A 55,338-nucleotide genomic window follows, 5' to 3' on the forward strand; every position below is an offset into this window, starting at 1 on the left:
CAGTCTGGTCGACGCAGATCGGGGCAGTCGTGCCGCGTTCAGTTGCCGAAGTATCCCTGAAAAGCCTCCGCATGGCAAATTTTGTCCTTGGCGTCAGGGAAAACTGGCGTTCGTTTCGCGCGCTTCTCGATGAAGCTTTCGTTGCACCTGGGCTGAGGCCAACCATTGTTGACGAGGCCTGGGATGTTCAAGTCATATTTCAACGTGTGGCAGAGGGCCGTGGGCTATCATTTTTCCCGATCAGTGCAGCGGACAGCCTACCTGCGGCGCTCAAAATCCTGCCGGTGGCTGAGTGGGCTCCTAAACTGACCATTGCAATGGCATGGAGCAATCTTGTGGATACCAGACTGCTGCGCGCCTTTCGGGAGAGTTATATCCAATAGGCCTAAATGCGTGATCCAATTTTGGTATCAACTGATCGCACAACCCTATTTGAGCTTCCTCCCAATCTTCAGCTTTATGCCGCAAACTGGAAGATCAATTGATACGAGTGTGTGATGGACTGCGATAACGATCCGAACCCGTATTTTATTCACGGATCTAGCATCGGCCTAATCTTGCTGCATGGCTTCACAAGCACACCGCAAAGCGTTGCCTACGTAGGCCGACAGATCCATGCGGCTACCGGAGCCACGGTCAGTGTCCCTCTGCTTGCGGGGCACGGAGAGACCCCAGAGGCATTGGCATTGACGAGCTATCATGACTGGCTCGGCTCGGCGAAGAAGGAACTCGATCGTATACGGGCAGAATGTGATTTGATCGTCATTGCGGGGTTATCGCTTGGAGGAACAATTGCACTCAACCTGTCTATTCGCTTCCCCGATCTTGTTGACCGGGTTATTAGCATCAACGGATCGACCGGCCTATACAGACCGGATCAGGTAGTCGGACTGTTCAACCCAGGGGTCGACGGATTTCACCGGGGCATAGGCTCCGACATAAAGCACCCGACACGACGCGAAACCTGCTATGATAAAATCCCGCTGGCAACAATGCGCGAGCGGTTTGTTCTAACTTGTGCCACCGGCATCATACTGCCTGAACTGAAACAGCCTATACTTGTGTTTCAGTCCCGGGAAGATCACGTCGTAGCGCCCGAGAACGGAGCCCGTATCGTCCGGGATGTTGGCTCGTCGGACGTTCGTTTGCAGTGGCTCGACCAATCTTATCACGTGGCGACCCTTGACAACGACCGAGACCAGATTGTGCAGCAGTGCTCTGATTTCATTACAGAGTTGTTTAGCTCACCAACCGGATAGAGCTGGCTCGAGAAATCTGCACTGGGGGATAAGTGCGATCGCCCCCCCCCCAAGCCGCACGCGTTTCCGGCATCCACATCGGAAAGTACCTCATCAAGGTCTATGCGGTTGCGGGCCTGCCGAGCTCATCGTTCCCGCCCGCTACGTACGGGTTGAACCGGAAGACACACGGGCATGGGTGTCCTCCATATTCGTGTCGATCGAGCGCAGGGTCTGAAGTGCAGCCATTGCTGCGATATTTGTTAGAATGCTGGTCACGATCGTGTCTGAACTGATGGGGTGGATGCCCCCTCCGGCCGGCATCGGAGTATGATGCCTGCCCAGCGCCATGGTGGCGCTCATGGAGGAAAGGCAGATGACACAGGTGCATATCCTTGCGATCGACCTTGCAAAGCGGAGCTTCCAGGTCTGTGGGACGGATCGCGGCGGTGCGGGTGTGGATGCCCCCGGTTTGGCAAGAAGAATTTTCTGACGCCTGTCTGCGGACGAGGAATTCTATCGGTCGTGTGTCAGGCCTCATAATGTGGCCTGAAGTAGCCACGGGCCGGGATGCAGTCCGAAGAACAGGGTCCACATCGGTTCAGAGAGCTTGATTGGCTCGAGCCCCGGGACTGGCTTACCCCATTCTGAACATTGAAGTCCTTTCCGCATCGTTCCGTCATTCGATCTTCTCACCGGGGCTCATCACCCCAGGCATTTCCGCATTGCCGCCCAAGGCAGGTAGCGGATCACGCCATCCTGTAATTCTGCTCCCTTGTCATCATCGCCCATATAATGCGCGCCATCTTGTTAGCTTGAGCGCATTAAGCGCGATGACCGCCACCCTGAAATTTATCGTATATTCACAGAAGACGATGCTCCGCTTTGTCCCATCAACGTAAATGCCGCATTGGCTTAAACCACTGGCGATCTTCATCCATGAGTGGGACCAGAGAAGTTGGACATTTAAAGATAGATGCTGCTGCTTCCACGATGTCATAAAATGCCGCAGTCTTTGGTATTCCCAAGATCTGGAGATCACCGAGAGCCGCGATACGTCTTCCATCCGATCACGATCAATATCGATCACCTCGTCGTTAGAATGCATTCTCGCTTGTGAGCCGGTGCCTCAATAAACAATACGCGTTCTTTTTCTCAATGAAATCAATAGGTAACTTGGACGTCAAGCCGCATGTAGACTGCGTCCTCGATGACCTGCGCCCACTTGGAACTGAGCCATCAGCTGATCGAGGGTCGTTGCCTCCTGGACGAATTGCTGGATTGCCGCGCTCGATTCTTCAACCATTGCCGCATTCTGCTGGGTGTTCCTGTCAATGTGGCCAATGGCTGAGTCGATTTCGGCCAGCCCCTGTGCCTGGCTCTTCGCACCATCGATGATCTTGCAGATCTCCCGGCTGATCGCCTGAACCTCCGTCGAAATCGTGCTCAGCGCCTCGCCCGCCTGGTCGACCAGCGACACACCGTGGCGGACTTCCTCGCCCGAGGTGTTGATCAGGGCCTTGATCTCCTTGGCGGCATTGGCCGAGCGCTGCGCGAGCTCGCGGACTTCCTGGGCGACGACTGCGAAACCCTTGCCGGCTTCACCGGCGCGGGCTGCTTCGACGCCGGCGTTGAGCGCGAGCAGGTTCGTCTGGAAGGCGATTTCGTCGATGACGCCGATGATGTTGGAGATCGACTGCGACGACTGCTCGATGCGGCTCATGGCGGAGACGGCATCAGTAACGATGGTTCCGGAGCGCTCTGCACCCGTTCTTGCCTGGTTGACCAGCTTGCCGACCGAATCGGCAACGGATGCCGTCTCCTTGACGGTCGACATCACGCTGGACAATGCGCTTGCGGTCTCTTCGACGGAAACCGCCTGGCGTTCGCTGCGCGCTGACAGGTCGTTGTTGGCGTGGTCGATCTGACCGGCACCATTCCGCAGCACAGTGGCGACCTGGCCAACCTGGGACACGACGACTTCGAGTTTCTGGACAGAAGCGTTGAAGGAGGTCCGCAGTTCATCGAGCGGGCCGGAGAAATTGCCGTCGATACGGCACGACAGATCGCCATCTGCCAGCTTCTGCAATGATTTCGCCAGTTCGGCCACGGCGTAGTCGATTGCTTCGGCTTCCCGCGCCTTCTCCGCTTCCCGTTTGGAGCGTTCAGCCTCGGCAGCCGCATCCGTGCGTCGGGCACGATCGGCCATCTCAACCGCCTCGCGCTCGGCGGCAACCGCCTCGGCAACCGCCTTGTCCGAGACATCGAAGGCTTTGACGACGGCCGATGTCAGGGCGATCAGAACCACGCTCTGCACGATCAGCACGACGGCATGCAGAATGACGCGTGAGAAATCGGAATCGCCCGGGAACACGGCCAAGGGCATAGCGACATAAAGCAGGAGATGGTGGACCGCGACGAGGGCGGCATAGCCGATGATGGCCCGCCAATCGATCCAGGCTGCGCAGATTGCCAGGCTTGCGAAGAAATACATGTGCAGGTCGATCTGCAGCGGCGATCCCTGGAACGCGAAAACGAGGATGGCAACGGTTGCTGCATTGGCCATCGAGGTTACCATACGGGTGGTCGCGCCAGTGCGATCCCGGCTCCACAGCAAGGTGGCCGGCAGCAACAGCATGACGGTGCCGAGGATCATCGTCCAGTCGGCACCTTCCTCGCGAAAGAGGTTGCGGATCACGATCAGGGCAAAGTTGGTCCAGAGCAGTCCGACGATGCCGCAAGAGACCCTGTCTCTGAGCTTCTCAAGTTCGTTCATGTGTTCATTCCTTGCAGGCAACCAAGTGCCAGATCATGGTTGATGACGAGCAACGCGCCCGCGTCGAGTAGCCGCTCCGCGAAATCGGGAGCCTGCGAGTAGGCGACCGACATCCAGGGGACGCTTCCGGCCCAAACAAAAGCGCCGTCTGCCCGGTCGATGACGGCCATTGAACCAGCCGCTTGCGCAGTGGGTGAGGTTACGACGAGCACGAAGGGGCCGGACGGCCTTGCCGCAATGACAGCGACGACGGCGACCGCCAGCGAGAAGTAGACTGCGGAAATAAGGAACTTCATGGGCCTATGGATGTTCGCCGGGCGAAGGCTCCAGCGAAAGCCACACGCCCGGCATGCAATCAGACAGTTGGATAAACCATGAACATTTCTAATATATGCTTAATTGAACGGTGGACGTCTCTGGCTTTTTTGGAGAAATTCCAGCCTCGATTAAACGCTTTCTCGAGCGAGCCCGCGGGCCATCGCGGCGATGAGGTCGGTTCTGATGACGATACCGATGAGTTTGCCGTTTTCCAGAATGGGCACGGCCTCAACATCTGTATCACCCATCAACGGCAACAACGCTCCGAGCGGTGTGGTCGCAATAGCGCGAGGGACTTTGACACTCATGATGTCGATTGCGAGGACTGGCTTATCCCTTTCGGGATCGATCAGCCTTCGCAGAGCGGGGATGAGACCTCGATCGAGACGAAGCGCGTCTTCTCTTGCGCGGCTGATGAGATGCATCTGGAAGATAATCCCGAGAAACCACTACTTCTCATCAACGCGGGGCCGGCCTCGCCGATCCAACCGCAATCGGCCTGAGGGGGAATGGTGAAGCCAAGATGCGACAGCGCGTAGCTAATGGCCATGGCGGCGTGCTTGATTCCGTCTTCATTCCCGGTGATGACGCTGCCTGCCACCTTGCGATAGTAGATCGACTGTCCCTTAGTGTTGAGCAGGCCTGACATGCCATAGAGCCGCTCGATCGGTACACGGCAGACCGAGCTTTCTTCCCAGCAAAGCGGCGTGCCTACAACCAGGATGTCCCGACCTTGACCTTGGCCCAGAGTTCAGGACAGTCGTCGCGATCCCAGCCATGTTCCGTCACATCGGACTGTACCCCTGGCGGAATGGTATAGTCGAGCATGTGGACGTGCTGAACCGCAACACCTGCGCTCCGCATGATGTCGGCAGATGCGCCGAGCGGCAGCCGCGTGTGACTGTCGTCCGACTGGCGCTTTAAAAATGTGTTAGCGAATAGCACCGATAGAATAGAGAAGTCGTTCGCATTCACGGCGCGCACTTGGGACTGGTTTGCATTCTTGGGCATTGTATTTCCCTCCTAATTTCCAACTGCGCAACACAGAGAGCACATAAAATTAATTCCGTCACCTTGAGACGGGGTGTACAATTGGCTGCCTCAGATCGTGTTGAAAAATACTACCGCGATGTAAATTCGCGGCGTATAAAGTTTTCCATCATCGAAGTGTGACTTGCTGCGGCCAGCGCTATATTAGGGACAATCTCATGTCCGTACTTTTCAAAGTGAACATCGAGACACGCAAACCGATACTGAACGAAAGCTTCAGCGGCCGCGTGCGTGATGAGCTACTCAATTAAAGCGTGTTCATCGGTTCTGATCACGCCCGCAACGCCATCGCCTAATTGGCCAACGGCTAGAGCACCTTCCTGCCGCACTTGTTGCTCGGATACCAGACCCCGGCAGCCTATGCTCGGACAATCGCCGCAACCGGCTCCAACGCTGCGCAATGTGAAACCTACGCGCTTCCCCCGGTCGCTCCCAGCGCGCCATTTGGCGTATCAAAACCGCCGAGGCTCTAATTTTCGCTGGGTGAAACTTCAGTCGCAGGGTACTTGCGCTGCAGAAGAAACTGCCTGACCTAGACGCTGACCACGCAAGCAACCTCGGAACCGCATCAGGCTCAAGGCATGCCGCATAATCGGTCATCAGATGAGGCGCAACCCGCAACAACCCATGCCAGAAACGCTTCCGAAAGGCTCTTGCGCTCGCCGCAACCGTCAGCTTCTGGTTCTGAGAATCATTGAGTCTGGGGCCTACCGCGCCGTGAACGTATCCAAGCACCAGTACCAAAATGCGTCGATGCTGCGGGGCATATGCCATCTCTTCTTTCTAATTAGATAGTAGCCTGCGTCAGGCTCGTATCCTGCCGGTCCAACCTCAATGAGGCGACCATCCGTCAGCTCACTTTGAACGAAAGATCTGCTGACAATCGCTAAACCTTGGCCCGCCGAAGCCGCATCAAGCGCTAGAGATATTTGATTAAAACGTGGCCCGGGCAATTTAGCGTCTGTTCTGAAGTATGCATTCCAATGAGTATAGGAATCGTGCAACAAAGGCAGTGTACGAATGAGCTCAGGCGCTAAAGGTAACGTCAATCCTTTTATGACATTCGGCCCTCCGACAAGTATCAAATCTTGATTGAACAGTAATTTTGCTTCCTGGTTCGCCGGAAATGGTGGTCGCGTTTCCCGGATAACAATATCGACCTGATCGCGGTCAAAATCTGTGACGGCAACAGTCGCGATGGTACGGATTTCAATTCCAGGGAGCGCGGAGTTGAGCGATTGTAGATTGGGAATTAGCAGTTTCGTTGCAAAAGTTGGGGTCACGCTGATGGTCAGAAACTTGCCGCCCTCGCGGATCTGCTCTGTCGCCTCGTGCATGATCATAAAGGCTCTCTGGATTTCCGCATAATATGCGGAACCATCGGGTGTCAAAGCCACCCCTCGTGGCAAGCGAGTGAATAGGGAAAGGCCGATATGCCCTTCTAGAAGCTTTATTTGCTGGGCAACTGCGCCCTGCGTAACACCGAGCTCCTCGGCAGCAGCTCTGAAATTCAGGCGACGGCCAGCGACCGAAAATGTGCGCAAAGCATTCATCGGCGGCAGATCTTGAGGCGTTTTTGGCATCTGGAGCCTATAGTTTTTCTAACCTCTAGTATGTTTCGATCTAGCGCGAAATACCACACAAAAAATGCATATTGCGCCGCAACGAGATCATCGATTTTTACCCGGTCCCCTAGTGTATTGAGGATACAATGACAGCGCAGCGCTCTCCTACAACCGCCATCTCTTATGCGGTGATCCTTGCTGTGAGTTGCACGCATCTGATCAACGATCTGGTTCAGTTTCTTTTGCCTGCATTGTATCCGATTTTGAAAGGACAATACGGGCTGAGCTACTTTCAGCTCGGGCTGCTGACGCTCGCTCAGCAGATCACAGCCTGCATCCTTCAGCCCGTTCTGGGACTTTACGGTGATATGCATCCACGCCCCTATTTCCTCGCAGTGTCCATGAGCGTTGTCGCTTTCGGCGTCGTGTTGCTGGCGACAGCAGGAACTTTTGAAGCATTGTTGCTAGCGTCTGCTATCCTTGGTCTGGGGTCGGCTCTGTTTCATCCCGAAGCCTCACGCGTGTGCCGTATGGCCTCGGGGGGGCGTTTTGGATTTGCCCAGTCCAGCTTTCAGGTTGGCGGGAATGCTGGAACCGCATTGGGACCGCTGGCTGCAGCTTTAATCGTGCTGCCATTAGGGCAGGCGACGACTGCTTGGTTTGGACTGATTGCGGTAGGAGCGGTCATGATATCGCTCTGGATTGCACGGTGGTTCACGCATCATCAACGTACGATGCAGAGTGCAGGAGTACGGCTACAACCAGGCGGGCCTGATCTTTCGCGCGAAAGGCTTGCGGCCGCCTTCGCAGTCTTGGGCGCGCTACTGCTTAGTAAGTTTGTCTACATCGAAACCTTCAAGAGCTACTATGCATTTTTTCTAATGGAGAAATACGGATTGAAAATTGTCTACGCTCAGGGGTTTCTTTTCGTCTTTCTTGCCGCCGTTGTGTTTGGGACATTTTTCGGCGGTCCGATCGGCGACCGCATCGGACGTAAAAAAGTCATCTGGGGATCAATTGCTGGGGCGCTTCCGTTTGCCGTAGCCCTGCCGCATGTGCCAATGTGGATTGCGCTTGCCCTCAGCATCGTGGTTGGACTGGTCTTGTCTTCTGCCTTCTCGGCCATCGTTGTTTTTGCACAAGAGCTTTTGCCGCAAAAAATCGGCATGGTATCGGGATTCGTGTTCGGCTTTGCCTTCGGCGCCGGGGCACTTGGTGCAGCGGCGCTTGGTGCTCTGGCTGATCACATTGGAATGGCGCAAGTGTTTGAATACCTTCCCTTGTTGCTGTGTCTTGGCTTCTTGACGGCTCTGTTGCCGGACCTCGACTGATTAGCAGCTAGGACGTGTAGCGCAGCGCGCTAGTGTGGCTATGTCAAAACCCGGCAGGCTATAAGAGCCACGATCCTCAGGCAAGAACTCGGCCCGCCGCGGTGCCTCAGCGAGGGCGAGATGATTCGATTTGGCCGGTTCCCGCAAAGTGTCGGGCGGGTAACGGCGGGCGATCGGGCGATGGTCGAGGTGGCGCTCGCCCGTTTAGAACTCGTATAGCTCGTCAACCGCCCTGTACTTTGTCGATGGAATTGCGCTTCAAGCAAAGTTTAACAGCTTGATTCAAGAGCTGCAAATGCAAACGGCGATCTTGATCGCAGCTACACCGGCTAGGCTAATATCTGCTTTCTGAAGAAATCCCATTTTCCCTCACCGACCAACATGGAACGGCCAGCCTCCGCGTTGAGTTTGATTCAGTCCTCCGGACTACTTGAATCAATCGCCTGATCCACTGAAGCGGTGAATGGGGCGGTAGACTGACGTATGGACCTGAACCGGCCATCATCCCGCAATCTCGAGTTGAGAACCTGGGAAGCCTTGCAACAGCTGCTCCACTTCGCTTACCTCGTTCAGAAGGCAAGCAGTCGTTGAAAGCGCGTCCGCAACGGCCGCAGTGGGTGCCGAGATCGACACGGCGCGCCACACCGCCGGTGCAGGCATTCCGCTGACGGGGTCGAGAATATGCCCCTGCCGTCCCGCAGCATCGAATGTCGTACCGAGAGAAGACGATGTGGCGAAAGCGCGTTGCCGCAAACCGACTAAACCGCCGGCTTCGGTTCGAACAGGCCAGTCGCCACCAGTCGGAGTGCTGCCAACGGCACGGAATTCTCCCGTGTCGATCAGAACGTTCGTCACGCCTTCTGCCTCCAGCAATGCAGCTACCCGATCGGCGACATAGCCTTGGCCGATCCCATTCAAGGTCAGCGCCATGCCCGGTCGCAAGCTGATTTTCGCCGCATCCATCTCCACCTTGTCCCAGCCAACAAGCGCCTTGGCCACGGCGATTGCCGGCGCATCCGGCTGCCCGCCGCGCGCGGCGGCTTCGGCCCAGAGCGCCCAGAGCGGCTGCACGGTCGGATCAAACCTCCCGCCGCTGGCATGGTTCACGGCGGCGGCGAGCGACAGGCATTCCAGCAGTTCGAAAGGCGGCTCGGCCAGATGGCCCTCCCGGTTGAGCCGCGCGAGCGCACTATGCGCACGGTAGAGGCTCAGAATGTCTTCCAACCGATCGATTTCGGCCAATACGCGGACGGTGATCGCCTCCGCGTCGGGATGGTCGATCCGGATAGAAGCGCGCGCACCAAGCGCTTGCCCGGTCCAGAATTTCGAGACTTGCGGTGCGGCGCGTGTCACGGCTGGCAGAAGAGCCAAGGCAGCGGAAATCGTGATCAGTCGGCGGCGTGTAATGGGCATGGTTCAGCCTCCAGCTTTGTTGGACAGGGCACGCAGACGGTTTTGGAAATCGGTATTGTCGTCCTGCGGGTTCGGGTCGACAAAGTCCTCAACCGGGGCCAGAACCATGTCGTCGGTAATTTCGGCCAGGGACAAGACACGACCGCCCTCGACGCGGGCAAATTCCTCGGCCTGTTGACGGCTCGAAAACGGAACCGTCTCCGGCGCCCCCATGCCCCCCTGGCGCGCCGATCCCACGACGAACAGCGCCTTGTCTATGGCAATCCAGTTGCCATAGCCCGGTTGATCCCAGGTGGCCCCTGTCGCCCCCATATCGTTCACATAGACGGCAAGGATTGGCGCCATCTGCTCAGGTCCACGCAGATAGGCAATGGCATCACGGACCTGGCTGAAGAACAGGGGGGCTGGCATGCCCTCGAGAAACACCTGCCCCTTGGGTCCAGCATGTTCGAGCAGGTTCATCTGGCAATAGTGGCCAAGCGTCTCGGCCGTCATGTCCTTGGGCGTCGTGTCCTGCGTGACCTTCTCCTGGCACCCGGCGAGCAATGCCAGTAAACCGGCGATCAGCAGCGCGTGAAGCGGAAGTCGCATGGGCCAATTCATGGGGTCACCTTTCGAAAAGCGGTAAGCGCAAGCGCGATCGCCAGCAATGGCCAGAGGAACAGCGAAGCTGCCAACTGCCAGAGCGGGATTGCCCCCGCTGCGCCACCGATGCCGCCGGCGGCCGCGACCGCGTGAGCGGCGGACAGGTTGAAGACGCGGAAGGCATCGGCGGGGTTGGCAAGCAAGGCGACGGGCAAGGCTTGCGTGGTTAAGGCACCACCGCCATCGGTGACGATCAGCGCCAGAAGCGCCAGGTCGTAGAGCACGACGGCGACCAGCCACACCGCAATCGCAAGTCCCGCAGCACCGGAGGGACGGCGCGCCAGTGCCGAGAGCGCATAGCCGGCGCCGAGGAAAGTGGCACCCAGGAGAACCGAGGACCAGATCAACCGGACCAGGGAACCGATCCCCTTGATCGCCGCCGGATCGGACCACACGGCCACCACCAGTGCTGCGCCATAGCCCAGGGTTACAGCAAGCGCCAGGATCGCAAGATGCGCCAGAAGCTTGCCGAGCAGGATCTCAAGGCGCGAGACCGGATAGGTGAGAAGCAGCGGCAGCGTGCCGCGCTCCACTTCGCCCGCCACGGCATCAAAGCTCATCAAAAGCGCAAGCAGCGGCACGAGATAAACGGCAAGCGAAGTGAGTGAGGCAACAATGACCGACAGCCGGTCGACGCCGACATCGCCGGTCGGCGCGGAACCTGCGGCGGCAAGCACGAGCGCAAATAGCATCATCATGCCGGTGGCGATCAGCACCCAGCGGTTCCGGAAGGCGATGCGGAACTCGCAAGTCGCGGTGGCGAGAATGCGCCTCATTGCCCGTCCCTCCGGCTGAAATGGCTGTAGATATCCTCAAGGCTCGGCGGGTTCACATCGAGATCGGCGACCTCGGCACTTCGCGACGTGATGCGAGCGAGAAGCGGCAGCTTTTCGGTCTGCGCGCAGGTGATGCGCAGCACTCCGTCGATGCCGAGGGATGCTTCCGGCAAGGCTGCGGCAAGCGATGCTGCATGGCCCTCAACCGGACGAACGAGGAGCGTGATTGGCAAGACGGCCTGCGCGCGAATGTCGGCAAGGCTGCCCTCGGCCACCAGTTGTCCGCCCGACAGGATGAGGATGCTGTCGGTACGCGCCTCGACCTCGGTAAGCGCGTGCGAGGACAAAAGGATCGTGGTGCCATCCGCCGAGAGACCATCAAGCAGGTCGTAGAAATCTCGTCGCGAGACGGGGTCGAGGCCCGAGGTCGGCTCGTCCAACACCATAAGGCGGGGTCGGCCAATCAGGGTCTGGGCAAGGCCCACGCGCTGGCGCATGCCTTTGGAATAGGTACCAATCCGCCGCCGCGCCGCATGGCCAAGACCTACGCGAGCGAGGAGTTCCGGCGCGATGCGGGGATCGTCCCCGCGAAGCGAAAGATAGTGGCGGATCTGTTCCTCGCCGGTAAGCGCGGGATGAAAGGCAACATTTTCCGGCAAATAGGCCACCTGCATGCGCGCAGCTTCCGAACCGGGCACTTGTCCACAAACCTGAACCTCGCCGCTGTCAAACGGGATCAACCCGAGAATGATCTTCATCATCGTCGACTTGCCGGCACCGTTGTGTCCAAGCAGCGCGGCGCGCTTTCCCGGCTGCAATGCCAGCGAGACCTGCTTCAACGCCTCGACGGACTGGAAGCGCTTAGTGAGCCGGGAGATTGTCAGCGTCGGTGTCATCATAATTTCCTGTCGCCCATCGGCCCGCGGCCTCGGCTTCATGGCGGAGTATGTCTTCGGGAATTTCGATCGTCAGCGTGCGCATCAGGGGGGCGCCGTCGCGCACCCCACCCGGCAAGGTGGCTGGAAAATCCCGCTGGCTCCAGCGCACGAGTTGCACGGCGGGCGAACCGATCAGAAGGCTCGCGGCAGGCTGCGACCACAGGATCTGGTCCATCACGTCGTTCGGGCGGTAGAAGCTGTCGGCGATGCCGTCGCCATTCAGATCGAAAGCCGGATGGTCGGACCAGAAATTTCCCCGCCCCTCATGGCTCCATTCCATGTTGCGGGTCCCGACATATTTGACCTGCTCGCGGTTGGCGACGAAGGCATTGCCGGTCAGCACGTTCTTTTCCGAACCGGCGGTGAAGTGAATGCCGATATGGCAGCCCTCAAAGCGATTATCCCAGATCAGGTTCTTGTGAGCGTTGTAGATGAACAGGCACTTCTTCGTGCCGCCGCGCACCAGATTGCCGGTGACGTCGGCATTGTTGGCGTAGTTCAGCATCAACCCGTGATCACGGTCGCCGAGGCTCAGATTGTTGAGGATCTTGGCCCTGTCGGAGAACATGATGGCAAAGCCGAGATGGTTGCCGACCGAGATATTGCCGGAAACCTCGGTATTGCGGGTATACATGAAATGCACGGCAAAACGCAGGTCGCGCATGACATTGCCACGATAGATGCTGTTGGAACTGGCATTGGAAAAGATGCCGTCGCGACCGAAGCGGATGACATTGTTTTCCAGAAGGGTGCCGGGGCTGTTCCAGACATAGATGCCATTGCCGCGCTCGTTCATGCGCGGGCTGTCGGTGCCGATGATCTCATTGCCAGAGACCACCACATCCCGACCGCCATGCACATCGATGCCATGCATGTTGCCGGTGACGTACAGCTTCTCGACCCGGGTGCGATCGGCCCCCTTTTCGATTTTTACGCCCGCGTCGAGGTCCTGGTTGATCCGGCCCGAGCCCGTGACTGTGAACCCGGTCAGATGGACATCGGCTGCGGTGATCGTCATCACGCTGCCCGAGCCTTGGCCATCGACGACCGCGCCGCGCGGACCGATGATGGCAAGGGACCGGTCGATGGTGATGGGGCCGAGATAGGCCCCGTCGGTCAATTTCAGGACATCGCCGGGTGATGCAACGGCGATGGCGGCCGCGAGACTGCCCGTGCCCGGGGCGACCATGTGCTCCTCCGCCGCAAGCGGCGAAGCAAGAACAAGACCGATCAGGACAACGGGCAGCCGCATGGCTCAGGCGCCCTTCGGTTCGACAAACATGCGCCCACGCATTTCCATGTGCAGGGCATGGCAGAACCACTGGCAATAGTACCAGTAGACACCGGCATTGGCCGCGACGAAGGTGACCGAGCTCGTCTGCTGCGGACCGATCTCGATCGCCACGCCATGGTTGCCCATGGTGAAACCGTGCGTCAGATCGTCGATGTCATCCAGATTGGTGACGATGACCGTGACTTCGTCGCCTTCCTTCACCGTGAAGCTCTCCAGGCTGAAGGCCGGAGCGACCGAAGTCATGTAGACGCGCACCTTGTTGCCGTCGCGGACAACCGCGTCAGTCCACTCGTCGATGTTGACGCCATCTGCCTCGGCCTGTTCGCGGGTTTCGGCCCACATCGGATCATTGCGATCCCAGGTCGAGCGAATGTTGGGCAGGATCGAGGGCGCAACGGCGATTGCATCATGAGGTTCGGCAAATGTCGGGCCATCATGAACAAGCTTCATCTTGTCGCCGGAGATGTCGATCAACTGATCGTTTTCAGGCTTCAGTGGCCCGACGTTCAGGAAACGGTCCTTGGAGAACTTGCAAAGGCAAACCAACCAGTCGTTGGAGGCGTCGAGCGTTTCTCCCATGACCGTCTTCAGGTGCCCCGGCTGATACTGGACGTCGATCTTGTCCTTGATCGGATCGACCTTTTCGCCGGCATAAGCCTTAATCGCATCCTCGATGTTCCACTTGGCGACCTGGCTGTCGAGGAAGAGCGAGGTATAGGCATTGCCGCGACCGTCAAAGGCCGTATGCAGCGGCCCAAGGCCAAGTTCCGGTTCGGCAACAACCGCGCTGCGCGGTTCTGCATTGTCATAGAACAGTGCGTCGAACTTGGTCACATCAAGCACCGTGACGGTCGGCGAAAGCTTGCCATTGATGCACAGGTGCTTCTTGTCCGGCGCCATGTTGCAGCCATGCGGATTGTTGGCGATCGGGATGTAGCGGGTGAACAGCGACTTGGCTTCCTTGCGGCCATCCAGCACCTTGACGCCATTGATCTCCTCGTACTGACCGGCAGCGATGGCCTTTTCGATCTCAGCCAGGTTGAAGATGACGACATGGTCCATTTCGGACTTGGTCATCTCTTCGAGATTCACGCCCATTTCGGAGTTGTAGCTGGTGGAGAAGGCCCACTTGCCTTCATAGTCGGCATCGCAGTTGTCGAGATTGCCCGACACCTTGACCTGCCAGGCAACATCCCATTTTTCAGCGTCGACCGCAGTGAAAACGTTCACATAGGTCGAGACATCCGTCATGGTCGAACCATCATTGACCAGCGGCGCTTCGTCCTCGCCGTTGCAGAAGACGTAATTGGTCTTCGGCCACTTCTGCGGGCGCAGGCCGTGAATGCCCTTGGCATTCGGAATTTCCAGAATGGCATCGGTCTTCATGACGTCGCAGCGAACGCGTGCAACGCGGGTATTGGCCTTGTCGTTCATGAACAGATAGCGGCCGTCATACTTGCCCTCGGTGAAGGACATGTGGACGTGGTGCAGGTCGCCGTTGTCATGGATCTTCTTGCCATTGGCGGCGAGCTGCTTCTTGGTCTTCTCTGTCATCGTCCGCTGATGGATACGGATCGATTCATTGGTTTGACCCCAGCCGGTTGCCGAGCAGCGGTTGAACACGGGAACACGCATCAGCTCGCGCATCGAGGGGATGCCGAGAATGCGCATTTCGCCTGTTTGCCCCGAGGACCAGAAGCCGTAATAATCGTCGAGCTTGCCGGGCGCGACGGAGCCGTCGCCTTCGGCAGCAGCGAGCGCTGGCGTCGCGACGACGGCAGCCCCGAGACCGAGCGCGCCGGCCCCCATGCTTCCGGCTAGTACTGCACTGCCGGCTGTGGCGCTGAACAGCTCTCGCCGGCTCAGGCCTTTGGTTTCTTTCTTTTCCATCGTCGGTATCCTTCTTCGGTTAGACTTTGGCTGCGGATTGGTTGATCGGCGTCCCGCCCGGACTTGCCGCGAGCTTTGCTCGCGACTTCATTTTCTTCATCACGACGGGACAGACGGTTTCGGACTGGTAGAGCACCTGACAGTGAAGGCAGTTGATGCACTCGTTCGGATTGATCTCGCCGGTCCTGTGGATGGCCTGCACGGGACACTGGTTGGAGCAGGTCTGGCAGGGATTGCCGCATTCGTGATAGCGCTTCAGCCAGTCGAACATGCGCATTCGGGCGGGTATCGCGAGTGCTGCACCGAGCGGGCAGAGGTAGCGGCAGTAGAAGCGTTCGACGAAGAGGCCCGCGACCAGAAGGGCGGCCGCATAGGCGACAAATGGCCAGGCGCGGATGAACTTCAGGATGATCGCCGTCTTGAACGGTTCGATCTCGGCCAGGTGCTCCGCCTGCTCGACACTCATCAGCGAGACCCCGAACAGGCCAAGGAAGATCATGTATTTGAGCGGCCACAGTCGCTCATGCAGCCCCCACGGCAGGGTCCACTGTGGAACATGCAGCTTGCGGGCGATCTGATTGCTCAGTTCCTGGAGCGCGCCGAATGGGCAGAGCCAGCCGCAATATGCGCCGCGCCCCCAGAACAGAAGGGCAGCCGCTACCGAAAACCACAGGATGAAGGTCAAGGGATCAAGTAGAAAGGCCTGCCAGGAAAAGCCGGTGACCAGACTGCCGAACAGGGCCATGAGGTTGACCACCGAGAGCTGGGCATTGGCATACCATCCGAGGAAAACCAGCGTGACGGTAAGGAAAGCGATGCGGAAGATGTAGAAAGCTCTGGCATTCCTGACGGCATAGGTCTGGAAGAAGAAGACCGCCGTCAGCACGAACAGCATCGTGCCGAGCACTGCGATCTCCAGCGTCTTGTCACGCCAGATGCGCTTCCAAAGATCCGCCTGAGCCGTGCCCTCGTCGCGGTCGGCGACAGCCGTGACTTCGGCGAGAGGAACAGCCGCAGCCTTCAGATATTTCTGCGGCAGCTGATAGCTGAGATCAAAGGTATGGAACACCTTTTCGATCGGACCGACCTCGCGGTGCGCCAGAAGCTGGATGCGGAAGGGTTTGGTCGGATCAAAGCCGACATCGGCGGGGATGCGGAAAAGATCCATCTCGGCGAACTCGGGCGCGCCGGAGAGTGCGATCCTGCCGAGCCGGCGATGATCGCGGTCGCGAAAGCGCACAGAAACATCGTCCTGGATCAGCACGATGCGGTCGAAGATGCCGCCGCGCACGTAGCCGGAGCCCTTGAACGAGTAAAGCCCTCTGCCGGCAACGGCGACGGCGCTTTCGCCCTCCTTCAGCCAGTCCCTCAGATTGGCCTCCTCGGCCGGCCCGAGCATAGCCTTGCCGATCGCCGGCACAGAGACGAGTGCTGCATGCATGTCGATAAAGGTGGTTTCCGGCGGCTCCGTCAGCGCCCGCTCGCGAGCCCGCGCATCGGCATGCTCGGCAAAAGCGGCATTGACCTGCGCCACATCAAGCGACAGACGTCGGATCGTGCCGTCGCCCTCCGCCTCGACCCAGTCGGCCGGCTCTGCGGCATCGGCATCAATCGTGAAGCGAGGGCCGGCCTGTTCGCTTTCCGGTGCCAGGCCGCCAAGCCCGAGCGCGCGTGCCACCTTCAAGCCTGATCGCACGATCGAATCGTCGATCACCATCACAGTGACCGTAGCACCCGAGATGATATCGACGTCATGCGCGGTGCCGCCCGATTTCGCCTCTGCAACAAGGTCGAGACCGGCATAGCCTGAGACCATTGCCTTGACCTTGGCCTCGGGAATGCCGATCAGGACGATGGGTTCGGAATGCTTGACCAACTGCACACCGATGATTTTCGCGTCGAGAGCAACCGCCACCAGCGTGTGGATGGGCTTGCCCGAGTATCCCGTCGTGCCGACGAAATCCGACGTCGCGAAGACCCAGCCCACAGTCTCGCCGCCCTTCAGCACGGGGGCAACCGCCAGATCCGCCCGCAGCGGGCCGAATCCGTCAGCGCCCGGCACCAGGTCGGAGACCTGGGCATCAGGCAAATACTGCTCCAGCACCGATGCCGCACTGGCGGAGACCGCAAGGCAAAGGGAAGCGCAGATCAGTAGGACCAGACGTAAGAGATTCATCTCAGATTTCCCGCATTTCGTCGCAGGAGCATTGGCGGCTCTAGGGAGAGAGGTCTTTGCGATAGATCAAAGATCCGGCCGTTTCTCGAATGATTGTCTGCAGCTACTGCGCGCCAAGATCAAAACTGACAAACTTAAAACCACGGTTTCGCGGCCTCCCGATCAACCTCTCGGCTCCAATGAAAAATAGTGACATCTGACGCGGAGGCGCCCGGTGAGATAGGCGTCTATCCTGAATTCTGGCAGCCAGCGACGGTAGCGAATGACGAACGAGAGCAGCGCAAACGCGGAGAATCCAGACCGCCCTGCCCTCGGAATTTTGCTGCGCATTCTTTAAGGTGCGCTCTTTGCAGCTATGGCGATCTTCGTCAAAAAGGTCTCGAACGACGTGCAGGTCGGGCAGATCGTTTTCTTCAGGTCCGCCTTAGCGCTCATTCCCTGCTTGTCTTCCTGTGGATGAGGGGAGAGTTTCCGAAAGGACTGGCCACGCGGCGTGCCTTTGATTACCTGCTGCGATCCGCACTCGGGGCGGCGGTCATGTTTGCATCCTTCGCCTCGATTGCACGCCTTCCCCTCGCCGAGGCAACGTTGTTGGGTTACCTGTCGCCCTCTTCACAGCGATTGCGAGTGTGCTCATGCTTTCGGAACCTGCAACGGTCTGGCGTGCCGGTGGCGATATTGGGAACGATCGGCGTGGTGTCGCTCGTCTGGCCCGAACTCGGTCAAGCGGCAACGGACGACACGCGCCTGATTGGTTTTGGCTTCGCCCTTCTGATGGGTTTGCTGACGGCTTTGGCCCTGATCATGGTGCGAAGTCTCAGCCGGACGGAAAGCCCCGGGAGCCATAGCCTTCTACTTCGTCCTAGCTTCCATGGCTGGCGGGATTGTCACACTTCCGTTCGGGTGGACAACGCCGGGCGATGACGAATTGGCCTAACTTGTGGGACCCGGCGTTTTCGGAGGCTTAGCCCATATCTCCATGACGCACGCATTCCGCTATAGCCAAGCCTCGCGTCTTGCGCCGTTCGAGTGTCTGGCAATCCTGTGGCCGATCATGGCTGACCTCGTATAGTTCGGTCAGCCACTCACGTCACCATTTCTCACGGCCCTGCCCCTGGTGCTCTCAGGCGCTGCCTTTGCAGCGCTCGAAGGCCGAAAACGACCTTGAACGATCGCTAAAGGAGTGGTTGGCCGCGCCCGTGGAGGCCTCGCGCACACGCGCCACCGGCACGATGACGGATTCCGTTGCGCCCGAGGACAATAACTCGGCTACGCCATTCGTATGCGAGCCGCCAGGTTGAGATCATGGAAGGCGATCAACCAATGCCTCGGTTCTTGTCACATACGGTCTGAGGATTTCGAAGACGCGCAGCTGATGCACTAGATCAAGCGCACTCGTCGCCTCGTCGAGGAGTGGCCAGGTGGTCTTCGTAGTAGAAGCCGAGGACAACCCGTTCGGCGGGGGGTGGAAACGGTAACGGTTCGCCCCTTGACGTCGGTCACGGTGATATCGGCCATGGCCTGTCCTGCACGAGCGATCAGGGCGCATGTGGTGCAAAGCAGCAGGTTTTTCATGAAACTTTCCTTCGGAGGCATCACAGGCCGAGCTTTCGGTCCGTGAGGAATGACAGAAATTGGGGGCTAACTTGGCAATCAGGTCGGCATGGCGCCGTCAGCAATCGCTTGAAGTGCGGGAAGATCCAGAACGGTGACGATTTCAGGCTCCTCAAAATCGATCAGGCCCGCCCGTTTGAACCGCGTGAAACAGCGACTTACCGTTTCCAGCGACAGGCCCAACCAATCAGCCAGATCGCCCCGTCCGAGATAGAGATTGAAGACGCGGACCTCACTGCGCAGACGTTGCGGTCGAGCAAACCGCTCTGACAAATCGAGGATTGCACTTGCCACACGTTCAGGTACCGTCTTGCGGCCCAGCAGCATGGTGTGTGCCTCGATGCGCATCATGGCTTCGCCGATCGCGCTGTAGATCTTGCCGATCCCGTCGGCATGATAGTGCTCGATGTGGCAATAGCTGAGCGTTTCGGCCGTCATCCGGTTCTTGTCACCGTGGGCAAGACCGACCAGTTCGCCGGGTCCGACGATGTCGACGATCTGACGACGCCCGTCGGCAAGGGTCTGCGAGAGGGCGATACAGCCCTGCGACAGCTTGAACTGGGGAGCAGACGGCTGCCCCTGATGGAAAAGGACAGTTCCGGGTGCGACAAAGCCATGTTCCTTGAGGAACCGTGCCTTTGACGGATGTGGAGCGGGAATACTGGATTGCGAAATCGGAGTAGCGCTGACAGGGACGACGTACAACATGACGGCTCCGGAGTTGGCCGGTCATGATGCGTCGCATCTGCCGGCGATCGAACGAGATCGGTCCGGACGTCTGACGTCGAATTCGGACCGGATTCAGAGGGAATCCGGCACCGGAGGCGCACGCGGCGCAGTGTTCGGGGGGAAAAGACGCCGGTAGCCTGCGTCGTTTCGCACAGGCGCCGACATGTTGAGAGCAACGAGCATGCGCCGACCGACAAGATCGACCGGCACCGGCAGCAGCGTCGCAGATGCAATCAGGCAGGCTTCACAGGTGGCAACCCCGCCGTGATGCGGGATCCCGCCATCTTCGGTCGTGACACAAAGCTCGGGTACAGTGCCGTCCGGCAGAACATAGGCGGCAACGCCATGCGTTGCGGCATTTCCGACGCCTGACGGGGGCTGGTGTGCCATCCCGACCATGATGAGCAGCAATGCAAGGATGATCCGAATAGCTCTTTCCACGATGCCTATGGGCCGGTTTGCATTGTCGACTGTCGAATGCCTAACATGCCATTGCAGCGAACTGTTTGACCTGGAACAAACATGCTGCAGAAAGTCAATGCGCGCTCGTGAGGTCTCGGGCACAGGCGGCTCTCGGGACGAATGCCGGAAGACAGCAAGCCTTGATCAGGGTGGGTTGTGTCCCACCCGGGAACGCTTCACATTGCGAACAACCAGGCCGACTGGCGGCTCAACAGCATCCACGCCTTGAGCACCGCTATTCCGGTATTCCCCTTCGCCTTGTCGTCTCGGTCAGCACCGCATCGACCAGGCTCCGGCACTGCCATTGCCATGTTACAGAAACTGACCTTCCTTGACAGCAGAGTGATCGGCCCGCACACTTGCCGCGAGGAAAAGGAGGAGTACCAGTGCAGCACAGCACCGAGACCACCATCCCGTTGTCCGCCTCCGACCGTCGTGTCCGGCGTCGATCCGAGCTTGTGACATTTTTCATCCTTGCCTTTGGCATCTGGCCGATCCTCGCCGTGGCTGCCGTCGGCGGTTTCGGCTTCATGGTCTGGATGTACCAGATCATCGTGGGTCCACCCGGCCCTCCAGCCTAGCGAGGAGATCATGGTGACCATGCTATCGCGCCGAGCACTGCTTCGAGGCCATTTAAGGGAAGAGCCACGCATCCTGCCCCCGGGTCTCGTGCGGCCTGTTGCGGAGATCTGTCAACAATGCAGGGCATGTGTTGACCACTGTCCGGCATCGATCATCTCGCTGAAGTCGGGCATGCCCGCGCTCGATTTCTCTTTCGAGGGATGCGATTTCTGCGGCGAATGTCGCGATAACTGTCCGCACTCCGATGTTTTCTTCGAAGAAGACCTCACTTTCCCCCACACGGCACAAGTCCTGTCGCACTGTCTGGCGCTCAACGGCGTCGACTGTCAGTCATGCCGTGACCACTGTCCGGCCGACGCCATCCGGTTTCGCCCGCGAGCCGGCGGACCATGGCACCCGGATGTTGCACAAGACGACTGCACCGGCTGCGGCGCCTGTATCGGCCACTGTCCCACGAACGCAATTTCCATATCGGTAAGGAGTGGCCCGCATGTCGACGCACAATCCTGAACGCTACCATGTATCCAGTGCCGTCATCCTGACCTCGCCCGCAGCGGCTGACCGTCTTCTTTTAGCATTGGCAGAGATGCCGAACGTTGAAGTTCATGCCGCAGAGAAGGGCAAGATCGTCATCGTGATCGAAGGCAAGTCCAGCGGTGAAATGGGCGCGACATTGGCCGCCATCTCAGGTCTTCCGGATGTCATGGCGGCAAATATGGTTTTCGAGCATGCAGAGAATTTGAAGGAGGGTCCGATCAATGGACACAGAACTGACGCGGCGTAGTCTGCTCAAGGCCCATGCCGCCGCGATTGCAGCGGCCACCGCCGGCATCACCTTGCCGGCCAATGCACAGTCCGTTCCCGGTGGCGTCGGGTCCCTTGAGATCAAATGGTCCAAGGCGCCCTGCCGGTTCTGTGGCACCGGCTGTGGTGTTATGGTCGGCGTCAAGGAAGGGCAGGTCGTCGCCACACACGGCGACATGCAAGCCGAGGTGAACCGCGGCCTCAACTGCATCAAGGGTTATTTCCTCTCAAAGATCATGTATGGCGAGGATCGCCTGACCACACCGCTCCTGCGCAAGCGCAACGGGCAGTATTCCAAGGACGGCGAGTTCGAACCGGTGAGCTGGGACGAAGCTTTCGACGTCATGGCAGAGCAGTGCAAGAAGGTCCTGCGCGAAAAGGGACCCACCGCAGTCGGCATGTTCGGTTCCGGCCAGTGGACCATTTTCGAAGGCTATGCTGCCACGAAGCTGATGCGCGCTGGCTTCCGCTCCAACAACCTAGACCCCAATGCCCGCCATTGCATGGCGTCGGCCGCCTATGCGTTCATGCGGACCTTCGGCATGGACGAACCCATGGGCTGCTACGACGACTTCGAGCACGCTGACGCCTTCGTACTCTGGGGCTCGAACATGGCCGAGATGCACCCGATCCTGTGGACACGCCTTGCGGACCGGCGACTGGGCCACGAACATGTAAAAGTCGCAGTACTCTCGACCTTCACCCACCGCAGCATGGATCTTGCAGACGTTCCGATCATCTTCAAGCCGAGCACGGATCTGGCGATCATGAACTATATCGCTAATCACATCATCTCGACCGGTCGAGTGAACGAGGACTTTGTCCGCGCGCACACGACTTTCATGAAGGGCGTGGACGATATCGGATATGGTCTTCGACCGGACGATCCGCTCGAGATGAAGGCAAAGAACGTCGGCGACCCGACCAAGATGGAGCCGATCGACTTCGACAGTTTCAAGGCCTTTGTCGCAGATTACACTTTAGAAAAAGTCGCCGAGCTGACTGGGTCCGATCCGGGCTTTCTGGAGCAACTCGCTGAGCTCTATGCCAGTCCCGACACCAAGGTCATGTCTCTTTGGACCATGGGTTTCAACCAGCACACGCGCGGTGTTTGGGCAAACCACATGATCTATAATCTGCATCTGCTGACGGGGAAGATCTCTGAACCGGGCAACGGCCCCTTCTCACTGACAGGCCAACCATCGGCCTGTGGAACGGCGCGCGAAGTCGGCACATTCGCGCATCGCCTGCCGGCAGACATGGTGGTGACCAATCCGGAGCACCGACATCACGCAGAGGAGATCTGGAAACTCCCGGAAGGTCTTCTTCCCGACAAACCAGGATACCATGCCGTAGAACAGGACAGGATGCTGAAGGACGGCAAGCTGAACTTCTATTGGGTTCAGGTCAACAACAACGTCCAGGCGGCCCCCAATACCAGCAACGAGACTTATCTCGGCTACAGGAACCCGGACAACTTCATTGTCGTCTCCGATGCCTATCCCACGATCACCGCCATATCTGCCGACCTCATTCTTCCGGCCGCCATGTGGGTCGAGAAGGAAGGAGCCTATGGCAATGCAGAGCGCCGAACACACGTCTGGCATCAACTGGTCAATGCGCCAGGATATGCGCGCTCGGACCTATGGCAATTGGTGGAGTTTTCCAAACGGTTCACGACGGATGAAGTCTGGACCGAGGAGATCTTGGCGCAGAACCCGGACTACCGCGGCAAAACACTTTTCGAGGTGCTGTTTGCCAATGGCAAGGTGGACCGATACCCCCTCTCAGAGGTGGACGCCGACTATGCCAATCGCGAAGCCGAAGCATTTGGCTTTTATCTCCAGAAGGGCCTCTTCGAGGAATATGCGGAGTTTGGGCGCGGACATGGGCATGACCTGGCACCTTACGACGTCTACCATCAGGAGCGGGGCCTTCGTTGGCCGGTCGTCGACGGCAAGGAGACTAAATGGCGCTACCGGGAGGGTTATGACCCATATGTCAAACCCGGCGAAGGGGTGCGCTTCTACGGCAAACCCGATGGACGTGCGGTCATCCTGGCTGTCCCCTATGAACCGCCGGCCGAATCGCCGGATGAGGAATACGATTTCTGGCTGGTCACAGGCCGGGTGCTGGAGCACTGGCACTCCGGTTCAATGACGATGAGAGTGCCCGAACTCTACAAGGCCTTCCCCGGCGCGCGCTGTTTCATGAATGCGGACGACGCCCGGAAACGTGGAATCAACCAAGGGGCAGAAATCACGATCGTCTCGCGTCGCGGCGAGATGCGGACCCGAGTCGAGACCCGAGGCCGGAACCGCATGCCGCCAGGCGTAATCTTCGTTCCGTGGTTCGATGCCAGTCAACTGATCAACAAGGTGACGCTTGACGCCACCGATCCGATCTCCAAACAAACGGATTTCAAAAAATGTGCAGTCAAGATCGTTCCCGTGGCCTGACAAGAGGCCGACTTGGTGCCGTTGCCCTGTTTGCAGCCTGTCTCATCGGCGGTGGCGTCGTCGCACAATCGGTTCCGCAATTGTCCGGCCCACCGCAACAGATGGAGAGCGCTCCGGCAAAAGCCTTGCCGAAATGGAATGTGGATGACGTGCGAAAGATGCGCGCCTATCCGGACCAGCCTCCCGTCATTCCGCACTCGATCGAGGGCTATCAGCTGTCGGTCAATACCAACAGATGCCTTTCCTGCCACAAGCGCGAGTTTACGGAAGGGTCCGGGGCGCCTATGATCAGCGTGACCCACTACATCACGCGGGAGGGGCAGATGCTGGCAGACGTCTCGCCGAGACGATATTTCTGCACAGCCTGTCACGTACCCCAGGCGGAGACAAGCCCCCTGGTCGGGAACACCTTCCGCGACATGAGCGACATGGGGGTCAAGCTGATGGGCGAGGAGCACTAGAGATGCAGAGACTCCGAAACCTGCTCTCATGGACATGGCGCATTCTGACGACGCCAGCGGCCACGCTCAGCCTGGCTTTCCTGACACTGGGCGGCTTCGTCGGCGGTGTGATGTTCTGGGGCGCGTTCAACACAGCACTTGAGCTGACCAATACGGAAGAGTTCTGCGTCGGTTGTCACGAGATGAAGAACAATGTTTACGAGGAGATGACGAGGACCGTACACTTCTCCAACCGATCCGGTGTCAGGGCGTCGTGCCCCGACTGCCATGTGCCCCACGAATGGACGGACAAGATTGCCCGCAAGATGCAGGCATCCAAAGAAGTCTGGGGCAAGATCTTCGGAACGATCAATACACGTCAAAAATTCCTGGATGAGCGATTACGGCTGGCCCAGCATGAATGGGCAAGACTGAAGGCCAACGACAGCCTCGAATGCAGAAACTGCCACTCCTCCGTCGCCATGGACCTGTCGAAACAGACGGAACGCGCGGCGGAGATCCACACGCGCTATCTCCTGAGCGGCAAGGCAACCTGCATCGACTGCCACATGGGCATCGCGCATGAACTGCCGAACATGCAAGGGATCAATCCTGGCTGGAAGGTGCCGGAAGAGCTGGAAGGCAAGGAGCTTCCCACCGCATCGCCGGTCGATGAGCTACGCGACGCAATCGACCGAGCGCATAGCGGTCTTCTGGCCGATGGCGGGATCTGATACGTGTGAGACCCGCCATCGAAACGGTTCACGAATAGCGACGCCGCCGGGGATCAGCACCCCCGGCGGCGTTGGCCAAGAAACATGTACTGGCGCGCGGCTTTACTGCGCCGCCGCAACGGCTGCATCAATCCGCTCGCGAGCTTTTTTCGGCAGCTTGGCGGCGTTGAAGGCGTCGAGATTGGCGGCCGGGGCATCCCCAACCAGAATGGCAGCCACCATGCCCATACCGACATGGGGAGCGCATTTCACGCCATAGAGCCCTGGCACGTCGAACGTCACCTTGATTTCTTCGTTCATTTTGCCTTTGAACTCTGCGGCACCGTCCGGGATCATGCCCTTGATCACTTCGGCATTGTGGCCCTTGTCGGTCGGGATGAAGGTAACGGTGTCACCGGGGGCAACTTTCAAGCCGGCAGGCTCGAACACCATGGCACCCTCTGCACCTTTGTTCAGCATCTTCACTTCGAAATCGGCAGCGGCTGAAATCGCCGGAGCCGAAACCATGAGAACGGCTGCCATGATCACACTACGCAGTTTCATTTTCATCTCCTTACACAGGAACACCTCGTTCCGTTGGAGAAGTGATAGGCCAGGATGAACAGGCCTTCTTTGCGCAATATCAAGTACGGGAACGCTTCACCTGATTATCGACGCTCCGGAAGAGAATCCGCCAGCGACGCAAGTTCAACCATATCCCGCACAAGAAGTTTTTGCCGACCGCCTTCGATCAGCCCCCGGCTCTCCCAGGCACTGAATATGCGCGACACCGTATGCACCGTCGTTCCGGTCATTTCCGCGATGTCCTGCCGCGAAATCGGGAAATCGATCCGTATTCCCGCAGCCTCTGCACGACCCGCTTTTTGAGCCAGCCGCAGCACCGTATGCGCAACCCTCTTCTCGACTTCCTGCGTGGACATTTCGCGAATGCGGACATGCGCTTCCTCGAGTCTTTGTCCGATCGTCTCCATCGCACTGACCGCGAGCCTGGGATTGCGCTCCACAAATCGCGGCCACAGCTCTGTCGGCCAGGACAAAACAATACTCTCGGCGGCGGCGAGGGCTGTTCCGGGATAATCGTGACGCTGGAGTGCCTTTGCAAAGCCGAAGAGATCGCCCGGATGCACAACACGGACAATGATCTGCTGGCCTGCACTGGTGACCTGGGTAACCTTGAGGCGACCATGCAGAAGTAGAAAAAAATAGGAGGCAGGCTGACCCTGTTCAAACACGGACTCACCGATCGGCAGCCGCCTCGTCTGCGCGGGAACGAGCAGTGCGTCCAGCTCGTCATCCGTCATCTTGTCGAACAATGACAATGACTTGATGATCGTCCGATCAAGTTTCAAAACAAATCCCTCTCCCGCCACCAGCATGCATCATCCGGGCTCGGGAGAGACCAATAACGGCTGTATCGGCGAGTGTCCAATGCGACGGGTGCAAACTATATCACAAGGCACCAATCGAAAAGAGCAAAGGAGCGTACCAGCGACGATCTTCAACCAGCCGGAAGCCGACATGGTCAGGGGGAACTCCGACAGAGCAGCCACCGCTTTTCGGGTCGCGGATGAACGAACTCAATGGCGATCTATGTTTGCCGGCGGCGATATAGACACCGCAGGCTTCGATTGCGACTGACTGACCACCACTGACGAGATCGACGCGCCGGTTGCATGTGGTCGTCCATTCCCAGACATTGCCGGCAAAATCGGCAAGGCCATGCTCGTTCTCACCGAAGCTTCCGTAGGGAAGCGGCTCCGGCTCCTTCGACCTCTTGCGCGCCGCCTCGCGCTCATAGTCGGCGAGCCAACGCAATGCCGGGTTCCTGTTGTCCGGATCTATGCCGAGAGCGTCATCAGGAAACTTGGTGCCAGCGGCAAAAGCCAGCTCGACGTCGCTCGGCAGGCGCCAGAGTCCGCCGCTCTTTTCCGAAAACCACCGCGCATAAAGTGTTGCATCGTCATGGCTGACGCCCGTGGCCGGCATGTCCGGGCGCGATGGCGTGGCCGATTCCCGGGCTGGGCAGGCACCATCGGCAACACAGGCGTCATAATCCTGGGTGCTCACCTGATACTTCATGATGGTGACTGGTGCCACCAGCGTTTCATCGGCCTTCGGACCGTCAACTGCATAGCCGGCACGATAATATTCACCGGGCTGACGATAGACGAACGTTCCGGGGGCCACCGAGATGGTTTGCGGCGCGGTCACATCCGCGCCCTCTAGCCGCACGATGCCGGACTGGACCCCGACCGCGATCGACAAGCCGCCAATCAGAAAAAGCGGCAAGGCCACCGAGGCGATTGGGTTGAAATGTCTGGGTGTGTTGATGGCGCCGAACATGGCGATTTCCAACGAGCTTGAGAACAAATGTGCCGGGGCGCCCTGGCGGCGCCCCGGACTGCGGTTCGATCAGCTTTCCGGATTAACAACGGCGGTCATCAGGTCATCGTTCCAGTCGCCGGTGACCTTGAAGTGGGCGGCAGCGCCCTTCTCGAAGGCTTCGATCAGGTTGTGGTTGACATAGGCGTAGATGCCCGGCTGCTGGAAGGTGTAGTAGGCAGCGCCCGCAGCACCACCGGGAATGAACCAGGTTTCCTGGTCGAGTTCTGGCGGGTTGGCGAACTTGCCGGTCGCCCAGACATAGTCGCCATGACCACCGATCAGGTGCGGTCGCGTGTCACGATTGGCCTGCGAATGCAGGATCAGCACCCGGTCGCCGACTTCAGCGGTCAAGGCATTGTCGCCGGTCAGGGCTCCGACCGCACCGTTGAAGACGATATGGCTCGGCGTCAGCGTGTTCATGACTTCAAGCACGTCCGAGTAGGCATCGCCGGCACTTTCGTATTTCTTGTAATTGCCGTCAGCATCCTTTGGCACATAGAAGTCCTGCTCGCCGACATAATACACCTTGTCGTACGGCAGATCATTGCCCTCGTGGTCCTTCAGGCCCTCCCGCGGGAGAACCATGATCGCGCCGTTCATACCGGCCGTCACGTGCCACGGCACCATACCGGGAGGTGCGCAGTGATAGACGAAGACGCCGGCCTTGGTGGCTTTGAAGCGGAGCACGGCCTTCTCGCCCGGGTTGACCAGCGTCAGGGCCCCACCACCAAGCGCACCGGTTGCCGAATGGAAGTCGATATTGTGCTGCAGGCTGTTGGTGTCGGGATTGATCAGCGTCAACTCGACATAATCGCCTTCATGAACGACCATCATGGGACCGGGCACCGAACCATTGAAGGTCATGGCATGGACTTCCGTGCCAGCGTCGTCGACGATGATCTTCTTTTCCTCAATGGTAAGCGTGAACTCGACGACCTTCGGCGGACCTTCTGCCTTCTGCGAATGGGCATGGACGAAGGGGGGCGCAATCAGATCGACCTTCACGCGCTTCAGCTTGGCGATGTCAGCGGCAACGGCTGCAGCATTGGTCTTGATGTCGCCGCCTTCGGCGCGTGCCACAGTACCCGTCAAGACAGGCACAAGTGCGCTTGCAAAGACAGCCCCCGCAAGCATTGTTCTTCTGGTCAAATTGAACGCATGGGTCATGATCTTTTCTCCTTGTCGTGCAGAGAGCGTTTCGCCCGATCTGTTGACATTGTTTTACTTCATGACGCGCGGTTCTAATTGATCTGGAACAATGATATCTATTCTTCACGGTGCGACGTTCAGCCGCCAACAAAGCAATGGATTAATCTCGGTCATTTGATCGAAATCAATTACTTTGCTTGACGATTTCTTGAAGCAGCATTTCCCGCAGAGGGTGGAGACCAGTTTCATGACGGATCGAGAAAAGTCGGCCATTGGCGGCATTCCACGCGGCCTTGGGCGCGATGGTCTCGTCCTGCTCTCCTACGGTTTCAGGCCATTTTATCTTGGAGCCGGATTGTGGGCCATTGCAACGATGGCAGTCTGGATGTCCGCCCGCCAGGGCTGGCTCGACCTCGCTGGCAGCTACGGACAATCCGCCTGGCACGCACATGAACTCTTGTTTGGTTTCATGCCGGCGGTTCTGGTCGGCTATTTGATGACGACCGTGCCAAACTGGACGGGTCGCTTTCCACTGTCAGGCCTGCGGCTTGCACGCCTCGTGCTCATCTGGCTTGCGGGCCGGGTCTCCATGCTGATGGTTGGCAACACGACGCCCCTGATCACACTCCTGATCGACTGGATATTCCTCCCACTCTTCGCATTTTTCTGCCTGAGGGAGGTCTGGGCTGCAAAACGGATTGCGGATGCCAAACCTATCCTCTCCGTTACGCTTCTTGCCTTTTTCAATGGCGGGTTTCACGCCGCAGCCATGACCGGAGGCGACGTGAGCGCCTGGGCACGGGCAGGTCTGTCCGTCTATATCCTGTTGATAGCTGCGACCGCCAGCAAGCTTATCCCGAGCTTCACAAACAACTGGCTTGCCCAGGCAGGCAGGCCACGCCTCGCCGCGGGAAATCGCATGATCGACCGCTTCGTACTTGTCACCACGCTGCTTGCAGCGATGATGTGGACATTGGTGCCGTCAGGACTTCTTACGGCCATCATGGCGGTTGTTGCCGCAGGCTCGCATCTGCTTCGCCTAGGAGCATGGTTCAGGCCCGCCATACTGCGGTCATCCCTGATCACAGCCATGCAGATTTCCTACGGGTTCATCCCTCTCGGGCTCCTGGGTCTCGGAGCAACCGCACTCGACATGCTCGACCCGATCACTGCAATGCATCTACTTGCCATCGGCGCTGTATCGGGAATGATGCTCGCGATCATCAACCGTTCAATCCGGCTTCACACCGGCCGGAATGGAAAGCTGTCCTGGCCTCAGCGATTGTCGGTTCCATGCGTGCTGCTGGCGGCAGGCATGCGCAGCAGTGCCGATCTCGTTCCCGGATTTTATGAGGCCCTGCTTGGGACGGCCGGTCTATTTTGGATCGCCGGTTTTGTCTTCTTCCTGTGCGATAGCGCAGGACTGCTATGTAACGTTCAGCGACAACCCGGCCGTCAGCCCTCGTCGCCGACGCGGATCAGCATGCGATAGGCACGCTTCGACGCGTCAAGATTGCCAACCCATTGGTGACCACGTTTTTCAAGCTCCGCTGCCAAGAAGCGAGACTCCTCGGAAAAAACCGCGAAGAGAACTTCACCGGGTTCCATCAGGTCGATCAGCGAGAGAACCTTCTCCATCGGTGCCGGCGGCTCATGATTGGTGAGGTCGATCTGCCACAGGGGATCGGGCCACGCCGCCGCTTCTTCAGCCCCAAGGGAATGGAATATCTTTGCAGATGCTTCGATGGCCGGGGAAAACAAGACTTCCCAGTCGCCGCCATCCAACTCCTTGATCTCCGCAGAATAGCCGCGCCGCGCCATGACGCTCAAAAGGGGCACAGGTTGAAAGGTTGCCAAGAGCCGCAAGCCTTCGCCAGGCTCCAAGGACTGCACCGCCTCCATGATCGCGGGAAATGGCTCACCACCCTCGCGAAGAATGGGCCGCACGTCGAGCTCCCTGTAGTTGATCGCTGTCGACATGTAACCTCCCTGTTTGCGATTCCCAGTTTGCGATTCCCAGGATTAAATCGCACCGAATGCACGCGGAGCGACCGACGAATACCGACCGCTCCAACGCAGTTCAATGGTCACCACCGCAGTTGCAGTTGCAGCCCTCGTGTTTCTTCCGGCGAATGCGGACTTCCCATATTTCCGGACCGCGGGAAAGGTATTCCCACCCGAACATCCCGTCATAGTGCGTTTCGAGGTGGTAATAGAGCGGAACCGGATCATGATCGACGGTCAGGATCAACTGATAATCCGGGAGCAGAGAATTCAACATTCCGAATATGCGGGGATGCCTTTCCACGCGGGGAACTTCTCGCACATCGAGTTTGAGAACATGATCTTCGACAGCAGTCATTCGGTCGCTTTCTTCCATGGAGGTTTGCAGGGCGCATGCAGCTCGGCCGCACCACAGGACATTGAAGCGCTTGTGCGCGGGCTTCGTTGTGCTGCGACAAGCAAAACCTGGAAAGCTGTGTTCCTCTTTGCCTTTCGACAACGAAGTGCCGGCGCGCGGCACTATCGTGACGGCACCAAACCGGAGCGATACAATGAACGCAGAGATAATCCGCCGTTACGGCGAAAGCCGCCTGCCCCGCTACACGAGCTATCCGACGGCGCCACGCTTTTCACCCAGCATTGGAGCAGGCACCTATCGTGACTGGCTGGCGACCGTTCCGGAAAGCGATCCGGTGTCGCTTTATCTCCACGTGCCCTTCTGTCGATCCATGTGCTGGTATTGCGGCTGCCACACCACGATTACCCAGAAGGACGCGCCGATCCTCGACTATCTCACTGTGCTGAAGCAGGAGATCAAGCTGGTGTCCAAGGCGATCGGGCGGCGACAAAGTGTGAGTGAAGTCCACTTCGGCGGCGGCACCCCCACCATCATGACGCCGGACGAGTTTCTCGACCTGACTGCCACTCTCAACAAGGCCTTCGACTTAGGCGACGCTGCGGAGCTGGCCGTGGAAATCGACCCGAGAACCCTGACGCTAGAAATGTCCGAGGCCCTGGGCCAGGCGGGGATGACCCGGGCCAGTCTCGGCGTACAGAGCTTTGATCCAAAAGTTCAAAAAGCGATCAATCGCATCCAGTCGGCGGAGCAAACGGGAACGGCCCATGCAAACCTCCGCAAGGCAGGCGCCACAAGCGTCAACTTCGACCTGATCTACGGCTTGCCACATCAGACCGTAGACTCTGCTATTGAAACTGCGCGTGTGGCGGCCGCCATGCGTCCCGAACGTTTCGCCGTCTTCGGCTACGCCCATGTACCGACCTTCAAGAAGCATCAACGCCTGATCGATACGGCAGCCCTTGGCGACGCGCATGAGCGGCACGCTCAGGCGGAAGCCATCGCAGCAACATTGTGCGAAGCCGGGTATCGCCGCATCGGTCTCGACCATTTCGCGCTTCCTGAGGATTCGCTTTCGATCGCGGCCGGCCGCCAGGCGCTGCATCGCAACTTCCAGGGATATACGACCGACAATGCATCGACGCTCATCGGATTCGGTTCATCGGCAATCGGACGCCTGGCCGAAGGCTATGCACAAAATGACGTCGCGATCGGGCGATATGCGAACCTCATCTCGTCCGGTGAACTGGCCACATCGAAAGGCTACCGCCTTACACGGGAGGACCGCATCCGCGCCTGGATCATCGAGCGGCTGATGTGCGACTTCCAGGTGGATTTCGGTGCCATGCCGGATGGTTTCGACCTTCCGGACGAGAGCATCGGAAAGGCCAATCAGCCGTTGCAGACCTTGGTGGCGGACGGCATCGCGAATTGGCATGGCGATACGCTGAGGGTCGATACACAGCACAGGTTCCTGGTCAGAACGGTGGCGTCCTGCTTTGATGCCTATCTTGGCGAAACGGGTCGAACACACGCCACCGCAGCCTGAGGCAAAGCAGGGAAAACGAGAAAGCCCGGTCCGATCTCTCGGTCCGGGCTTTCCCTTTGCGCGATCGCGGATCAGCGAACGAGCGCGCGGTAGATCTGTGGCAGGGCGGCCGGCAGGCGGCGGATATCGGGGACAACGGCAAAGCCGTGATGGCCGAAGACGGCGGGCACGTAGGTCTTTGCATCCTGATCGACAGTGACGCCGAAGACTTGAATGCCGCGACGGCGCGCCTCGGTCACGGCGCGGCGTGAATCTTCGATCGCAAAGCGGCCTTCGTAGTGATCCACGTCATTCGGCTTGCCGTCGGTCAAAATCAGGAGGAGATGCTTGCGGTTTGAGCGTTCAGCCAGCTTTGCCGTGGCATGGCGCAGTGCTGCTCCCATGCGGGTGTAATAGCCCGGTTTCAGGGCCGCGATACGGTGGCGGACCAGCGCACTCATCGGCTCATCGAAACCCTTGATCGTCTCGACCCGAACCCATTCTCTCCGTCTCGACGTGAAGCTCAGGATCGAGTGACTGTCGCCACAGGCCGCGAGCCCTTCGGCCAGCACGAGCAATGCCTCCTTCTCCACATCGAGCACCCGCCGATCGTTAAACCAGGCGTCAGTGGATAGCGAAACGTCGACCAGCAAAGTGACTGCGAGATCATGCGCCTGCGGACGGCTCGCCAGATGGATCCGGTCGGAGCACTCGCCGCTGGCAGCAAGCTCGGTGCGGCTGCGGACGACGGCATCGAGATCGAGATCGGCGCCATCGACCTGCGCCCGCAGATTTTCATGACGGGGGCGCATCGCCTCGAACTGTCGCCGCACACGGCGGATCAGGGCCTTCATCTCCTCCGAAGCGATCTGCCCCGCCTCTTCGCTCGAGGCAGGACCTGCCACCACGCGGCAATGATCCTTCAGGTAGACGCCGCGGCGGTAGTCCCATTCCGGATAGGTGAGATCGGCTTCAAGCGCAGAGTGGATGAGGGCCTCCGGCGGCAGGTCGAGGTCGAAACGGAACTTCGCCGCAGGCCGGCCCTTGCGTTCGCCGAGCACCATTTCGTCGAGCTCATCGGCGGCTGACGCATCGTGATCATCGCTGTCATCGGCGGGGCGGTCGACATTGACCATCTCCGCCATGGCTAGGATCTTTTCGAAGCGGTTGAGAATGAAGGGGCTGCGCTCGCCCTTGGCAGCGGAGTCCTTTTCGCGGATCGCCACATGGCGGCCGGCGGCTTGTGCATCCGCCTGACTGGAGCCGACCGGCTGGTCCACTTCCTGGCGGCCGGCCCATTCCTCCCTGATGACCGCCTGCGGCCAGAGCGGCACCGGCAGCATTGGCAAATAGCCGGGGGGCGCGGTTGCGGGAAGCTCAGCCTCGACGGAGAGCGGCGCGAGACCCCCACCCTGTCGCAGGAGATCGATCACCCGGTCTTCGAGCAGGCCCTCGACCCGGGGCAGCGAACCGCGCCGGCGTTCCGTCAACAGAGCGAGACACAGCCGGCGATAGAGGTCAACAAAGCCGGGAAACGCGGCGAGAACGTGCCCCTGCAACTGCGAGGCTGCCTCCAGCATGGCAAGATCGGCTTTCAGCGGATCAGCCTGCGTCATCGGTTCGAGCGGCATGACGGCCATGGCGGCGACGAGCCAGACATAAAGGTCGCGATTGAGCGCCGGCTCCGGCATCAGGTCGAGAACCGGCGGCAGCATGACGCTCGCCTCGTCGCGCGCCGGATGGATGAGCTTTTCCTCGCCCAGGCCCAGGCGCTGGCGCAGTTTCAGGCGATGCTGCGAGGTCCGGCCTCGCGCCGGGACCACTTGCACCGTCTTTTCCCCGCCGAAACCGCGAAAGCAGACCGAGAGAACCGGCAGCATCTCGTCCAGCGTGACAGCTGCCTCGGGATAGCGTGGCCAGGTCCGGGTGTCGCCGGCCAGCCTGTGCCAGGCACGGCCGACCGTCTCCTCAAGCTCCAGGAAATCCAGCATGACGCAACTCCTAGCGGATGACCGCTTGCGAGAGTTCGAGAAGAGCGGCACGCACATCCGGCTCGTCGGTCAGCGGCTCGATCATCGCGGCACGCACGGCGTCGCGTGGGGAAAGTCCGGCATCGATCAAGCTGGCGCAATAAACGAGGAGGCGGGTCGAGACGCCTTCCTCCAGATCATGACCTTTGAGTGCGCGCAGCCGCCGCGCCAGTTCGACCAGCGGCTCGACGGCAGAAATGGGTAGTCCGCTTTCCGCCGAGACAACCTCGATCTCACGGGCCTTGGGCAGAAAGTCGAACTCGATCGCAACGAAGCGCTGGCGGGTCGAGGGCTTCAGCGCCTTGAGCAGGCTCTGATAGCCGGGATTGTAGGAAACGACGAGCATGAAGGAGAGTGGCGCCGCAAGCTCTTCGCCCGTGCGCTCCAGCGGCAGGATCCGCCGGTCGTCGGTGAGCGGATGAAGGACGACGGCCACGTCCTTGCGTGCCTCGACGACTTCATCGAGATAGCAGACGCCGCCTTCGCGCACGGCGCGCGTCAATGGCCCGTCGACCCAGACGGTCTCGCCGCCCTTCAGCAGAAACCGTCCCGTGAGATCGGCGGCGGCAAGGTCATCGTGGCAGGACACGGTGGTGAGCGGCAGACCGAGCTTTTGCGCCATGTGACTGACGAAACGGGTCTTGCCGCAACCGGTCGGACCCTTCAGGAGAAGCGGCAGTTGCCGTGTCCAAGCCGTCTCGAAGAGGGCGCATTCGTTGCCAAGCGGGCTATAGGCCGGGATATCCGGCTGAAGATTGCGTGCGATGATGTTCATAGGTCTGATCCTTGAAAACTCTGGAAAAGGCCTCGCCGCCGGGAAAGCAGCGGGGCCGCTGTCTCACTCGGCAGGCTCGACATAGCCGCCGAAGGCAGGCTCTTTTTCCTTGCCCGGCATCAGCACGGCCCAGACAAACATCAGGGCGGAGACCAGCACGACGGCACCCGAGCCGAGGCGTACCCAGTAGAACAGTGCCAACTGGTCCTGCACGGCCATATAGCTGTCACCAAGCACGCGCTGCAGATGCACCTGCAGGACACCGGCAAAGGTGAGTGCGAAGGTCATGACTGACATGGCGGTGCACATCATCCAGAAGCTCGCGATCGACAGCCACTGGTTATACGGCTGGCGACCCCGCATTTCGGGAATGGCATAGGCCATGACCGCAAGGTTGAGCATGACGTAGGCGCCGAAGAAGGCGAGGTGTCCGTGCGCAGCGGTCACCTGCGTGCCGTGCGTGTAGTAGTTGACCGAAGACAGCGTGTGCAGGAAGCCCCAGACGCCGGCGCCGAAGAAGGCCATGACCGAGCAGCCGATCGACCACAGAAGGGCAGCCTTGTTCGGATGCTTGCGGCCGGCCTTCCAGGTCATCACGAAGGTGAAGATGACCATGGTGAAGAACGGGGCGACTTCGAGCGTCGAGAAGAGCGAACCGATCCACTGCCAGTAACCTGGCGCACCGATCCAATAGTAGTGATGGCCCGTGCCGAGAATGCCGGAGAAGAGTGCCAGACCGACGATGACATAGAGCCATTTCTCGACGACTTCGCGATCGATGCCGTTGAGCTTGATCATCAGGAAGGCGAGCACCGAGGCCATGATCAGCTCCCAGACGCCTTCGACCCACAGATGGACGACGTACCACCAGTACATCTTGTCGAGCGCGAGATTGATCGGGTTGTAGAAGGCGAAGAGGAAAAAGATCGCCACGCCCCAGAGGCCAAAGATCAGAATGTTGGTGACAACAGTCTTGCGTCCCTTGAGCGACGTCATGGTGACGTTGAACAGCAGCATCAATGCGACAATGACGATGCCGACCTTGATAATGAAGGGTTGCTCGAGAAACTCGCGGCCTTCATGGATGCCGAAGAGATAACCGACAACGGCGGCGGCAGCGGCGATCAGGAAGATCCAGAACTGCGCAATGGCGAGCTTCGGGCTGTAAAGCTCCGTCTCCGCCTCTTCCGGCAAGAGATAGTAGGTCGCGCCCATGAAGCCCATCAGCAACCAGACGAGCAGGGCGTTGGTGTGGATCATGCGCACGATATTGAAGGGGAGGAGCTCGGAGAGCGTGTTGGGCAGGACATAGATCGTGCCCGCAACAACCCCGAACAGGACCTGGGCAACGAAGAGGCCAAGCGCGCCGTAGAAATACAGCATCGCGACCTTCTGGCTTTGATATTTCATGGTGATGTCTCCTTGGGTCACGAAGGGCTCAGCCCGCCTCGTTCGGCGGCCAGTTCTGCGTCTTGATCTTGCTGGTCCATTCGAGGAAATCGGCGAGATCGTTGATCTCGTCGTCGGTCAGGTTGAATTGCGGCATCTGTCGGCGACCTTCGACGCCGGAGGGCTGTGCGGCCATCCAGGAGCGAAGCGTCTCGCGGGCACCCTCATGGTCGTCCTGACCGCCCCATCGGGTCCAGACATTGCCGAGTTCAGGCGCGAAATAGGCCCCCTCCCCCAGAAGCGTATGGCAGTTGATGCAGGAGTTCTTCTCCCAGACATGCTTGCCGCGGGCGACGCTGTCGGTCAGCGTCGTCTCGTCGGTCGAGGTCGTCCGGATGTAGTAGTGACTGTGGGCCGTGAGCCCCACGAAGATCGCAAAAAAGAAGATGGAGCCGCCGTAGAAAACGTTGCGCGCTCCAGTCTTGGTCAGGCGCTCTGCCATGCCTTTGTCCTTCCGTCTGCCGGGCGAATGACACCCGGCGCTGGTTTCCCCGCCTTGAAGGCTCCGGCGATCCCCTCGCCGGGTCTGCGGGATGCTTGTTCATAGTGAGTGGTGGGAGTTGTTCTTTGCGCTTCGGCAAGCAACGCAGCGAATCTTCAACCAATCAGGGCGACGGCCAGCGAGCGGGCGAGTGCGGCGGTCAGAAGGATGCACAACCAGCCGATGAGCGCGACCCGCATGGGATGCTGACCGGTCCTCAGCTCGAGGAAGTCGAGAACCACAAGCCGTCCTTTGGCAAAGGCGATCAGAAGAACTGCGGCGATCGGTACGATGGTAGCACCGGCGAGCGCCGCAACTACCGCGCCGCCGATCGCGAAGGTGATCAGCATGGCAAGCACGCCAACCAACTCCTCATGTTGTCTGCGGGTCATGATGGGCCTCACGCGAGATAGAGGATGGGGAAGATGACCAGCCAGACGAGGTCGATCACGTGCCAGAGCGTGGCGATCAGGATCAAGTTTTCCCGTGCCGGGCGCCAGGCGACCAGAAGAAGGGCAATTGCGCCAAAGAAGACATGCAGGAGATGGAAGCCGGTGATGATGAAATAGAGTTCGAAGAAGGTATCGAGTGTCGCATCACCGGCGAAGCGGACCTCACCCCAATATTCGAAGAGCTTGACCGCCACGAAGCAGAAGCCAAGCATAGCTGCAATGGTCAATGGCCGTTTTACCGCCTCAAGATCAAGCCGATTTCGCATCGCCACGGCAACGAAGTACCCGCTCACGAGAAGGATGAGGGTATTGGCTCCGGCTATGCCGGGTCTCAGGTGCAGACGGGCGAGTTCGAAAGCTTCCGCATCGAAGGTCGAAGCGACGAGAAAGCCGAGGATCAGGATGCCGAAAGCGATCAACTCGCTCCATACCAGGATCCAGAGCAGCAGATGGTCGTCCTTTGCCTCATCCTGGAGGCTCGTTCGCATGGCCATGGTCACATCTCCTTCCGGTCAGGATCGGTTTTAGAGAAAAATCCGAAGCGCTCTTTGTGGGAGCGCAAAGAAGACTGACGAAAGACAAGGCAGACTGCGTTCAGAACAGAAGGAAATGACTGACATGACAGATGCACAGATCGGCCTTGTCGTTGTGACACCGGTCATCGTGGGCTTTGCCCTGATGCTGAAACGCATGGGCGTGCTGCAGGGCGGAGGTACGCTTGCCGCTGTTCTGGCGTCAATGGTCATCGGCGTCATCCTGTTTCTCGGCCAGTAGGGAGAAAACCATGGAAACGACAGGATCCAGCCTAACGGCCGCCGAGGTCAGGGCGCTTGAGGACAAGCACCGCGATCTTCTCATCCTCTGCCTGAGGCTGGAGGAACTGGCCATGGACTTTGACGCAGGTGAGATCCCGCGCGGTATCCAGAAGGTTGCAAAGCACATCGAACCGCTGGTCGCGGCTGCACACACTCTGGAAGAGCAAAGGTTCTACCCCGACCTTGAGCTGCATGCCGGCTCCTGCTTCGGCTCTCTTCTTCTCGATCAGGTCAAATCCGAACATCGCGTCGACCGTCGCGCCGCCCGTGAATTGTCGCTCACTTTGGCCGCAGTCGCCCGCAAACGATGCAGACTGAGCCTGGAAACGGTAGCTCATATGGTTCGCGGCTTTCAGGAGGCGGTCCGGCGCCACATAACAGTGGAGCAGATATTGCTGCAGCAGCTCCTCAGCGTTGATCCCGAGATGCAGACGCTTCCATCATGACCCAGATCCTTTTTGCCCTTTCAGCATTCCTCATGACGCATCCGGTCCCTGCCATGCCAGGCGTTCAGGAAGGCTGACCGCAGCGCTTGAACGGCCTGCCTACCTGCCGATCTGTTCGGCAACTCCGTAGCCCTCCTGGTACGGACTCTTCCTTGTCACCGCTGACCTCATCGACCCTAATCCGTCATCGGTCAGCGTTTTCCAGGCGTCACCCGACGCGAAAACGGTGACGCTAGAGCGCTCTTGGGTCACCATCTCGCTACTTGAGGGAGGGTATGCCGCACTGCTTGGTGCTGACCCCATTCTCTCCCGAGACCTCTGACAACAATCACAAGCATGACCTCGAGGACTTCCGTTGCTCGGTGCGGGTCGCCGGCGCTTCACCCGCAATTCCACTCGTTCCTTGCGCCACATCAAGCAACCGGCGCACAGCGGGAGATAACATGACGCGATAAATCATCTTTAAGGAGAGCGTGATGCCGAACGTCGGTGACCGGATCAGCAAGACAAGGACAACTGAAGCCGACAAGGCCGGCTATGCACCGACCCGTCGCACGCTATGCGCGGGCATAGCCGCGACCCTTGCCTTGCCCTTCCTCAACAAGCGGGCGCGGGCTTCGTCACTGGACCAGCTCGTTCTCTATGGCCCTCCTGCCGGGCCATCGATCACGATGGCCTATGCGGTCGGCAAGGGGCTTCTACGCGATGTCGCCGAGAAGGTGGAGTTCAAGGTGTGGCGCACGCCCGACGAGATGCGGGCCGGCCTCTCATCCGGGTCGATGCAGGCCTTGGTCATGCCGACAACAGCTGCGGCGAACCTGCATACGCGCGGGCTTGGCCTGAAACTGGCCAATGTCATGACCAACGGTCTTCTCTACATCGTGTCGCGCGATGACAGGATCAGTGCATTCTCCGATCTCGAAGGACAAAGCGTGACCGTGCCGTTTCCCAATGACACGCCGGAGCTCGTCTTTGACGCAGCACTGGCCCATCATGGAATGAGCGGGAAAGTCAAGGTGGAGCGGGCAGGCACGCCGATCGAAGCCGTGCAGATGCTGCTCGCCGGCCGCATCGATACCGCCCTGCTGCCCGAGCCGGCGGTCTCTGGCGCGATCTTCAAGGCCAAGACCGGTGGTCAGGCCCTTCACCGGGTGATCGACATGCAGCAGGAATGGGGCGCTGTGACCGCAACGGCGCCGGTCATGCCGCAGGCAGGTCTGGCCCTCGCCCAGAGCTTCCTGGACGATCATCCGGAACAGGCGAACGCGCTTCTTCAGGGGCTTGCGCAGGCGGCGGTCGAGGTGAATGCCGACCCGGCAGCGGCTGCAAGCCAGGCCGCATCGGCACTTGAACTGCCCTGGCCGGTGCTCGAGGCTTCGATCCCCTATTCGAACCTCGTTGCCATTGCCGCGCGGGAGGCACGTGGATCGATCGAGGCTTTGCTCAAAGCCGTGGCGCAGAGCCACCCGGAAATGGTGGGCGGGCGCATGCCCGACGCCTCCCTCTATCTCTGAGGCCTGAGGATGAAGGGCCTCACAGATCGTGCGGGCAAGATTGGCCGCTTCTTCTGGTCCGGCTGGGCGGGTCTCGCTGGCCTTGCGGTCTTTGCAGCCGTCTGGCAGCTCGGCGCCGAGGCCTATGGCAGCTTCGTTCTGCCCGCGCCCGCCGCGACGATCCAGACCCTGTTGGGACTGGTCGCAGATCCCCACAACCGGCTGCTGGTACTCTCGACAAGTCTCAGGGCGCTCGGTGGCTTCTTAGTGGCGGCCGCGCTTGGGACCATTGCGGGCGTCATTGCCGGATATCATCCGGCAGTGATGCGCCTTGCGCGACCGCAGGTGACATTGGTGATCGGCGTGCCTCCCATCGCCTGGATCGTCCTCCTGATGATCTGGTTCGGCATGGGGGCCGGGACGGTCGTCGCGACCGCGGCCATCGCCGCCGTGCCGCTCGTTTTCGTCGGTGCGGCCGAAGGCATTCAAACCCGAGACCGGGCGCTCGAGGACATGGCCCGCATGGCCGGCCTTTCCCCCCTCGCTCGCCTGCTTGAAATATCGCTGCGGCAAATGCTGCACGTCCTGTTTCCGGCTCTGGTCATGGCGCTCGGTACGGCCTTCAAGGCAGCGGTTATGGCCGAGCTTCTGGCCAATGCCGGCGGTATCGGCGGAGCCCTGGCCAATGCCCGCTCGGCACTCGATGTGGAAGCAGCCCTCGCCTGGATCCTCCTCTCGGTCATCGCTCTGATCGGCGTCGAATACGGGATTGTACAGCCCCTGCGGGCGGAAGCCGAGGCGTGGCGGGAAGCTGCCCAACCCTGGGGCGTTCGCCGATGACACTTCTCCAGCTCAATGCCGTCGGCCATGTCTTTCTCGGCCGCGCTGTTCTCGAGGACGCCAGCCTTCGGGTTGAACATGGAGAAATGGTAGCCCTGGTCGGACCATCCGGCTGTGGCAAGAGCACCCTTTCCCAGATTGCCGCCGGGTTGATTATTCCACGCCATGGCCAGGTGACGCGAGGATATGACCGCAGCGCTTTCGTCTTTCAGGAGCCGCGCCTCCTCCCTTGGGCGACGGTCGAGGCCAATGTGGCGCTCGGCCTTTCCGGTCATGCGCTTTCGCGCGCCCAGCAGTCGGCGAGGATTGCGGATGCCTGTCGTCGCGTTTCGCTGGAAGAGAGCGACTGGCACAAGTTTCCATCACAGTTGTCAGGTGGCATGCGTCAGCGCACGGCGCTCGCGCGCGCACTCGTCGGCGATCCGGATTTCCTCTATTTCGACGAGCCCTTCACCGCGCTCGACGCTGCCTTGCGACGACGAATGCAGGACCTCGTCGTCACCACGGTTCTAAACAGCGGCAAGGGCGGGCTCTTCATCACCCATGACATACACGAAGCGCTGCGGATCTGCCACCGGATCGCGGTTCTAGATCGATACGGGCATGGAATTCTCGACTGCGTCGCCGTTCCCGAAATGCCCGAAACCCGCAGCGACGAGATGGTCTTCGAGATGGCTCGTCGGCTCGTTTGCGATCATCCGCTGTTTGCCGTGGTGGACGAGCATGACGAGCGGAGGCTGGCATGAGTGTGCTTCCAGCCATTCGGATGCTCCCCTCCCCCGACCTTGCCAGGGCCATGTCTGCCGAAGGCCTCAGACTGATGTTTCCTCTCGCCGCCCTGCATGCAGCACTCTGGCCGTTTCTCTGGGTGGTGGTCTGGTCTCTCGATCTGCCGTTCGCGAGCTCGTCCCTGCCGGGCCATTGGCATGCCCAGGAAATGCTTGTCGGCTCCTTCGGAGGTGCTCTCCTAGGCTTCCTGACCTCTGCTTTGCCGGAATGGACGGACACGCAGCGCCTGAGCGGCCGCCCTTTGTTCCTGCTTGCGGCTCTCTGGGCCAGCGCCCGTGTACTCGGCTTCCTCGCCGTCGAGAAGGGCTGGCTCCTCGGCCTCCTGTTCGATCAGGCCTGGATGCTGTTCCTGCTTGCCTATGTGCTGCGACTGGCGTGGATCAGAAAAACCACCGACCTCCTGGGGTTCACCCTCTTTGTGATCGCGTATGCCACAGCTGCAGCATCGCTGCGGATTGCGATGGCCCTGGAGAGCTATGAGCTTGCGGAATGCTCCATCAGGATACTCGGGCTTTCGCTTCTCGGCCTGCTCGGTCTCGCCCTTGCCCGCATCACCGTGCCGGTGACCAATCTGATCCTCGACCCGACGGAAAAGACCTCGCCCTATCGACCCCATCCGGGCCGGGTCCATCTCGCGGCGGGGTTGACCATGCTGGTGATCGTGGCAGAGGCAGCCACGCTCTCGGACGCCGTGCGCGGCTATCTGATGTTGGCTGCCGGTGCAGCCTTTCTCGATCGGGTCGCCGAGGGGTTTGTGGGGCGCGAAGGCTTTTCGCTGGAACTTGGCGGCTTGTGGATGTCGAGTGCGCTCGCCGGCACCGGCCTTGTTACCTGCGGGCTCTCTCTTGCTGGCTTGCCATTGCCCTGGCTGGGTGGGCTGCATCTGGCGCTGATGGGTGGGCTGAGTCTCGGCGTCCTGCAGGTTCTGTCGATTGCGGGCCTGCTCCATACCGGTCAACCGCTGCGCTTCTCCCGGACAACCAAGCTGTCGATCCTGCTCCTCGTCCTGTCGGTGCTTGTGCGGATCCTGCCTGAATTCACCCCGTCCCTTGCCCTGCCCTTTGGCCCGCACGGCCTCGCCTCGACGCTTTTCTCGCTCTCCTTCTTCCTCTGGGCCAAGGCCTATATTCCTCTGCTCTGGTCGCCGGAAACGGTGGATCAGGAAAGGTGCTGACATGACTAAAATTCCCGGCCCCGCCATCCCGCAGCATCTTTTGTCTGGAGGCTTCCGCCTGTTCTTCCCGGGCAGTGCGCTTGTCGCCGCCCTGTCGATTGCTATCTGGGTCCCCTGGTTCCTCGGCTTCATGCATGTCCCGACCCTCTTGCCCCCAGTTGCCTGGCACCAGCATGAGCTTCTCTTCGGCTTCGTCCCGGCCGTGATTGCCGGCTTTCTTCTGACCGCCGTGCCGAACTGGACCGGCAGGCCGGGATTGAAGGGACTGCCCCTGTTGGCGCTGTTTCTTCTCTGGATCGCAGGGCGCCTGGCAATCGGTTTCTCGGAATGGACGGGCCTGCTTGGTGCAACGCTCGTCACGCTCGCCTTTCTGCCGGTGCTCGCCATCTTCGTTCTGAAGGAACTGGTCGCGGCATCGAACCGCCGGAACTACAAGATCGTCGCGGTGCTCGTCGTTCTCAGCGCAGCCCAGATCCTCTTCCATCGCGAAATCGAGCGCTACGGGCGGATCGAGATGTCCGACCGGATGGCCCTGTCGGCAATCCTCATCCTGGTATCCCTTGTCGCAGGACGCATCATTCCAGCCTTCACCGGCAACTGGCTGAAGGCGAACAATCCGGGACGGCTGCCTCAGAATTTCGCCCCTTTCGATCTTGCCGTCATGATCCTTGCTGGCCTGTCGCTTGCAATGTGGGTCGCTGTTGCCGCCGGTTCGGAAAGCCTCCGCGCACCCACTGGGCTGCTGATGATCCTCGCCGGAATCGCGCACCTCGCGAGACAGGCCAGATGGTGTCCCGAGCGCACGCTGCGCGAGCCCTTGGTAACGATCCTGCATGTCGGTTATCTGTTCATCCCCTTGGGTTTCCTGCTCACAGGCCTTTCCATGCTCCTGCAAGTTTCAGGCTTTGCCTCAGCCGGCATCCATGCCTGGACGACCGGTGGCATCGGGGTCGTCACGCTGGCGGTGATGACGCGTGCAACCCGAGGGCATACGGGCCAGGCGCTGACGTCACCCCGCACCACGACCTGGCTGATCTATGCGCCGATTATTCTCGCGGCAGCGCTCAGAATACTGGTCGCGCTATTGCCTCAACACACCATGCTCTTGCTGCCCATTGCAGCATTCGCCTGGATCGTCGCCTTCCTGGGCTACGTGGTCTTCTACATGCCGCTGATCTTGCGGAAGGGATAGCAGGAGGGCGCGGGCGCGCCCTCACCCCCTCCACTCGGGGATCAATGGTGTATCCGACAAACCGAGGAGGTCCACTGCGCGCGCCGCGATGTGGGCGACCAGATCCTCCACGGTCGCCGGATTGCGGTAAAAGGAGGGGACCGGCGGCATCACCACGCCCCCCATCTCGGTCACCGCCACCATATTGCGCAGGTGTCCGAGATGAAGTGGTGTCTCCCGGGCGAGCAGAACCAGCCTGCGCCGTTCCTTGAGTTGCACATCGGCGGCGCGGGTGAGGAGATTGTCGGTGATCCCGGCCGCGATCGCCGCAAGAGAACGCATCGAACAGGGCGCAACAATCATCCCGGCCGTGCGAAAGGATCCGCTGGCGATGGACGCGCCGATATCGGTATCGGCATGGAAGTGATCGGCGAGGCCGATGAGGCGCCCCAGCGCCTCGTTGCCTGTCTCGTGGGCGATCGTCCGGCGCGCTGCATTGGTGACTACGAGATGCAGTTCTACGTCCTCCATCGCGGCCAGAATCCGGCCGACTTGAAGTCCGATCGCAGCACCGGATGCACCTGAAATGCCGAGGATGACACGCCTGCTCATGGGTGGCCTGCCGCCGTCTGACCTGGACCAAGTCCGAGCTCGCCCCACATGGCATCGACGCGCGCCGAGATTTCCGGCGTCATCTGAAGAACCCTGCCCCATTCCCGGTCGGTTTCGGGTGGAAGCTTGTTTGTGGCATCGAGCCCGAGCTTTCCGCCGAGCCCTGGTTTGGGAGAGGCAAAATCGAGATAGTCGATGGGTGTGTCGCTGACCACCACCATGTCGCGAGAGGCATCGAACCGGGTGGAAACAGCCCACATGACATCGCTCCAGTTTCTGACGTCAACGTCGGGATCGACCACGATGATCAGCTTTGTGTAGCTGAACTGTGGCAGCATCGACCAAAGCCCGAGCATGATCCGCCGCGCCTGCCCCGGATAACGCTTGTGGATCGAGACGACGATCGCCCGGTAGGAACAGGCTTCAGGCGGCAGCCAGAGATCGACGATCTCCGGAAACTGACGCTTCACGAGTGGAAGGAACAAGGCATTCATCGCCTCCCCGAGCACCGAGGGTTCGTCCGGGGGACGGCCCGTAAAGGTCGAGAGGTAAACCGGATTCTGGCGCATCGTCATCGCGCTCAGGGTCATGATGGGAAACGTGTCGACGGAGTTATAGTAACCCGTGTGATCGCCGTATGGCCCCTCGGGCGCGGTCTCATCCATGGAGACCGTCCCTTCGAGCACGATTTCCGCGCTGGCTGGAACATCGAGCGGCTGGGTGAGCGCCCGAACGACACGGCTGCGCTTTCCACCCAAGACGCCGGCGAATGAAAGCTCGCTCATGGTCTCCGGCAAGGGCATGACGGCTGCGAGGATCGTTTGCGGATCAGCACCGATGACCACCGCGATCGGCATATCCTGGCCCACCGCCTGCCACTGTCGGAAATGTTTGGCAGCGCCGCGATGGGCAAGCCAGCGCGTGATCAGACGCTTTCGATCCAGCGCTTGCAGCCGGTAGACGCCGACGTTGACATCCTTTGGATCATGAGGTGAAGCGGTGACGACCAGCCCCCAGGTGATCAGCGGCGCAGGTTCGCCGGGCCAGCACCACTGGATTGGCAGCCGACCAAGATCGACGGCTTCGCCTTCGAACACGACATCCTGGCATCTGGCGTGTGACACCCGGCGGCACCCCAGGGCCATGGCCGACCGAAGCACAGGCAGCATCTTCAGGGCATCCCGAAGCGAAGCCGGCGGTCTTGGCTCGCGCAATTCGGCCAGCAATTCCGCGAGATCGCCGATCTTGCCACCGCCAATGCCGTAGCCAAGTTCGATGCGCTCGCGCGTGCCGAACAGATTGGCGAGAAGGGGAACATCCGACGTCGAGCCGTCCGGCCGGACGGGACGTTCGAAGAGCAAGGCAGGGCCACCCTCTGCCAGGACCCGTTTGTGAATTTCGGTGATCTCATGGACGAGGCTGACCGGCTGCGAAACACGGACGAGCCGCCCTCGTTTTTCCAATTCACTCATGAAAGCTTGAAGGCCGTCGTAACGACGAGGCGGTGCGTTCTGTGTCATGCCGACCGCTATGGACCGCGAATTCGGCTGCGTCTTTGCGCTGGAGCAATCTGCATTGCCGGGCGCTCGCCTAGGCTTGCGCCGGTTCAAACATCCGAATTGGCGCAATGCAGATTTCATCCATTCTGGCTCTCCCGCTGAAGACCGTTCCGCTCGTGCCACTCGTGCCGATTGAACTCGTGGCGGGCCGCCTCTTCAAGCTCCTGCTCTCGGCCCATGGCGACATGTTCGAGCGTCTTGGCACATACAAGAGCTGCCGCTTTTCCTTTGCCCCGACAGACCTCCCCCTCGTTTTCCTGATCGAACCGGATCTGCAGCGCCTCACGGTGGTGCGCAAGGGCGATGCCTTCACGGCGGACGCCGGCGTGGAGGCCCCTCTGGTCATGCTTTTGGCGCTCCTCGAGGGTCGTTGCGATGCCGATGCCCTGTTCTTTTCCCGCGACCTGAAGGTAATCGGGGACATGGAGGCCATGCTCGCCATGAGAAACGCGCTCGACGACTGCGATATCGACCTGCCGCGTGATCTCGCCCGAATCGGGGGACCGGCGGCGCCCATCGTTCACAGGCTGGCCGAGAAAATCCGCAGCCAGTCGCTGAAGGAGACGCCGTCATGGAACTGATCTGCCCGGCCGGAACACCAGCGGCCTTTCGGGAAGCCGTCGATGCGGGCGCCGACGCAGTCTATTGTGGTTTCCGCGATGAGACCAATGCTCGCAATTTCCCCGGCCTCAATTTCAGCCGGGACGAATTGCGCGATGCGATTGCCTATGCCCGCAAGAAGGGCTGCATGACCTTCGTTGCCCTCAATACGTTCATGCGGGCCGGTGACGAAGAGATCTGGTATCGCGCAGCAGCCGACGCGGTGAAGCTCGGTGCTGATGCGCTGATCCTGGCCGATTTCGGCCTCATGGCGCATGTCAGGGATCACTATCCCGAGCAGCGCCTGCATGTCTCGGTCCAGGCGTCTGCTTCCAATCCCGAAGCGATCAACTTTCTCGTCGAGGCCTTCGACGCAAAACGGGTCGTCTTGCCGAGGACGCTGACGATCGCCGACATCGCCCGTATCGGGCGCAAGGTCAAATGCGAGATCGAAGTCTTCGTCTTCGGCGGGCTCTGCGTCATGGCCGAGGGACGCTGCTCGCTCTCCTCCTACGCCACCGGCAAATCGCCCAACATGAATGGCGTCTGCTCGCCGGCCAGCCATGTGCGATACCGGCAGGAGGGATCGGACATGGTATCGGAACTCGGCGACTACACGATCAACCGGTTCAGCCAGGGCGAGGCGGCCGGCTATCCGACACTGTGCAAGGGGCGCTTCGACATTGGCGATGCGCGTGGCTACGCCTTCGAGGACCCTGTGTCACTCGACGTCATGGGCGAAATCGAAGCCTTGAAGAATGCCGGCGTATCCGCCTTGAAAATCGAGGGGCGCCAGCGCGGCAAGGCCTATGTCGCCGAGGTCGTCTCGACGCTGCGCCAGGCGCTCGCAACCGATCCCACAGGGCGCGGCCCCTTGCTGGTCCGTCTCAGAGCCCTGAGCGAAGGACAGAAGACCACGGTCGGCGCCTATGAGAAGCGCTGGAGATGAGCATGAGCAAACTGACATTGGGACCCGTCTACTATCTCTGGGACGGCCCGAAATGGCGCGATTTCTATTTCCAGATCGCGGACGAAGCACCGGTGGATCGCGTGATTCTCGGCGAGACCGTGTGCTCCAAACGGCAGCATTTCATCGAGCCGCATCTGGCAGATGTAGTGGAACGCCTGGAACGGGCGGGGAAAACCGTCGCCTTCTCGTCGCTGGCACTCGTCACGCTGGAGCGCGAAAGCCGTAGCCTGAAAGAGCTGATCGAGACAGCCGACCACCCCATCGAGGTCAACGATCTCGCCTCCGTCGGCCTGATCAACGGTCGTCGGCACCTCGTCGGCCCCTTGGTCAATGTCTATAACGGCCCCACAGCGCGCCTCCTGGCACAACGCGGGGCGGAACGCATCTGTCTTCCGCCGGAACTTCCCTTCAGTTCGATCGCCAGGATCGCCGCCGATGCGCCTGATGTGGCTCTCGAAGTCATGGTGTTCGGCCGCATGCCGCTCGCCATATCGGCCCGCTGCGCCCATGCCCGCTCCAAGGGCAGGAGCAAGGACAATTGCCAGTTCGTCTGCGGCGAAGAGCCGGATGGCCTGCCAATCAACACCCTCGACCGCCAGTCATTCCTTGTGCTCAATGGCGTGCAGACCATGTCGCATACGTGCCAACTCCTGCTCAGCGAACTGCTGGAGTTGCAGGAGGCCGGGGTCAACGCCTTCCGTCTCTCGCCGCAGGATTGCGACATGGCGCGTATTGCCTCCATTTTCCAGAAGACCTTGTCCGGCGGCATGGAGCCCGAGGAGGCCGCCGCGTTGATCGCTCTCTCCTATCCGGGAGCCGTGTTCTCGAACGGATTTCATCATGCGCAAGCGGGAGCAGCCTGGGTATCGCGGGCAAGAAGCACGCCGCAAGTTCTCTGACACCAGGCTAGGTGAGGGCGGCATGTTGTTTGCGATAGCGCAACGACCGGATCGGCGTTCTTAACCACAATCGGCAACAAAGCGTAACGCATTGAAACGTAGGCAAGGTGAACTCGATGGAACTCAACGCAAGTCTGACGGTCGGAAAGATCGCCACCTCCCTCCCGGGTGCAGCCGCACTGTTCCGCCGACACGGCATCAGCTTCTGCTGCGGTGGCTCCGACAGCATCGAGGCTGCGGCCGAAGCCGCAGGGCTTTCACCACAAGCTCTGGTTGGCGAATTGCAAGGCCTTGTCGACGCCGCCGCGACGGAAGCACCGGACGGAACGGTCGATCTGATTAATCACATCCGGACACGCTACCACGACACTCATCGGGCGGAACTCATCTCGCTGATCCCGCTCGCAGCCAAGGTTGAGCGCGTGCATGGCAATCATCCCGATGCACCGATCGGACTGGCGGATCTCCTCGAGCGCATCCAGAGCGATCTCCACAGCCATATGCACCGCGAGGAGCTTATGCTTTTCCCGCACATGGAACGCGGCGACCATCAGGCGCTGACCAGACCCATCGAACAGATGCGCCACGAACATGACGTCGAGGCACAGCATCTGGCAGAACTCGAGCATGCAACAGGCGGCTTTCACCTTCCGGAAGGCGCATGCAATTCATGGCGCGCGCTTTATACAGGCACCAAAAAATTCGCCGACGATCTCGTCCAACATATACACTTGGAAAAAGAGGTCCTCTTTCCGCGCTTTCACGAAACCGTTTAGGGCTGCCACATCAAGGCTGACGTGATCATGCGGAATAAACGAAAGTTACGCGGATGGTTCAACATTGACCGACTTGCTGAAAGTCTGCCAAGGGCGTATCGCGAATGCCACTGTGACGCCGTCTGCGACATCCAAGAGTGCGTGGTCAGCTGTTCCGCGGATAAGGACACCATTAGTTACCTGATAGACCGCCTACCCCCTTTCCATCCAAAGTAGGCGGTTTAGAACATTCACGATACGTACCCTCAGTGCGTCGTTCATGTGTATTCATAGTCCCATCATGATCCAGAACTTGAGGTCAAACCATAAACCAGTAGGGGGCATCATGCAGAGGGACAATCTATGGCGAGAATGGTACGCGTGGTTCCCAGTAAAGCCCATCGACGAAAACCAGCTGTTCTGGCTAGAGACTATCTGGCGGCGAATAGACCCGGAAACCAGCGGTTGGATTTACAAATCATTTCGCTCAGACCTGCAAAGAGAAACTGAAGCGGCAATGCGCTGCATTTAGAATAATTGACCGTTTAGCTCTACCCATCTGAATTTTTTGATGGCGACGTCATGGATATTCTTGATTGCAGCCACCTATGCGAAGGGAACTGTGTCACCCGGCGGGTTCGCTTTGCGCCTGCCCATGTGTCGATACAGGACCGCTTTCGGCCGCTTAGGAGCGCTGATACCTGTCTTCGTTGCTTCCATTGCCGGCTCGTGGAGGTTTGATGCCCCTTTTCAAGGACAGAACAGCACCGATCATTCCTCCGAGCACAATACCCGCGGACCCAAATGCAATCGCCGCGATCAAACAGTTGATCAAGAGACCGAGGTTGAATTCCGTCAAAGTGACGAGTGCAGCAAGCACGCCTGCTGTCGCCCCCAGAAGCCCAAAGACGAAGCTCATACCTGTGACAGCATCGGAGGGGTCTACCACCTTCACGGCGGGAGTAAGATCCGCAGTCAGCCTTCCGTCTGGTGAATGTTCTTGAGAGTCACGCACTTTCACTCCTTCTGCGGCAATTGTGCCGTCGTCGCGGACCTTGGGATTCGCTACTCATTATCGTCGTTTAAAAGGATTCTGACCGCAGCACCTTCGAGATCCTCGTATTGTTTGGTTCGAAGCGACCAGAAGAATGCTAACAATCCAACAGTTCCCATTGCAATTGAAATGGGAACGAGAATGGCTAAGGCCGTTTTCAAGTGGTCCTCCTTGTAGACCTGATATCGCGTAAATAAGACGCGAATGCTTGATTTCCAGATTTTGCTGACCACATCCGTGATGCCGTCGAGCTTAATCCGTTTTCGGTCGCGCCCATGATACGATAGGCGGCCAGTACTATTTTGAAGCAGCGCCCACCTTCGCACGTATACGCGGTCCGCAACCGACACAAAATAAGGCGTTTCCGGCCCAGCTTCGAAGATAGAGTGAAGAAAGCCTCGCTCGCGGACTCTATGAACTCCGGCCTTTCTCGATGACCCTGCCCCCGGTCGTTTTCACATGAATGTCGCCGATGTGACGATTATTGCTATCATGGCGGCTATCGCATTTCCCGGTAGGCGTGCCAGGTCGCATGACCGAGCCAAGGAAACACAACGATTAATCCAACCAGGCCTGTTGCTACACTGAACAAAAAGAGCACCAGAACCGATAGTCCCCAGATGAGCGCGGGTTGCAGATTATTCCACACCAGCGCCATGCTCACTCCCATCGCAGTAAAGGCGTCGATTTTGTTATCCAGCAGCATTGGTACGGAAAATGCACTGATGGCAAAGGCAAAGCCTGCAAAAAGTGCACCGACAAGCGTTCCCACGAGAAGCATCGACCAACCCAATGGTGTGGCGAACAACATCGAGATGACATGATCGAAGCCGGGAAACGGCCGCACACCGAAGAACAGCGCGTACACAATGACAGCTGCTCTCATCCAAAGAAGCATCAACATTGTCAGCAGCATACCGGTGAAAAATATCTGCGCACCTGCACGTGGGCGCACCCTCAGCATTGACGAAAGGGTTGTCCGATCACCCTTCTCAAGGCTTTGGCTTTTTAAATACAGGCCCGCCGCGACCAATGGCCCCACGATCATGAATCCAGCGAGAGCAGGAAAGAGCAGATAGTCTTGTCCGCTCGTGAACATGTACACGACGAACAGCCAGGAGACGCAAAAGACAGCTACGCCATAAGCCAGGCTGAGCAGGGGTTGCGTCCAGAGGTCTTTCCAGCCTGCCCGCAACCACCGAAGCGCAGCGTCATTCGATAGGTGCCGCTGGTATTGCTCGCTGCGCGTCTCCTCTACATCCGAGATCTCGGACACAAAGATTGCCTTGTGCTTTCTCGTCATCTGAAGCTCCCCTGTTCTTAGCAAGCCGATTTGGCAGCTCGAAACTGTCCGGACGTCTGGCCCCTCTCCTTCAGGTGAGGAACGCAGCCAGGCTGCGACGAAAAGGCCACGTATAAAAGGTGCACGTTGGCTAACAATACCACCAAAACAGCAGTAGCAATCATTCCAACCCAAAACACTCGATGTCCCAGCGCTGCTTTCATTTTAGCCACTCAAGGCTCCGTTTGGCTCAATGCGAAGACGTATAGAGCAAGGACCTTGATCTCCACAGGCGACAGTCGTTCGTCCCATGTTGGCATGTGACCCGCACGACCACCGTGGATCGTATCTATGATCGTTCGAAGACTTCCGCCGTAGATCCAACGGTCATCAGCGAGGTTGGGTGCACCGACTTCTGGATCCCCTCTGCCCTCTGAACCGTGACAGGTAGCACAGTTGCTTTGGAAGACTTCGCGACCGCGAACGACCTGCTCGTTATTATCATCTGTCGCTGTCCTGGGATCGCTCATGGTCTGCACGAAGGCTGCCACATCTCGCACCTGCTCCCGATCCAACATTTCATCTCTGCCGAATGCCGGCATCTGGGAAACCCTTGTATCCAGGTGTCGAGAATTGATGCCGACGGTCAACGTTTGCTGGATCATCTCAGGGGTTCCGCCCCAAATCCAGTCATCGTCAGTGAGGTCAGGGTAGTTAGGCCCGCCTTTACCGTCCCGGCGGTGACAAGCTGCACAGTTGTCGCCAAACAGCTGGTGACCTGCCGTCTCGGCAGTCGCCATCAGTTTTTCGTCGGCGCGGATTTCGTCGAACGAAAGTTCTGCAATGCTCGCCGCCCAGGACGAGCGGGAAAGAGCAGCGTTCTGCAGAACTTCCGCGACTTCCTCCTTCTGATCCACTCCAAGCAGGCCCTTTGTGTACGTGTCCCCCAATGGCCAGGTTGGGAGAAGCATCCACCACACGACGGCAAAGATGTGAGTGATGATCAAAAAAAGTAGAATACCTTTAGGTATCGGGGTATCTAGCTCCTTGATGCCATTCCATACATGTCCTGTCGTCTTTCGTTTGCTGACGGGATCAATTTCTACCTCCATGGGGCATCCTCCTCATGGAACAATTCTCGTTCAGCACTTTCAAAACGCTTCTTGTTTGACGGCAGGAATGTGTAAACGAGCACCAGGATCGAAAAGCCGATTAGATAAAACAGGCCCCAGGTCTTTGCAGTTTCGACAAGCACTTCATGACTGACGTTCATCTCGCACTCCTAGTTATTCGAGGGTTCAGGCATGGGCTCCGCAGCTGCGGTATTTTCATAAGCAGCACCAGTCAGCCTTCCCAACACTTGAATGTAAGCAACCAGAGCATCCATTTCGGTTAGGTTTGTAACAACCCCGTCGAACGCAGAAAGCTGTGTTCCTTCACCATAACGCGTTGTGACTTCACTCGCCTGTTCGCTGTCTGGTGCTGCCTGTCCGTATGCGTCGACTGCGGCATTTTCGATCATGTCGTCCGTATAAGGGACCCCAACCGTGCGTTGAGCTGCAAGCATGAGCGGGAGCTTCGTAGTATCAAGCAGCGTCGTCGACAACCATCGATACGACGGCATGTTTGATTCCGGCACCACATCGCGCGGATTGTTCAGATGCGCCACATGCCAGAAGTCGGAGTATTTGCCACCAATCCGTGCGAGGTCCGGGCCGGTGCGTTTGGAACCCCACAACATCGGGTGATCATACTTTGATTCCACTGCCAGAGAGTAAGGTCCATACCGTTCAACATCGTCTCTAAGGGTCCGGATCATCTGGCTATGACACGCATAGCAACCCTCGCGGACATAGATGTCGCGTCCCGCCAGCTCAAGCGGGGTATAGAGACGCATGTCCTCGACGGTCTCAACGGTGTCGTCTATCGTGAAGAGCGGCGCAATCTCCACAATGCCGCCAACGCTTGCTGCGGCAATGATCGCGAGCATGAAACCAGTTGCCGAACGTTCTAGTTTTCTATGTATAGAATCCGACATATGGTCACTCCGCAGGCGTTGCATGGGTCTTTACCCCATCAACAATCGGAAAATCTTCACTTGAAGCGGCCGTAGCCGTCCCAGCATGCCTGACCGTCATCCAAACGTTATAGGCAGCGATCACCGCGCCGATGAGGAAGAGCAAGCCGCCAAATGCTCGGGCAATGTAGTAAGGATACATTGCCACCAGCGTATCAACGAACGAGTAGGTGAGAGCGCTGTCTTCCGAGTAGGTCCGCCACATCAACCCTTGTATGATCCCCGAATTCCACATGGCAAACACGTAAATGAGCGTGCCTATAAGGGCGAGCCAGAAGTGAATTTCAACCAAAGCAGCCGAGTACATGCGGTCCAGTTTCCAGATTGCCGGCACCAGGGTGTACAGAGCTCCAAAGGTAATGAGCGCGACCCAGCCCAACGCCCCGGCATGAACATGCCCAACAGTCCAATCGGTGTAGTGAGACAGGGAATTGACTGGCCTTATGGCCAAAAACGAACCTTCGAATGTCGACAGGCCATAGAAGAAGGCTGCCATCATCATAAAGCGCAGGGTCGCGTCATCACGCACTTTGTGCCAGGCACCGTTCAAGGTGAGCAAGGCGTTTCCAGCCGAGGCCCAGGACGGAACAAGTAGCATGACTGAAAAAGTCATACCAAGGTTCTGCACCCAATGAGGAAGCGCAGTGTAATGCAAATGATGGGATCCTGCCCACATGTAGAAGAAGGTAATGCCCCAGAAACTCAGAATCGACAGCCTGTACGAAAAGATCGGGCGTTGAGCACGTATGGGGAGATAGTAATATAACATGGCCAGAAAGCCAGCGGTCAGGAAAAACGCTACAGCATTGTGCCCGTACCACCACTGCACCATAGCGTCCTGTACCCCGGCCCACACGGTGTAACTTTTCGCGTCGGTTACTGAGATGGGAACAGCCAGATTATTGACGATGTGGAGGATAGCCACCACTAGAATGAACGCGAGATAGTACCAGTTCGCAA

The 55,338-nt window shown here is 59.2% G+C and carries 59 protein-coding genes and 2 pseudogenes (2 of these 61 cut by a window edge); 24 read left to right on the forward strand and 37 right to left on the reverse strand.

Features of this window, described 5'->3' with window-relative positions; translation table 11 throughout:
- A protein-coding gene (locus QTL56_RS12620; RefSeq protein WP_245138064.1) for a LysR family transcriptional regulator crosses the window boundary here: on the forward strand, window positions 1-383 show its 3' end. Its footprint begins 466 nt before the window's first position; the window shows 383 of its 849 coding nt (coding positions 467-849); the start codon falls outside the window, past its left edge; the stop codon is at window positions 381-383.
- A gap of 114 nt (window positions 384-497) precedes the next feature.
- Window positions 498-1,259 carry an alpha/beta hydrolase gene (locus QTL56_RS12625; RefSeq protein WP_245138065.1) on the forward strand — a complete coding sequence of 254 codons (762 nt, stop codon included), beginning with the start codon at window positions 498-500 and terminating at the stop codon, window positions 1,257-1,259.
- A 156-nt stretch (window positions 1,260-1,415) separates the two neighbouring features.
- Here the strand turns inward: QTL56_RS12625 and QTL56_RS12630 are convergent.
- From QTL56_RS12630 to QTL56_RS12655, 6 genes and pseudogenes are all read right to left on the reverse strand, one after another.
- A pseudogene (locus tag QTL56_RS12630) lies at window positions 1,416-1,517 on the reverse strand (flagellin); the annotation flags it as partial.
- 904 nt (window positions 1,518-2,421) lie between these two features.
- On the reverse strand, window positions 2,422-4,014 hold the full coding sequence (locus QTL56_RS12635; RefSeq protein WP_289393189.1) for a methyl-accepting chemotaxis protein: 1,593 nt from the start codon (window positions 4,012-4,014) through the stop codon (window positions 2,422-2,424).
- Window positions 4,011-4,310, reverse strand: coding sequence for a hypothetical protein (locus tag QTL56_RS12640; protein WP_229575843.1), 300 nt, complete (start codon window positions 4,308-4,310; stop codon window positions 4,011-4,013). The genes QTL56_RS12635 and QTL56_RS12640 overlap by 4 nt, the downstream gene beginning before the upstream one ends.
- A 150-nt stretch (window positions 4,311-4,460) precedes the next feature.
- The gene (locus QTL56_RS20890) at window positions 4,461-4,757 is read right to left on the reverse strand and encodes a CBS domain-containing protein (protein WP_353958557.1); all 297 of its coding nucleotides are present in this window, start codon (window positions 4,755-4,757) and stop codon (window positions 4,461-4,463) included.
- The gene (locus tag QTL56_RS12650) at window positions 4,682-4,981 is read right to left on the reverse strand and encodes a flavodoxin family protein (protein WP_289393190.1); all 300 of its coding nucleotides are present in this window, start codon (window positions 4,979-4,981) and stop codon (window positions 4,682-4,684) included. Before QTL56_RS12650 ends, QTL56_RS20890 begins: the two co-directional genes overlap by 76 nt.
- 62 nt (window positions 4,982-5,043) lie before the next feature.
- A complete protein-coding gene (locus tag QTL56_RS12655) occupies window positions 5,044-5,343 on the reverse strand; it encodes a flavodoxin family protein (protein WP_289393191.1) in 300 nt (99 codons plus the stop codon).
- Window positions 5,344-5,591: 248 nt separating this feature from the next.
- Between QTL56_RS12655 and QTL56_RS12660 the strand changes: the two are divergent.
- Window positions 5,592-5,869 (forward strand): annotated as a pseudogene (locus tag QTL56_RS12660) (integrase core domain-containing protein); the annotation flags it as partial.
- 220 nt (window positions 5,870-6,089) lie between these two features.
- On the opposite strand, the gene QTL56_RS12665 reads toward QTL56_RS12660, so the two are convergent.
- The gene (locus QTL56_RS12665; RefSeq protein ID WP_245138028.1) at window positions 6,090-6,965 is read right to left on the reverse strand and encodes a LysR substrate-binding domain-containing protein; all 876 of its coding nucleotides are present in this window, start codon (window positions 6,963-6,965) and stop codon (window positions 6,090-6,092) included.
- Window positions 6,966-7,093: 128 nt separating this feature from the next.
- Here QTL56_RS12665 and QTL56_RS12670 point away from each other — a divergent pair, with 128 nt between their 5' ends.
- Window positions 7,094-8,278: an MFS transporter gene (locus tag QTL56_RS12670; RefSeq protein ID WP_245138027.1), complete on the forward strand. Its 1,185-nt coding sequence runs from the start codon at window positions 7,094-7,096 to the stop codon at window positions 8,276-8,278.
- A 501-nt stretch (window positions 8,279-8,779) separates the two neighbouring features.
- Here the strand turns inward: QTL56_RS12670 and QTL56_RS12675 are convergent.
- Genes QTL56_RS12675 through QTL56_RS12705 form a run of 7 tightly spaced genes read right to left on the reverse strand, consistent with a single transcriptional unit; the run spans window position 8,780 to window position 17,410 of the window.
- Window positions 8,780-9,691 carry an FAD:protein FMN transferase gene (locus QTL56_RS12675; protein ID WP_245138026.1) on the reverse strand — a complete coding sequence of 304 codons (912 nt, stop codon included), beginning with the start codon at window positions 9,689-9,691 and terminating at the stop codon, window positions 8,780-8,782.
- Window positions 9,692-9,694: 3 nt separating this feature from the next.
- Entirely contained in the window at window positions 9,695-10,282 is a 588-nt protein-coding gene (locus QTL56_RS12680) for a nitrous oxide reductase accessory protein NosL (protein WP_245138025.1), read from the reverse strand.
- Between the two features lie 8 nt (window positions 10,283-10,290).
- Window positions 10,291-11,112 carry an ABC transporter permease gene (locus QTL56_RS12685; protein ID WP_245138024.1) on the reverse strand — a complete coding sequence of 274 codons (822 nt, stop codon included), beginning with the start codon at window positions 11,110-11,112 and terminating at the stop codon, window positions 10,291-10,293.
- The gene (locus QTL56_RS12690) at window positions 11,109-12,008 is read right to left on the reverse strand and encodes an ABC transporter ATP-binding protein (protein WP_245138023.1); all 900 of its coding nucleotides are present in this window, start codon (window positions 12,006-12,008) and stop codon (window positions 11,109-11,111) included. The genes QTL56_RS12685 and QTL56_RS12690 overlap by 4 nt, the downstream gene beginning before the upstream one ends.
- The gene (locus QTL56_RS12695; protein ID WP_245138022.1) at window positions 11,974-13,302 is read right to left on the reverse strand and encodes a nitrous oxide reductase family maturation protein NosD; all 1,329 of its coding nucleotides are present in this window, start codon (window positions 13,300-13,302) and stop codon (window positions 11,974-11,976) included. Before QTL56_RS12695 ends, QTL56_RS12690 begins: the two co-directional genes overlap by 35 nt.
- 3 nt (window positions 13,303-13,305) lie before the next feature.
- Window positions 13,306-15,234 (reverse strand): TAT-dependent nitrous-oxide reductase, encoded by a 1,929-nt coding sequence (gene nosZ, locus QTL56_RS12700; protein WP_245138021.1) that lies wholly within the window; start codon window positions 15,232-15,234, stop codon window positions 13,306-13,308.
- A 19-nt stretch (window positions 15,235-15,253) separates the two neighbouring features.
- A complete protein-coding gene (locus tag QTL56_RS12705) occupies window positions 15,254-17,410 on the reverse strand; it encodes a NosR/NirI family protein (protein WP_245138020.1) in 2,157 nt (718 codons plus the stop codon).
- Window positions 17,411-17,947: 537 nt separating this feature from the next.
- On the opposite strand from QTL56_RS12705, the gene QTL56_RS12710 reads away from it, so the two are divergent.
- A complete protein-coding gene (locus QTL56_RS12710; protein WP_289393192.1) occupies window positions 17,948-18,334 on the forward strand; it encodes a DMT family transporter in 387 nt (128 codons plus the stop codon).
- A gap of 729 nt (window positions 18,335-19,063) precedes the next feature.
- Here QTL56_RS12710 and QTL56_RS12715 read toward each other — a convergent pair.
- Window positions 19,064-19,732, reverse strand: a complete 669-nt coding sequence (locus tag QTL56_RS12715) for a Crp/Fnr family transcriptional regulator (protein WP_245138019.1) — start codon at window positions 19,730-19,732, stop codon at window positions 19,064-19,066.
- 93 nt (window positions 19,733-19,825) lie between these two features.
- Entirely contained in the window at window positions 19,826-20,194 is a 369-nt protein-coding gene (locus tag QTL56_RS12720) for a hypothetical protein (protein WP_245138018.1), read from the reverse strand.
- A 407-nt stretch (window positions 20,195-20,601) separates the two neighbouring features.
- Here QTL56_RS12720 and napE point away from each other — a divergent pair, with 407 nt between their 5' ends.
- Genes napE through QTL56_RS12750 form a run of 6 tightly spaced genes read left to right on the forward strand, consistent with a single transcriptional unit; the run spans window position 20,602 to window position 25,234 of the window.
- Window positions 20,602-20,796 carry a periplasmic nitrate reductase, NapE protein gene (napE, locus tag QTL56_RS12725; RefSeq protein WP_370660289.1) on the forward strand — a complete coding sequence of 65 codons (195 nt, stop codon included), beginning with the start codon at window positions 20,602-20,604 and terminating at the stop codon, window positions 20,794-20,796.
- A gap of 19 nt (window positions 20,797-20,815) precedes the next feature.
- Window positions 20,816-21,307, forward strand: a complete 492-nt coding sequence (locus QTL56_RS12730) for a ferredoxin-type protein NapF (RefSeq protein WP_245138037.1) — start codon at window positions 20,816-20,818, stop codon at window positions 21,305-21,307.
- A complete protein-coding gene (locus QTL56_RS12735; RefSeq protein WP_229576925.1) occupies window positions 21,288-21,581 on the forward strand; it encodes a chaperone NapD in 294 nt (97 codons plus the stop codon). The genes QTL56_RS12730 and QTL56_RS12735 overlap by 20 nt, the downstream gene beginning before the upstream one ends.
- Window positions 21,556-24,060, forward strand: coding sequence for a periplasmic nitrate reductase subunit alpha (gene napA, locus QTL56_RS12740; protein ID WP_245138017.1), 2,505 nt, complete (start codon window positions 21,556-21,558; stop codon window positions 24,058-24,060). The genes QTL56_RS12735 and napA overlap by 26 nt, the downstream gene beginning before the upstream one ends.
- Window positions 24,030-24,521 carry a nitrate reductase cytochrome c-type subunit gene (locus QTL56_RS12745; RefSeq protein WP_245138016.1) on the forward strand — a complete coding sequence of 164 codons (492 nt, stop codon included), beginning with the start codon at window positions 24,030-24,032 and terminating at the stop codon, window positions 24,519-24,521. The genes napA and QTL56_RS12745 overlap by 31 nt, the downstream gene beginning before the upstream one ends.
- A 2-nt stretch (window positions 24,522-24,523) precedes the next feature.
- On the forward strand, window positions 24,524-25,234 hold the full coding sequence (locus QTL56_RS12750) for a NapC/NirT family cytochrome c (RefSeq protein WP_245138015.1): 711 nt from the start codon (window positions 24,524-24,526) through the stop codon (window positions 25,232-25,234).
- Window positions 25,235-25,336: 102 nt separating this feature from the next.
- Here QTL56_RS12750 and QTL56_RS12755 read toward each other — a convergent pair whose 3' ends face one another.
- The 4 genes from QTL56_RS12755 to nirK form a co-directional block, all read right to left on the reverse strand.
- Window positions 25,337-25,783 carry a pseudoazurin gene (locus QTL56_RS12755; RefSeq protein WP_245138014.1) on the reverse strand — a complete coding sequence of 149 codons (447 nt, stop codon included), beginning with the start codon at window positions 25,781-25,783 and terminating at the stop codon, window positions 25,337-25,339.
- Window positions 25,784-25,881: 98 nt separating this feature from the next.
- Window positions 25,882-26,583 (reverse strand): Crp/Fnr family transcriptional regulator, encoded by a 702-nt coding sequence (locus tag QTL56_RS12760; protein ID WP_245138036.1) that lies wholly within the window; start codon window positions 26,581-26,583, stop codon window positions 25,882-25,884.
- 100 nt (window positions 26,584-26,683) lie between these two features.
- Window positions 26,684-27,577 (reverse strand): SUMF1/EgtB/PvdO family nonheme iron enzyme, encoded by an 894-nt coding sequence (locus tag QTL56_RS12765; RefSeq protein WP_245138013.1) that lies wholly within the window; start codon window positions 27,575-27,577, stop codon window positions 26,684-26,686.
- A gap of 69 nt (window positions 27,578-27,646) precedes the next feature.
- Entirely contained in the window at window positions 27,647-28,786 is a 1,140-nt protein-coding gene (nirK, locus tag QTL56_RS12770) for a copper-containing nitrite reductase (RefSeq protein ID WP_245138012.1), read from the reverse strand.
- Window positions 28,787-29,015: 229 nt separating this feature from the next.
- On the opposite strand from nirK, the gene QTL56_RS12775 reads away from it, so the two are divergent.
- Entirely contained in the window at window positions 29,016-30,260 is a 1,245-nt protein-coding gene (locus QTL56_RS12775) for an NnrS family protein (protein WP_245138011.1), read from the forward strand.
- On the opposite strand, the gene QTL56_RS12780 is transcribed toward QTL56_RS12775, so the two are convergent.
- Complete coding sequence (locus QTL56_RS12780) at window positions 30,224-30,748, reverse strand: DUF2249 domain-containing protein (RefSeq protein WP_229576933.1); 525 nt, start codon at window positions 30,746-30,748, stop codon at window positions 30,224-30,226. The two genes, QTL56_RS12775 and QTL56_RS12780, sit on opposite strands and share 37 nt — an antisense overlap.
- A 100-nt stretch (window positions 30,749-30,848) precedes the next feature.
- On the reverse strand, window positions 30,849-31,130 hold the full coding sequence (locus tag QTL56_RS12785; protein ID WP_245138010.1) for a DUF2249 domain-containing protein: 282 nt from the start codon (window positions 31,128-31,130) through the stop codon (window positions 30,849-30,851).
- 193 nt (window positions 31,131-31,323) lie between these two features.
- On the opposite strand from QTL56_RS12785, the gene hemN reads away from it, so the two are divergent.
- Window positions 31,324-32,676, forward strand: a complete 1,353-nt coding sequence (hemN, locus tag QTL56_RS12790) for an oxygen-independent coproporphyrinogen III oxidase (protein WP_245138009.1) — start codon at window positions 31,324-31,326, stop codon at window positions 32,674-32,676.
- A gap of 71 nt (window positions 32,677-32,747) precedes the next feature.
- Here the strand turns inward: hemN and QTL56_RS12795 are convergent, their stop codons facing one another.
- From QTL56_RS12795 to QTL56_RS12820, 6 genes are all read right to left on the reverse strand, one after another.
- Window positions 32,748-34,646, reverse strand: a complete 1,899-nt coding sequence (locus QTL56_RS12795; RefSeq protein WP_245138008.1) for a nitric oxide reductase activation protein NorD — start codon at window positions 34,644-34,646, stop codon at window positions 32,748-32,750.
- A 10-nt stretch (window positions 34,647-34,656) separates the two neighbouring features.
- On the reverse strand, window positions 34,657-35,460 hold the full coding sequence (locus tag QTL56_RS12800; protein ID WP_245138007.1) for a CbbQ/NirQ/NorQ/GpvN family protein: 804 nt from the start codon (window positions 35,458-35,460) through the stop codon (window positions 34,657-34,659).
- Window positions 35,461-35,523: 63 nt separating this feature from the next.
- Window positions 35,524-36,870 (reverse strand): nitric-oxide reductase large subunit, encoded by a 1,347-nt coding sequence (locus tag QTL56_RS12805; RefSeq protein ID WP_245138006.1) that lies wholly within the window; start codon window positions 36,868-36,870, stop codon window positions 35,524-35,526.
- Window positions 36,871-36,898: 28 nt separating this feature from the next.
- Window positions 36,899-37,351 (reverse strand): c-type cytochrome, encoded by a 453-nt coding sequence (locus QTL56_RS12810; protein ID WP_229576939.1) that lies wholly within the window; start codon window positions 37,349-37,351, stop codon window positions 36,899-36,901.
- A 155-nt stretch (window positions 37,352-37,506) separates the two neighbouring features.
- Window positions 37,507-37,782, reverse strand: a complete 276-nt coding sequence (locus QTL56_RS12815; RefSeq protein ID WP_245138005.1) for a cytochrome C oxidase subunit IV family protein — start codon at window positions 37,780-37,782, stop codon at window positions 37,507-37,509.
- Between the two features lie 8 nt (window positions 37,783-37,790).
- Complete coding sequence (locus QTL56_RS12820; protein WP_245138004.1) at window positions 37,791-38,336, reverse strand: cytochrome c oxidase subunit 3; 546 nt, start codon at window positions 38,334-38,336, stop codon at window positions 37,791-37,793.
- A gap of 124 nt (window positions 38,337-38,460) precedes the next feature.
- Here QTL56_RS12820 and QTL56_RS12825 point away from each other — a divergent pair, with 124 nt between their 5' ends.
- From QTL56_RS12825 to QTL56_RS12855, 7 genes are all read left to right on the forward strand, one after another.
- Window positions 38,461-38,616, forward strand: coding sequence for a hypothetical protein (locus QTL56_RS12825; protein WP_229576942.1), 156 nt, complete (start codon window positions 38,461-38,463; stop codon window positions 38,614-38,616).
- Window positions 38,617-38,626: 10 nt separating this feature from the next.
- Complete coding sequence (locus QTL56_RS12830; RefSeq protein ID WP_245138003.1) at window positions 38,627-39,103, forward strand: hemerythrin domain-containing protein; 477 nt, start codon at window positions 38,627-38,629, stop codon at window positions 39,101-39,103.
- Window positions 39,104-39,579: 476 nt separating this feature from the next.
- Window positions 39,580-40,617: an ABC transporter substrate-binding protein gene (locus QTL56_RS12835; protein WP_245138002.1), complete on the forward strand. Its 1,038-nt coding sequence runs from the start codon at window positions 39,580-39,582 to the stop codon at window positions 40,615-40,617.
- A gap of 9 nt (window positions 40,618-40,626) precedes the next feature.
- Window positions 40,627-41,436: an ABC transporter permease gene (locus QTL56_RS12840; RefSeq protein ID WP_245138001.1), complete on the forward strand. Its 810-nt coding sequence runs from the start codon at window positions 40,627-40,629 to the stop codon at window positions 41,434-41,436.
- The gene (locus QTL56_RS12845; RefSeq protein WP_245138000.1) at window positions 41,433-42,182 is read left to right on the forward strand and encodes an ABC transporter ATP-binding protein; all 750 of its coding nucleotides are present in this window, start codon (window positions 41,433-41,435) and stop codon (window positions 42,180-42,182) included. Before QTL56_RS12840 ends, QTL56_RS12845 begins: the two co-directional genes overlap by 4 nt.
- Window positions 42,179-43,399 carry an NnrS family protein gene (locus tag QTL56_RS12850; protein ID WP_245137999.1) on the forward strand — a complete coding sequence of 407 codons (1,221 nt, stop codon included), beginning with the start codon at window positions 42,179-42,181 and terminating at the stop codon, window positions 43,397-43,399. The genes QTL56_RS12845 and QTL56_RS12850 overlap by 4 nt, the downstream gene beginning before the upstream one ends.
- Window position 43,400: 1 nt before the next feature.
- On the forward strand, window positions 43,401-44,591 hold the full coding sequence (locus QTL56_RS12855; protein ID WP_245137998.1) for an NnrS family protein: 1,191 nt from the start codon (window positions 43,401-43,403) through the stop codon (window positions 44,589-44,591).
- Window positions 44,592-44,612: 21 nt separating this feature from the next.
- Here the strand turns inward: QTL56_RS12855 and QTL56_RS12860 are convergent, their stop codons facing one another.
- Entirely contained in the window at window positions 44,613-45,182 is a 570-nt protein-coding gene (locus QTL56_RS12860) for a UbiX family flavin prenyltransferase (RefSeq protein WP_245137997.1), read from the reverse strand.
- Window positions 45,179-46,654 carry a UbiD family decarboxylase gene (locus tag QTL56_RS12865; RefSeq protein WP_306424877.1) on the reverse strand — a complete coding sequence of 492 codons (1,476 nt, stop codon included), beginning with the start codon at window positions 46,652-46,654 and terminating at the stop codon, window positions 45,179-45,181. Before QTL56_RS12865 ends, QTL56_RS12860 begins: the two co-directional genes overlap by 4 nt.
- A gap of 155 nt (window positions 46,655-46,809) precedes the next feature.
- Between QTL56_RS12865 and ubiT the strand changes: the two genes are divergently transcribed.
- The 4 genes from ubiT (at window position 46,810) to ric (ending at window position 49,986) form a co-directional block, all read left to right on the forward strand.
- Window positions 46,810-47,322, forward strand: coding sequence for a ubiquinone anaerobic biosynthesis accessory factor UbiT (gene ubiT, locus QTL56_RS12870; protein WP_245137995.1), 513 nt, complete (start codon window positions 46,810-46,812; stop codon window positions 47,320-47,322).
- A complete protein-coding gene (gene ubiU / locus QTL56_RS12875; protein WP_245137994.1) occupies window positions 47,313-48,290 on the forward strand; it encodes a ubiquinone anaerobic biosynthesis protein UbiU in 978 nt (325 codons plus the stop codon). Before ubiT ends, ubiU begins: the two co-directional genes overlap by 10 nt.
- Entirely contained in the window at window positions 48,287-49,210 is a 924-nt protein-coding gene (gene ubiV / locus QTL56_RS12880; protein ID WP_245137993.1) for a ubiquinone anaerobic biosynthesis protein UbiV, read from the forward strand. The genes ubiU and ubiV overlap by 4 nt, the downstream gene beginning before the upstream one ends.
- Window positions 49,211-49,326: 116 nt before the next feature.
- Complete coding sequence (ric, locus tag QTL56_RS12885; protein WP_245137992.1) at window positions 49,327-49,986, forward strand: iron-sulfur cluster repair di-iron protein; 660 nt, start codon at window positions 49,327-49,329, stop codon at window positions 49,984-49,986.
- 664 nt (window positions 49,987-50,650) lie between these two features.
- On the opposite strand, the gene QTL56_RS12895 is transcribed toward ric, so the two are convergent.
- The 7 genes from QTL56_RS12895 to ccoN all read right to left on the reverse strand — a co-directional run.
- Window positions 50,651-50,980, reverse strand: coding sequence for a hypothetical protein (locus QTL56_RS12895; protein ID WP_245137990.1), 330 nt, complete (start codon window positions 50,978-50,980; stop codon window positions 50,651-50,653).
- A gap of 50 nt (window positions 50,981-51,030) precedes the next feature.
- Complete coding sequence (gene ccoS, locus QTL56_RS12900; protein WP_245138035.1) at window positions 51,031-51,138, reverse strand: cbb3-type cytochrome oxidase assembly protein CcoS; 108 nt, start codon at window positions 51,136-51,138, stop codon at window positions 51,031-51,033.
- 380 nt (window positions 51,139-51,518) lie between these two features.
- Entirely contained in the window at window positions 51,519-52,322 is an 804-nt protein-coding gene (locus QTL56_RS12905) for a DUF2189 domain-containing protein (RefSeq protein WP_245137989.1), read from the reverse strand.
- 212 nt (window positions 52,323-52,534) lie between these two features.
- The gene (gene ccoP, locus QTL56_RS12910) at window positions 52,535-53,413 is read right to left on the reverse strand and encodes a cytochrome-c oxidase, cbb3-type subunit III (RefSeq protein WP_245137988.1); all 879 of its coding nucleotides are present in this window, start codon (window positions 53,411-53,413) and stop codon (window positions 52,535-52,537) included.
- Window positions 53,404-53,574: a cbb3-type cytochrome c oxidase subunit 3 gene (locus QTL56_RS12915; protein ID WP_245137987.1), complete on the reverse strand. Its 171-nt coding sequence runs from the start codon at window positions 53,572-53,574 to the stop codon at window positions 53,404-53,406. Before QTL56_RS12915 ends, ccoP begins: the two co-directional genes overlap by 10 nt.
- Before the next feature lie 9 nt (window positions 53,575-53,583).
- A complete protein-coding gene (gene ccoO, locus QTL56_RS12920) occupies window positions 53,584-54,339 on the reverse strand; it encodes a cytochrome-c oxidase, cbb3-type subunit II (protein WP_245137986.1) in 756 nt (251 codons plus the stop codon).
- A 4-nt stretch (window positions 54,340-54,343) separates the two neighbouring features.
- A protein-coding gene (gene ccoN, locus QTL56_RS12925; protein ID WP_245137985.1) for a cytochrome-c oxidase, cbb3-type subunit I crosses the window boundary here: on the reverse strand, window positions 54,344-55,338 show its 3' portion. The gene runs 658 nt beyond the window's last position; only the last 995 of its 1,653 coding nucleotides appear in the window; the start codon falls outside the window, past its right edge — the gene reads right to left on this strand; it ends in the stop codon at window positions 54,344-54,346.

Origin of the sequence: Peteryoungia algae, from assembly GCF_030369675.1 — a bacterium.
Classification (GTDB): domain Bacteria; phylum Pseudomonadota; class Alphaproteobacteria; order Rhizobiales; family Rhizobiaceae; genus Allorhizobium; species Allorhizobium algae.

Excerpts from the sequence above, each read along its gene's own strand:
- QTL56_RS12625 (WP_245138065.1), top strand. The coding sequence starts at position 498 with ATGGACTGCGATAACGATCCGAACCCGTATTTTATTCACGGATCTAGC.
- QTL56_RS12635 (WP_289393189.1), bottom strand. The coding sequence starts at position 4,014 with ATGAACGAACTTGAGAAGCTCAGAGACAGGGTCTCTTGCGGCATCGTC.
- QTL56_RS12640 (WP_229575843.1), bottom strand. The coding sequence starts at position 4,310 with ATGAAGTTCCTTATTTCCGCAGTCTACTTCTCGCTGGCGGTCGCCGTC.
- QTL56_RS20890 (WP_353958557.1), bottom strand. The coding sequence starts at position 4,757 with ATGCATCTCATCAGCCGCGCAAGAGAAGACGCGCTTCGTCTCGATCGA.
- QTL56_RS12650 (WP_289393190.1), bottom strand. The coding sequence starts at position 4,981 with ATGTCAGGCCTGCTCAACACTAAGGGACAGTCGATCTACTATCGCAAG.
- QTL56_RS12655 (WP_289393191.1), bottom strand. The coding sequence starts at position 5,343 with ATGCCCAAGAATGCAAACCAGTCCCAAGTGCGCGCCGTGAATGCGAAC.
- QTL56_RS12665 (WP_245138028.1), bottom strand. The coding sequence starts at position 6,965 with ATGCCAAAAACGCCTCAAGATCTGCCGCCGATGAATGCTTTGCGCACA.
- QTL56_RS12670 (WP_245138027.1), top strand. The coding sequence starts at position 7,094 with ATGACAGCGCAGCGCTCTCCTACAACCGCCATCTCTTATGCGGTGATC.
- QTL56_RS12675 (WP_245138026.1), bottom strand. The coding sequence starts at position 9,691 with ATGCCCATTACACGCCGCCGACTGATCACGATTTCCGCTGCCTTGGCT.
- QTL56_RS12680 (WP_245138025.1), bottom strand. The coding sequence starts at position 10,282 with ATGCGACTTCCGCTTCACGCGCTGCTGATCGCCGGTTTACTGGCATTG.
- QTL56_RS12685 (WP_245138024.1), bottom strand. The coding sequence starts at position 11,112 with ATGAGGCGCATTCTCGCCACCGCGACTTGCGAGTTCCGCATCGCCTTC.
- QTL56_RS12690 (WP_245138023.1), bottom strand. The coding sequence starts at position 12,008 with ATGACACCGACGCTGACAATCTCCCGGCTCACTAAGCGCTTCCAGTCC.
- QTL56_RS12695 (WP_245138022.1), bottom strand. The coding sequence starts at position 13,302 with ATGCGGCTGCCCGTTGTCCTGATCGGTCTTGTTCTTGCTTCGCCGCTT.
- nosZ (WP_245138021.1), bottom strand. The coding sequence starts at position 15,234 with ATGGAAAAGAAAGAAACCAAAGGCCTGAGCCGGCGAGAGCTGTTCAGC.
- QTL56_RS12705 (WP_245138020.1), bottom strand. The coding sequence starts at position 17,410 with ATGAATCTCTTACGTCTGGTCCTACTGATCTGCGCTTCCCTTTGCCTT.
- QTL56_RS12710 (WP_289393192.1), top strand. The coding sequence starts at position 17,948 with ATGTTTGCATCCTTCGCCTCGATTGCACGCCTTCCCCTCGCCGAGGCA.
- QTL56_RS12715 (WP_245138019.1), bottom strand. The coding sequence starts at position 19,732 with ATGTTGTACGTCGTCCCTGTCAGCGCTACTCCGATTTCGCAATCCAGT.
- QTL56_RS12730 (WP_245138037.1), top strand. The coding sequence starts at position 20,816 with ATGCTATCGCGCCGAGCACTGCTTCGAGGCCATTTAAGGGAAGAGCCA.
- QTL56_RS12735 (WP_229576925.1), top strand. The coding sequence starts at position 21,288 with ATGTCGACGCACAATCCTGAACGCTACCATGTATCCAGTGCCGTCATC.
- napA (WP_245138017.1), top strand. The coding sequence starts at position 21,556 with ATGGACACAGAACTGACGCGGCGTAGTCTGCTCAAGGCCCATGCCGCC.
- QTL56_RS12745 (WP_245138016.1), top strand. The coding sequence starts at position 24,030 with ATGTGCAGTCAAGATCGTTCCCGTGGCCTGACAAGAGGCCGACTTGGT.
- QTL56_RS12750 (WP_245138015.1), top strand. The coding sequence starts at position 24,524 with ATGCAGAGACTCCGAAACCTGCTCTCATGGACATGGCGCATTCTGACG.
- QTL56_RS12755 (WP_245138014.1), bottom strand. The coding sequence starts at position 25,783 with ATGAAAATGAAACTGCGTAGTGTGATCATGGCAGCCGTTCTCATGGTT.
- QTL56_RS12765 (WP_245138013.1), bottom strand. The coding sequence starts at position 27,577 with ATGTTCGGCGCCATCAACACACCCAGACATTTCAACCCAATCGCCTCG.
- nirK (WP_245138012.1), bottom strand. The coding sequence starts at position 28,786 with ATGACCCATGCGTTCAATTTGACCAGAAGAACAATGCTTGCGGGGGCT.
- QTL56_RS12775 (WP_245138011.1), top strand. The coding sequence starts at position 29,016 with ATGACGGATCGAGAAAAGTCGGCCATTGGCGGCATTCCACGCGGCCTT.
- QTL56_RS12780 (WP_229576933.1), bottom strand. The coding sequence starts at position 30,748 with ATGTCGACAGCGATCAACTACAGGGAGCTCGACGTGCGGCCCATTCTT.
- QTL56_RS12785 (WP_245138010.1), bottom strand. The coding sequence starts at position 31,130 with ATGACTGCTGTCGAAGATCATGTTCTCAAACTCGATGTGCGAGAAGTT.
- hemN (WP_245138009.1), top strand. The coding sequence starts at position 31,324 with ATGAACGCAGAGATAATCCGCCGTTACGGCGAAAGCCGCCTGCCCCGC.
- QTL56_RS12795 (WP_245138008.1), bottom strand. The coding sequence starts at position 34,646 with ATGCTGGATTTCCTGGAGCTTGAGGAGACGGTCGGCCGTGCCTGGCAC.
- QTL56_RS12800 (WP_245138007.1), bottom strand. The coding sequence starts at position 35,460 with ATGAACATCATCGCACGCAATCTTCAGCCGGATATCCCGGCCTATAGC.
- QTL56_RS12805 (WP_245138006.1), bottom strand. The coding sequence starts at position 36,870 with ATGAAATATCAAAGCCAGAAGGTCGCGATGCTGTATTTCTACGGCGCG.
- QTL56_RS12810 (WP_229576939.1), bottom strand. The coding sequence starts at position 37,351 with ATGGCAGAGCGCCTGACCAAGACTGGAGCGCGCAACGTTTTCTACGGC.
- QTL56_RS12815 (WP_245138005.1), bottom strand. The coding sequence starts at position 37,782 with ATGACCCGCAGACAACATGAGGAGTTGGTTGGCGTGCTTGCCATGCTG.
- QTL56_RS12820 (WP_245138004.1), bottom strand. The coding sequence starts at position 38,336 with ATGGCCATGCGAACGAGCCTCCAGGATGAGGCAAAGGACGACCATCTG.
- QTL56_RS12825 (WP_229576942.1), top strand. The coding sequence starts at position 38,461 with ATGACAGATGCACAGATCGGCCTTGTCGTTGTGACACCGGTCATCGTG.
- QTL56_RS12830 (WP_245138003.1), top strand. The coding sequence starts at position 38,627 with ATGGAAACGACAGGATCCAGCCTAACGGCCGCCGAGGTCAGGGCGCTT.
- QTL56_RS12835 (WP_245138002.1), top strand. The coding sequence starts at position 39,580 with ATGCCGAACGTCGGTGACCGGATCAGCAAGACAAGGACAACTGAAGCC.
- QTL56_RS12840 (WP_245138001.1), top strand. The coding sequence starts at position 40,627 with ATGAAGGGCCTCACAGATCGTGCGGGCAAGATTGGCCGCTTCTTCTGG.
- QTL56_RS12845 (WP_245138000.1), top strand. The coding sequence starts at position 41,433 with ATGACACTTCTCCAGCTCAATGCCGTCGGCCATGTCTTTCTCGGCCGC.
- QTL56_RS12850 (WP_245137999.1), top strand. The coding sequence starts at position 42,179 with ATGAGTGTGCTTCCAGCCATTCGGATGCTCCCCTCCCCCGACCTTGCC.
- QTL56_RS12855 (WP_245137998.1), top strand. The coding sequence starts at position 43,401 with ATGACTAAAATTCCCGGCCCCGCCATCCCGCAGCATCTTTTGTCTGGA.
- QTL56_RS12860 (WP_245137997.1), bottom strand. The coding sequence starts at position 45,182 with ATGAGCAGGCGTGTCATCCTCGGCATTTCAGGTGCATCCGGTGCTGCG.
- QTL56_RS12865 (WP_306424877.1), bottom strand. The coding sequence starts at position 46,654 with ATGAGTGAATTGGAAAAACGAGGGCGGCTCGTCCGTGTTTCGCAGCCG.
- ubiT (WP_245137995.1), top strand. The coding sequence starts at position 46,810 with ATGCAGATTTCATCCATTCTGGCTCTCCCGCTGAAGACCGTTCCGCTC.
- ubiU (WP_245137994.1), top strand. The coding sequence starts at position 47,313 with ATGGAACTGATCTGCCCGGCCGGAACACCAGCGGCCTTTCGGGAAGCC.
- ubiV (WP_245137993.1), top strand. The coding sequence starts at position 48,287 with ATGAGCATGAGCAAACTGACATTGGGACCCGTCTACTATCTCTGGGAC.
- ric (WP_245137992.1), top strand. The coding sequence starts at position 49,327 with ATGGAACTCAACGCAAGTCTGACGGTCGGAAAGATCGCCACCTCCCTC.
- ccoS (WP_245138035.1), bottom strand. The coding sequence starts at position 51,138 with ATGGGAACTGTTGGATTGTTAGCATTCTTCTGGTCGCTTCGAACCAAA.
- QTL56_RS12905 (WP_245137989.1), bottom strand. The coding sequence starts at position 52,322 with ATGACGAGAAAGCACAAGGCAATCTTTGTGTCCGAGATCTCGGATGTA.
- ccoP (WP_245137988.1), bottom strand. The coding sequence starts at position 53,413 with ATGGAGGTAGAAATTGATCCCGTCAGCAAACGAAAGACGACAGGACAT.
- QTL56_RS12915 (WP_245137987.1), bottom strand. The coding sequence starts at position 53,574 with ATGAACGTCAGTCATGAAGTGCTTGTCGAAACTGCAAAGACCTGGGGC.
- ccoO (WP_245137986.1), bottom strand. The coding sequence starts at position 54,339 with ATGTCGGATTCTATACATAGAAAACTAGAACGTTCGGCAACTGGTTTC.